At 68.8% G+C, this 57,671-nt stretch carries 50 protein-coding genes (1 of these 50 running past the window's edge); 28 read left to right on the top strand and 22 right to left on the bottom strand.

Translation table 11 applies throughout. The features are described 5' to 3' along the window. Positions 1-827: the 3' portion of a glycosyltransferase family 4 protein gene (locus tag NBRGI_RS32030; RefSeq protein WP_029900922.1), read on the top strand. The gene continues 346 nt to the left of window position 1, outside the view; the window shows 827 of its 1,173 coding nt (coding positions 347-1,173); the start codon falls outside the window, past its left edge; the stop codon is at positions 825-827. A gap of 66 nt (positions 828-893) precedes the next feature. On the opposite strand, the gene NBRGI_RS49345 is transcribed toward NBRGI_RS32030, so the two are convergent. Continuing rightward, positions 894-3,251, bottom strand: a complete 2,358-nt coding sequence (locus NBRGI_RS49345) for a hypothetical protein (protein ID WP_235211165.1) — start codon at positions 3,249-3,251, stop codon at positions 894-896. A 322-nt stretch (positions 3,252-3,573) separates the two neighbouring features. Here NBRGI_RS49345 and NBRGI_RS32020 point away from each other — a divergent pair, with 322 nt between their 5' ends. Both NBRGI_RS32020 and NBRGI_RS32015 read left to right on the top strand, forming a co-directional pair. Beyond that, complete coding sequence (locus NBRGI_RS32020) at positions 3,574-4,737, top strand: polysaccharide biosynthesis protein (RefSeq protein WP_235211164.1); 1,164 nt, start codon at positions 3,574-3,576, stop codon at positions 4,735-4,737. A 563-nt stretch (positions 4,738-5,300) separates the two neighbouring features. After that, positions 5,301-5,705, top strand: coding sequence for a hypothetical protein (locus tag NBRGI_RS32015; RefSeq protein ID WP_029900919.1), 405 nt, complete (start codon positions 5,301-5,303; stop codon positions 5,703-5,705). Between the two features lie 143 nt (positions 5,706-5,848). Here NBRGI_RS32015 and NBRGI_RS32010 read toward each other — a convergent pair whose 3' ends face one another. Next, the gene (locus NBRGI_RS32010) at positions 5,849-6,994 is read right to left on the bottom strand and encodes a DUF3068 domain-containing protein (RefSeq protein ID WP_029900918.1); all 1,146 of its coding nucleotides are present in this window, start codon (positions 6,992-6,994) and stop codon (positions 5,849-5,851) included. Positions 6,995-7,200: 206 nt separating this feature from the next. Here NBRGI_RS32010 and NBRGI_RS32005 point away from each other — a divergent pair, with 206 nt between their 5' ends. Beyond that, entirely contained in the window at positions 7,201-8,409 is a 1,209-nt protein-coding gene (locus tag NBRGI_RS32005) for an acyltransferase family protein (protein WP_029900917.1), read from the top strand. Between the two features lie 37 nt (positions 8,410-8,446). Here the strand turns inward: NBRGI_RS32005 and NBRGI_RS32000 are convergent, their stop codons facing one another. The 5 genes from NBRGI_RS32000 to NBRGI_RS31980 all read right to left on the bottom strand — a co-directional run bounded on the left by NBRGI_RS32000 (position 8,447) and on the right by NBRGI_RS31980 (position 15,393). Next, entirely contained in the window at positions 8,447-8,947 is a 501-nt protein-coding gene (locus NBRGI_RS32000; RefSeq protein WP_235211163.1) for a DinB family protein, read from the bottom strand. Between the two features lie 59 nt (positions 8,948-9,006). Continuing rightward, complete coding sequence (locus NBRGI_RS31995; protein WP_441921154.1) at positions 9,007-13,398, bottom strand: alpha-(1->3)-arabinofuranosyltransferase; 4,392 nt, start codon at positions 13,396-13,398, stop codon at positions 9,007-9,009. After that, positions 13,395-13,565 carry a DUF2613 domain-containing protein gene (locus tag NBRGI_RS46800; protein ID WP_014988932.1) on the bottom strand — a complete coding sequence of 57 codons (171 nt, stop codon included), beginning with the start codon at positions 13,563-13,565 and terminating at the stop codon, positions 13,395-13,397. Before NBRGI_RS46800 ends, NBRGI_RS31995 begins: the two co-directional genes overlap by 4 nt. A gap of 134 nt (positions 13,566-13,699) precedes the next feature. Then, positions 13,700-14,794 carry an isochorismate synthase gene (locus NBRGI_RS31985; protein ID WP_029900914.1) on the bottom strand — a complete coding sequence of 365 codons (1,095 nt, stop codon included), beginning with the start codon at positions 14,792-14,794 and terminating at the stop codon, positions 13,700-13,702. Positions 14,795-14,904: 110 nt separating this feature from the next. Next, positions 14,905-15,393, bottom strand: a complete 489-nt coding sequence (locus NBRGI_RS31980; RefSeq protein ID WP_148311024.1) for a universal stress protein — start codon at positions 15,391-15,393, stop codon at positions 14,905-14,907. A gap of 160 nt (positions 15,394-15,553) precedes the next feature. On the opposite strand from NBRGI_RS31980, the gene NBRGI_RS31975 reads away from it, so the two are divergent. The 3 genes from NBRGI_RS31975 (at position 15,554) to NBRGI_RS31965 (ending at position 18,720) form a co-directional block, all read left to right on the top strand. After that, entirely contained in the window at positions 15,554-16,705 is a 1,152-nt protein-coding gene (locus NBRGI_RS31975; protein ID WP_029900912.1) for a glycoside hydrolase family 3 N-terminal domain-containing protein, read from the top strand. 99 nt (positions 16,706-16,804) lie between these two features. Further along, positions 16,805-17,404, top strand: a complete 600-nt coding sequence (locus NBRGI_RS31970; protein WP_014988928.1) for a TetR/AcrR family transcriptional regulator — start codon at positions 16,805-16,807, stop codon at positions 17,402-17,404. Between the two features lie 143 nt (positions 17,405-17,547). Beyond that, on the top strand, positions 17,548-18,720 hold the full coding sequence (locus NBRGI_RS31965; protein ID WP_235211162.1) for a DUF5685 family protein: 1,173 nt from the start codon (positions 17,548-17,550) through the stop codon (positions 18,718-18,720). A 112-nt stretch (positions 18,721-18,832) separates the two neighbouring features. Here the strand turns inward: NBRGI_RS31965 and NBRGI_RS31960 are convergent, their stop codons facing one another. Both NBRGI_RS31960 and NBRGI_RS31955 read right to left on the bottom strand, forming a co-directional pair. After that, entirely contained in the window at positions 18,833-19,699 is an 867-nt protein-coding gene (locus tag NBRGI_RS31960) for a MaoC family dehydratase (protein WP_029900910.1), read from the bottom strand. Beyond that, a complete protein-coding gene (locus NBRGI_RS31955) occupies positions 19,699-21,057 on the bottom strand; it encodes a 3-oxoacyl-ACP reductase (protein ID WP_029900909.1) in 1,359 nt (452 codons plus the stop codon). The genes NBRGI_RS31960 and NBRGI_RS31955 overlap by 1 nt, the downstream gene beginning before the upstream one ends. 274 nt (positions 21,058-21,331) lie before the next feature. On the opposite strand from NBRGI_RS31955, the gene NBRGI_RS31950 reads away from it, so the two are divergent. After that, the gene (locus tag NBRGI_RS31950; RefSeq protein WP_014988924.1) at positions 21,332-22,654 is read left to right on the top strand and encodes an acetyl-CoA C-acetyltransferase; all 1,323 of its coding nucleotides are present in this window, start codon (positions 21,332-21,334) and stop codon (positions 22,652-22,654) included. 73 nt (positions 22,655-22,727) lie between these two features. On the opposite strand, the gene NBRGI_RS31945 is transcribed toward NBRGI_RS31950, so the two are convergent. Next, a complete protein-coding gene (locus tag NBRGI_RS31945) occupies positions 22,728-24,482 on the bottom strand; it encodes an SDR family oxidoreductase (protein WP_029900907.1) in 1,755 nt (584 codons plus the stop codon). Positions 24,483-24,916: 434 nt separating this feature from the next. Between NBRGI_RS31945 and NBRGI_RS31940 the strand changes: the two genes are divergently transcribed. Beyond that, positions 24,917-26,188: a hypothetical protein gene (locus tag NBRGI_RS31940; RefSeq protein ID WP_029900906.1), complete on the top strand. Its 1,272-nt coding sequence runs from the start codon at positions 24,917-24,919 to the stop codon at positions 26,186-26,188. A gap of 1 nt (position 26,189) precedes the next feature. Further along, a complete protein-coding gene (locus NBRGI_RS31935; protein WP_029900905.1) occupies positions 26,190-27,515 on the top strand; it encodes a lipase family protein in 1,326 nt (441 codons plus the stop codon). A gap of 153 nt (positions 27,516-27,668) precedes the next feature. Here the strand turns inward: NBRGI_RS31935 and gnd are convergent, their stop codons facing one another. After that, on the bottom strand, positions 27,669-28,697 hold the full coding sequence (gene gnd / locus NBRGI_RS31925) for a phosphogluconate dehydrogenase (NAD(+)-dependent, decarboxylating) (RefSeq protein WP_029900904.1): 1,029 nt from the start codon (positions 28,695-28,697) through the stop codon (positions 27,669-27,671). A gap of 338 nt (positions 28,698-29,035) precedes the next feature. On the opposite strand from gnd, the gene NBRGI_RS31920 reads away from it, so the two are divergent. From NBRGI_RS31920 to NBRGI_RS45585, 3 genes are all read left to right on the top strand, one after another. Next, positions 29,036-31,333, top strand: coding sequence for a VanW family protein (locus NBRGI_RS31920; RefSeq protein ID WP_029900903.1), 2,298 nt, complete (start codon positions 29,036-29,038; stop codon positions 31,331-31,333). A 591-nt stretch (positions 31,334-31,924) separates the two neighbouring features. Continuing rightward, positions 31,925-32,155, top strand: a complete 231-nt coding sequence (locus NBRGI_RS31915) for a hypothetical protein (protein ID WP_029900902.1) — start codon at positions 31,925-31,927, stop codon at positions 32,153-32,155. Positions 32,156-32,600: 445 nt separating this feature from the next. After that, positions 32,601-33,695, top strand: coding sequence for a GGDEF domain-containing protein (locus NBRGI_RS45585; protein WP_148311023.1), 1,095 nt, complete (start codon positions 32,601-32,603; stop codon positions 33,693-33,695). 59 nt (positions 33,696-33,754) lie between these two features. On the opposite strand, the gene NBRGI_RS31905 is transcribed toward NBRGI_RS45585, so the two are convergent. Next, entirely contained in the window at positions 33,755-35,590 is a 1,836-nt protein-coding gene (locus tag NBRGI_RS31905; protein ID WP_029900900.1) for an acyl-CoA dehydrogenase, read from the bottom strand. Between the two features lie 227 nt (positions 35,591-35,817). On the opposite strand from NBRGI_RS31905, the gene NBRGI_RS31900 reads away from it, so the two are divergent. Next, positions 35,818-36,414 (top strand): alpha/beta hydrolase family protein, encoded by a 597-nt coding sequence (locus NBRGI_RS31900; RefSeq protein ID WP_029900899.1) that lies wholly within the window; start codon positions 35,818-35,820, stop codon positions 36,412-36,414. A gap of 18 nt (positions 36,415-36,432) precedes the next feature. Here NBRGI_RS31900 and NBRGI_RS31895 read toward each other — a convergent pair whose 3' ends face one another. From NBRGI_RS31895 to NBRGI_RS31870, 5 genes are all read right to left on the bottom strand, one after another. Next, on the bottom strand, positions 36,433-36,657 hold the full coding sequence (locus tag NBRGI_RS31895) for a hypothetical protein (protein ID WP_148311022.1): 225 nt from the start codon (positions 36,655-36,657) through the stop codon (positions 36,433-36,435). A 266-nt stretch (positions 36,658-36,923) separates the two neighbouring features. After that, entirely contained in the window at positions 36,924-37,607 is a 684-nt protein-coding gene (locus tag NBRGI_RS31885) for a class I SAM-dependent methyltransferase (protein WP_029900897.1), read from the bottom strand. Between the two features lie 26 nt (positions 37,608-37,633). Next, positions 37,634-38,869 (bottom strand): erythromycin esterase family protein, encoded by a 1,236-nt coding sequence (locus NBRGI_RS31880; protein ID WP_029900896.1) that lies wholly within the window; start codon positions 38,867-38,869, stop codon positions 37,634-37,636. A 106-nt stretch (positions 38,870-38,975) separates the two neighbouring features. Continuing rightward, the gene (locus tag NBRGI_RS31875; RefSeq protein WP_029900895.1) at positions 38,976-40,082 is read right to left on the bottom strand and encodes a DUF4185 domain-containing protein; all 1,107 of its coding nucleotides are present in this window, start codon (positions 40,080-40,082) and stop codon (positions 38,976-38,978) included. A gap of 177 nt (positions 40,083-40,259) precedes the next feature. Next, positions 40,260-41,021 carry a crotonase/enoyl-CoA hydratase family protein gene (locus NBRGI_RS31870; RefSeq protein ID WP_029900894.1) on the bottom strand — a complete coding sequence of 254 codons (762 nt, stop codon included), beginning with the start codon at positions 41,019-41,021 and terminating at the stop codon, positions 40,260-40,262. A 160-nt stretch (positions 41,022-41,181) separates the two neighbouring features. Between NBRGI_RS31870 and NBRGI_RS31865 the strand changes: the two genes are divergently transcribed. Genes NBRGI_RS31865 through NBRGI_RS31855 form a run of 3 tightly spaced genes read left to right on the top strand, consistent with a single transcriptional unit; the run spans position 41,182 to position 44,125 of the window. Beyond that, positions 41,182-42,711, top strand: coding sequence for an acetyl-CoA acetyltransferase (locus tag NBRGI_RS31865; protein WP_029900893.1), 1,530 nt, complete (start codon positions 41,182-41,184; stop codon positions 42,709-42,711). After that, a complete protein-coding gene (locus tag NBRGI_RS31860; RefSeq protein WP_029900892.1) occupies positions 42,708-43,472 on the top strand; it encodes a crotonase/enoyl-CoA hydratase family protein in 765 nt (254 codons plus the stop codon). The genes NBRGI_RS31865 and NBRGI_RS31860 overlap by 4 nt, the downstream gene beginning before the upstream one ends. Beyond that, positions 43,457-44,125, top strand: a complete 669-nt coding sequence (locus tag NBRGI_RS31855; RefSeq protein WP_029900891.1) for a TetR/AcrR family transcriptional regulator — start codon at positions 43,457-43,459, stop codon at positions 44,123-44,125. Before NBRGI_RS31860 ends, NBRGI_RS31855 begins: the two co-directional genes overlap by 16 nt. Here the strand turns inward: NBRGI_RS31855 and NBRGI_RS31850 are convergent. Beyond that, positions 44,116-44,898 (bottom strand): alpha/beta fold hydrolase, encoded by a 783-nt coding sequence (locus NBRGI_RS31850; RefSeq protein WP_029900890.1) that lies wholly within the window; start codon positions 44,896-44,898, stop codon positions 44,116-44,118. The two genes, NBRGI_RS31855 and NBRGI_RS31850, sit on opposite strands and share 10 nt — an antisense overlap. 124 nt (positions 44,899-45,022) lie before the next feature. On the opposite strand from NBRGI_RS31850, the gene NBRGI_RS31845 reads away from it, so the two are divergent. The 3 genes from NBRGI_RS31845 (at position 45,023) to NBRGI_RS31835 (ending at position 45,987) form a co-directional block, all read left to right on the top strand. Further along, positions 45,023-45,247 carry a hypothetical protein gene (locus NBRGI_RS31845; protein ID WP_029900889.1) on the top strand — a complete coding sequence of 75 codons (225 nt, stop codon included), beginning with the start codon at positions 45,023-45,025 and terminating at the stop codon, positions 45,245-45,247. Further along, the gene (locus tag NBRGI_RS31840; RefSeq protein WP_029900888.1) at positions 45,234-45,530 is read left to right on the top strand and encodes a hypothetical protein; all 297 of its coding nucleotides are present in this window, start codon (positions 45,234-45,236) and stop codon (positions 45,528-45,530) included. Before NBRGI_RS31845 ends, NBRGI_RS31840 begins: the two co-directional genes overlap by 14 nt. Positions 45,531-45,651: 121 nt before the next feature. Next, complete coding sequence (locus tag NBRGI_RS31835) at positions 45,652-45,987, top strand: hypothetical protein (RefSeq protein ID WP_029900887.1); 336 nt, start codon at positions 45,652-45,654, stop codon at positions 45,985-45,987. Positions 45,988-46,013: 26 nt separating this feature from the next. On the opposite strand, the gene NBRGI_RS31830 is transcribed toward NBRGI_RS31835, so the two are convergent. Continuing rightward, positions 46,014-46,313, bottom strand: coding sequence for a DUF1905 domain-containing protein (locus NBRGI_RS31830; protein WP_029900886.1), 300 nt, complete (start codon positions 46,311-46,313; stop codon positions 46,014-46,016). 138 nt (positions 46,314-46,451) lie between these two features. On the opposite strand from NBRGI_RS31830, the gene NBRGI_RS31825 reads away from it, so the two are divergent. Continuing rightward, positions 46,452-47,675 carry an acyl-CoA dehydrogenase family protein gene (locus NBRGI_RS31825; RefSeq protein WP_029900885.1) on the top strand — a complete coding sequence of 408 codons (1,224 nt, stop codon included), beginning with the start codon at positions 46,452-46,454 and terminating at the stop codon, positions 47,673-47,675. Beyond that, entirely contained in the window at positions 47,672-49,108 is a 1,437-nt protein-coding gene (locus NBRGI_RS31820) for an LLM class flavin-dependent oxidoreductase (protein ID WP_029900884.1), read from the top strand. Before NBRGI_RS31825 ends, NBRGI_RS31820 begins: the two co-directional genes overlap by 4 nt. 7 nt (positions 49,109-49,115) lie before the next feature. Here NBRGI_RS31820 and NBRGI_RS31815 read toward each other — a convergent pair whose 3' ends face one another. Next, complete coding sequence (locus NBRGI_RS31815; RefSeq protein ID WP_029900883.1) at positions 49,116-49,604, bottom strand: GAF domain-containing protein; 489 nt, start codon at positions 49,602-49,604, stop codon at positions 49,116-49,118. Between the two features lie 97 nt (positions 49,605-49,701). Between NBRGI_RS31815 and NBRGI_RS31810 the strand changes: the two genes are divergently transcribed. The 5 genes from NBRGI_RS31810 to NBRGI_RS31790 all read left to right on the top strand — a co-directional run bounded on the left by NBRGI_RS31810 (position 49,702) and on the right by NBRGI_RS31790 (position 54,600). After that, complete coding sequence (locus tag NBRGI_RS31810) at positions 49,702-51,087, top strand: styrene monooxygenase/indole monooxygenase family protein (protein ID WP_029900882.1); 1,386 nt, start codon at positions 49,702-49,704, stop codon at positions 51,085-51,087. A gap of 116 nt (positions 51,088-51,203) precedes the next feature. After that, complete coding sequence (gene sfnG / locus NBRGI_RS31805) at positions 51,204-52,319, top strand: dimethylsulfone monooxygenase SfnG (protein ID WP_029900881.1); 1,116 nt, start codon at positions 51,204-51,206, stop codon at positions 52,317-52,319. Then, complete coding sequence (locus NBRGI_RS31800; RefSeq protein WP_029900880.1) at positions 52,319-53,536, top strand: SfnB family sulfur acquisition oxidoreductase; 1,218 nt, start codon at positions 52,319-52,321, stop codon at positions 53,534-53,536. Before sfnG ends, NBRGI_RS31800 begins: the two co-directional genes overlap by 1 nt. A 46-nt stretch (positions 53,537-53,582) precedes the next feature. Then, positions 53,583-54,095: an NADPH-dependent FMN reductase gene (locus NBRGI_RS31795; protein ID WP_029900879.1), complete on the top strand. Its 513-nt coding sequence runs from the start codon at positions 53,583-53,585 to the stop codon at positions 54,093-54,095. Next, complete coding sequence (locus NBRGI_RS31790; protein WP_051728184.1) at positions 54,088-54,600, top strand: flavin reductase family protein; 513 nt, start codon at positions 54,088-54,090, stop codon at positions 54,598-54,600. Before NBRGI_RS31795 ends, NBRGI_RS31790 begins: the two co-directional genes overlap by 8 nt. Positions 54,601-55,037: 437 nt before the next feature. Here the strand turns inward: NBRGI_RS31790 and NBRGI_RS31785 are convergent, their stop codons facing one another. Continuing rightward, positions 55,038-55,394, bottom strand: coding sequence for a hypothetical protein (locus NBRGI_RS31785; RefSeq protein WP_029900877.1), 357 nt, complete (start codon positions 55,392-55,394; stop codon positions 55,038-55,040). 928 nt (positions 55,395-56,322) lie between these two features. On the opposite strand from NBRGI_RS31785, the gene NBRGI_RS31780 reads away from it, so the two are divergent. Next, positions 56,323-57,438 (top strand): methyltransferase, encoded by a 1,116-nt coding sequence (locus NBRGI_RS31780; protein WP_370627875.1) that lies wholly within the window; start codon positions 56,323-56,325, stop codon positions 57,436-57,438. A 36-nt stretch (positions 57,439-57,474) separates the two neighbouring features. Here the strand turns inward: NBRGI_RS31780 and NBRGI_RS49340 are convergent. After that, positions 57,475-57,671, bottom strand: a 197-nt coding sequence (locus NBRGI_RS49340; RefSeq protein ID WP_235211161.1) for a hypothetical protein, incomplete at its 5' end; no start/stop codon positions are given.

Raw genomic sequence — 57,671 nt, 5'->3', positions numbered from 1 at the left:
TGGTGCATCACGGCCATCGGGAACAGTGGCCGGTCGCGGGGCGGCTGGTCGGCCGGATCGGCTGGTGGATCGAATCGCGACTCTCGCCGCGCGTACACCGGCGCAATCAATACCTGACCGTTTCGCTGCCCTCGGCCGAAGAACTCGCCACCCTCGGTGTCGAGCAGACCCGGATCGCGGTGGTGCGCAACGGCGCTGAACCCGTCCCAGCCGACGCGCCGACCGGCGCCGCCGAAACCCGCACGGACAACCCGCGCATCGTGGTGCTGTCCCGGCTGGTGCCGCACAAGCAGATCGAGGACGCGCTCGCGGTCGTCGCGCGACTACGCCCCGGCATCCCCGGCCTGCATCTCGATGTGATCGGCGACGGCTGGTGGGCCGACAACCTGAAAGCCGACGCCGCGCGACTCGGCATCGCCGACGCCCTCACCTTCCACGGGCACGTCGACGAACGCCGCAAACACGAATTGCTCTCCCGCGCCTGGGTGCACGTGCTGCCCTCACGCAAGGAAGGCTGGGGACTGGCCGTCATCGAAGCCGCCCAGCACGGCGTCCCCACCATCGGCTACCGCAGTTCCCGCGGACTCACCGACTCGATCATCGACGGCGTCACCGGACTGCTCGTAGACGACGTCCTGCAGTTGTCCGACGCGGTAGGCGAACTGCTCGGCGACCACGCCGCCCGCACCGTAATGGGCGAGAAGGCGCGAGCCCGCGCCCGGGAATTCTCCTGGGAGCAAACGGGAAACGGGGTATACGAGGTGCTGGCCGCAGTCGCACGCGGCCAGCACACGTCAGGGTTGATCGCCCCGCGCACTGTCGGTTGAGTTCGCTCGGGCGAATTTCGGGGGACCGAACCTGCTGGTGGTTCTGCGCGGGCTGGAATCGCCCGGCTAAGGACGTGATGCGCGTGTGCTGAGGTGTGCGGGTCTCGATGCGAGGGTGCGCGCCATGACCGCGAGGAACAGGCCGCCGAGAAGTAGTGCGGCCCACAGGACGTGGGCGGCGATGACCAGTACCCGATTCGTGGCCGAGCCCGTACGCTCATCGACCGGGCCGGGCACGCGGTACAGCGTGAGGTCGGCGTCGGTGTACACCTGATCCAGTTGCGCGAGTGTCGTTTTCGATTCGCCGAGCGGGCCGGGCGTACCGCGTTCCAGCAGCACCCAGCCGACGCCGTGCCCGGCCAACTCCGCGGCCGAACCGCCGTGCAGGAGCAGACTTTCCACCGTGCGAGCCCGCGTGCCCTCCCCGGCCACCGTGCGCCCGCGCACCGGCAGCTCGCCGGTCTGCAACACATCGCGGGGCAGCATCCGCGGTGCGGGGTCGAGCACCGGAACCGGCCCGCTGTACCGGAACTTCCGGAACATCCCCCCTGGCAACACCGCGACGTCCCCCGGCCCATCCACCCGGCCGGCCACCTCCCGCCACCCCGCGGGATAGTGCACCGGCCGCAACGCCCCACCCACGCCCCAGGCGAGATCCAGCAGCGGCAGCACCAGCAAAACGATGAAAACACTTGCGACCGTGCGGGTCAGCGCCCTGCTCGGAGCAGAGCGTGGCGGGGCGACGGGAGACGCCGCAGCGGACCCGGTGGGGGTTGACGGGCTGGCAGCGAATGGGATTCGTTGGGCCGCAGTCGTATCGGGCGTTTGCCCGTTCCGGGCGGAGCGGAAGCGTGCGGCGAGCAGCGTGCAGGCGGCGCACAGGGCGTAGGCGGGCATGGCGAGGGCGACGTATTTTTGTGTGTCGCGCAGTAGTCCGGTGCCGGGGACGTGGGCGACGAGCCATTCCAGCAGGTGCATGCCCCAAGGGGCGGCGCCCAGCGCGGGCAGCAGAATCGCAAGTGCCGCGAGGGCGAGGAGCGCACGCAGCACGTAGCGATTGCCCTGCGCGGTCCAGACCGATCGCAGGCCGGTGGCGACGATGGTGAGCAACAGGACGGTCCCGATCACCGCGAGCAACGTGGTCCGGGTAGCCGGTACCGCGTCCCCGTTCCAGATCCCGCCGAGTCCTGCCAGGCTTCCCAGCGTGCCGAGACCGGGTTCGGCTCGTGCGGCGAACGCGGCGATCCCCGCCGGATCCGATGGCTCGCTCCCGGACCCGGACACCGCGGTCGCCAGCAACCACGGCACGGATGCAAGGACAACCAGCCCCGCGACCCCGGCGATCCGCCGCCGCCCGACCACCACCAGCGCCGTAACCGCGCCGAGCACCGCACCGGTCGGCGTAAGCCCCGCCGCCGCGAGCGCCCCCGCCAACCCGCCCCAATCCCGCAGCGCGGCAAAACGATCCAGCGCTGGACTGCGTGGGGTGTTCGCCGGATCGTTATGTGCGTCCACCGGCTCGACCGCTGCGGGAGCACTTGCCGCCCCCGCCCCACTCCGCAGCGCAGCAGGCAGACCGTGCGCTGGACTGCGTGGGGTGTTCGCCGGATCGGTGTGCGCGTCCACTGGGTCGACCGCTGAGGGGGCACTCGCCGACCCGGCCCGATCCGGCGAGACAGTAGAACGATCCTGCGCTGGGCTGTCCAAGGTGCGTGCCGGGCTGGCGTCCGCGTCCACCAGTTCGATTCGATCTGCCGCAGCCGCGTTCTGTTCATCCGTGGCGTGGTGTGGTGCGTCTACCGAACTGTCCGCCGCGCTGATCGAGCCGGCGGGGGTACTGCCCGAACTGCTGGGTGCACGTGCCGACTCGGCTCGGCGGCCTGGGATGTCGTGTGCGCCTGCGGAATCGGCCGGCGTCCCGATGGCACGGCGCACTGGGCTCGTGGAACCACTCGGCGCACTGTCCGGCTTGCGCACCGGATCCGTCTGCGCGGAATCCGTGGGCGCCCCGGGCGCATGACCGCCACGTGCCGGAACTCGAATGCGGTTGGCGGTCAGGATGATCCAGGGGAGGGCGGCATAGCCGGTGAGCAGGCTCCAGTGTCCTTGGAGGAGTCGTTCGGCGAGATAGGGGTTCCAGAGCGCGACGGTGCTTGCGACTAGTTGGGCGGGCACGGGTGCGTGAAGGAGTTCACGCACCAGTACGGCGGCGCCGTAACCGGCCGCCCACAGAGCGAGGAACAGGATCGCTTTGACGATGATGCCGCCGTCGAGCAGTGGTGACAGCACCGCCAGCAGCGCGTCCTGGGGGACCGCGCGCGGGGCCGCGGCACCGAGTCCGAGGGCGGCATCGGTGAGATAGGAACGCGGGGTACTCACCGCGTCGCGCAGAAGCAGATATCCCGGACCCAGGAGCGGTCCCATGACGAGCAGCGTGAGCACCGCGCTGTAACCGGCGGGGACGAACCTCCCCCACCGCTCGCGCACCCTCGGCTCGCTCTCGTTCACGCTTGTGCACCCTACGTCGCGTCCGCCGAAGTGCCCTCGGCGGACGCGTTCGAGATCAGGGGGAACTGGTGGCGGCATCGTTCGAGTAGCCGCCGCCGTCAGTTCCCCCTGATCTCGAACGCGCGCGACCAGGGGGTGCGAAGCCGCCGACGTGGCACCGGGTGGGACGATGGCGAACGTGTCTGCGGTCCGTCGGTTTCCAGTGGTAGCGGATCTGACGTTGGTGACGGCGGGTGCGATGACCGCCAACGTGGCCGGCTATCTGTTGCAACTGCTGGCGGGGCGGTGGCTGGGCGTCGCCGGTTACAGCGAGTTCGCGAGCCTGCTCGCGGTGCAGCTGCTGTGTGCGGTACCCGCGCTGGCCTTGCAGAACGTGGTGGCGAGGGAACTGGTCCGGGGCGCGAGTGCTGCCGCGTTGCGCGGGTTGCAGTGGCGGTGCGCGGTGATCGTGGCGGTGGTCGTCGCGTTGTTGATTCCGGTGGTGACCACGGCGTTGAACGTCGGCGTCGCCGCCTGCGCCGCGGCGTTGTGCGCGGCCCCCGCCCTGGTGCTGCTGTCCGGTGAACAGGGCGTGTTGCAGGGCGGCAGGCGATTTCGGGCGTTGGGCGTCGTGCTCGGCGCGGCCGGGATCGCCAGGGTCGCGCCCGCGCTCGTTGTGCTCGCCGCGGGGGGTGGCGCGGCGGCGGCGTTGACCGCGGCGGCGGCGGGTATCGCGGTGGCGGCGGCGTTCGCCAGGTTCGTCGCGGGCTCGCCCGCGCCGCGTGACCGCACCGCCGATGTGGACGAAGACGAAGTAGTGCAGGCCATCGGGGTACTGCCGGTGCTGCGGGCCGCGCAGGTGCAGGCGGCGCTGATGGCCCTGTCCTCCGCCGATCTCATCGTCGTCCGCATGGTCCTGGACGACGCGGACGCCAGCCGTTACGCGCTGGGCACCATCGCGACGAAGATCGCGTTCTGGCTGCCGCAGGCGGTCGGCGTGGTGCTGTACCCGCGGATGGCACAGCCGACGCATTCGGCACGCGCGATCCGGTCGGCGCTGGCCGTGCTGTCCGGTATCGGTATCGCCGCCGTGCTGTGCGCCGCCCTGGCCGCACCGATCGCGCCGGTGCTGGCGGGCCAGGACTACGCCCCGATCCAGGGACTGCTGTGGCTGTTCGCCTTGCACGGTGCGATCCTCGCCGTACTCCAGGGCGCGATGCTGTCCGCCATCGCCGTCGACCGCACCGCCCTCGCCGCCTTGACCTGGCTGGGCCTGGCGATCGAGGTGACGCTGATGGTCGCGTTCGCCCGCTCGACACCCGCCCTGATCGCCACCGCCGCCGCATGCGCGGCCACCACGACCCTGGTGGTCGCGGCCATCGTCCTGCGCACCGCAGAGCGCGACCGTCACCAGACCCACTGACACATCCGAAATAGGCACCGCGCCAACGCCCCCCGTCCCGCGCACATGTCGTCGTCGCGTTCACGGGCCGGAGAAGACCCCGAGCGTGCTTCGCCACCCCCTCTATCGCCGCAAGTGCCTGCACTGTAGGTGCGCTTCGCGGTCCGCATGGTCGGGCCCCCGAAGCAGATCCGGGCCCACGGCAGGTCCGGCCCTACGGCATGGGCGGCCCTCACGGCAGGTCCGGCCCCCACAGGAGGTCCGGCCCCACGGCATGGGCGGCCCTCACGGCGGGTCCGGGCCCACGGCATGGGCGGCCCTCACTGCAGGTCCGGCCACCACAGCAGGATCGGCCCTACGGCAGGCCCGGCCCTACAGCAGGCCCGGTCCCACAGCAGGCCCGGTCCCCCACGGCAGGTCCGGCCTCGGAGCGGTCAGTCTCCGCCCACTCGGTGTCAGCGGCAGTGTCAGTTGGCTGTCAGGGCGGTGTCAGGCGATCCGGCGAAAGTACATCCATCGAACAAAGCGGCCGGTGCCAACGGGGTTCCGGCCACTGCCACAAACGATTTCGAGGAGTACACATCATGAGCATCATCACCAGCACCCTGACCGACCAGGACAAGGCCACCCTGCGCACCGCCGCTTACGGCGCGGTTTCGCTGATCGCGGCCGCCGGTGCGTCGCACAAGGGCATCGCGCAGGGCTCCACCGCGTTGACGTCCGCGACCGGCCTGGTCGGGCATGTGCTCGCGGCCAAGTCCCGCGACATCCACCTGCCCGGCAAGTCCGTCGCCGAACTCGCCGACCAGGTGCTGCCCGCCCTGACCGCGGCCATGCACCTGCTCGGTGCGCAGTACCCGGCCGAGGCGGGCAACTTCCGCGACACCGTCCTGGTCGCCGTCGACGCGGCCCAGTCCGGCAAGGGCACGCCTGCCCCGGCCGTCGCGGCGATGGTCCGCAAGATCGGCGCGGCCCTCGACGCCGCCTGACCGATGCACCGCACCGGCTGTGCCGCGGGCTCCATACCGGACCCGCGGCACACCGCATGCCGAGCCGTCCGCCGAATTCAGCTCGGCAGCGGACAAAGAAACGGCCCCCGGTCGAGGACCGGGGGCCGAATCACGGTGCTACATCACGGTTGTTTCGTGATCTTGATCTGTTCGGTCGGCGGATCGTTGTCCACGGGCCGCGTCCCACCGGCCGCGGCCGAACCACCGGAGCGCCGGTTCAACGGCCCGCCGCTACCCGCCGGGGCGGCTGCGGAGCCGCCGCGCACGCCGAGGATCACGCCCACGATCAGCGCGATCACGCCGAGCACCCCGAGGATGATCGGCATGATCCGGCCGTACAGCGACAGCTTGTCGATGTTCTCCTTGGCCACCGCGATCTGCGACTCGATGGTGTTCTCGTTGAAGACGATATGCGACTTCAGTGCGCTGACCTCGGGCTTGTCGCCGGAGCGGGCGTAGAACAGGTGCAGCTGCTCGCCGCCCTTGATCACGGTGCCGGTCTGCGGCTCGACCCACACGTCGCGGGTGTTGCTGTACCAGCGGGCCATGGTGACGTCACCCTCGCCCTCGACGCCCCACTTGGCGGCCGGGAAGGTCAGCTTGTTGGTCGGTGCGGGCACCACGTCGTAGAGGTTGGTCGCCGGGATGGTCTGCTGGAAGTGGTAGACCTTCAGGCTGTTGATCTCGGTTTCCTCGACGAAGTTGATGTCGTAGGTCTTGCGCACGTTGAGATCGAAGTACGGGTAGGTCTTCTTCTCGGTACCGATCGGGAAGCGGTACTGCAGGCCGGTGTGCTGCACCGGGTCGGCGACCGACTGCATCTCCTTGTTCACCGTGACCGCGATCGAGCCGTTCGGCTCCTTGTCGACCGGCTCGCCGGTCTTGCGGTCGATGGTGACGCGGTCGATGGTCGCGGTCAGCAGGCCGGTGTCGCCCTGCTTGTCGGTGCGCCGCAACGTCGAACCCGCCTGCACCGTCATCTCGGAGGCGTCGGAGGGCTCTTCGACGGTGAGGAAGCGCTGCGAGACCAGGTTGACGTCCTTGTCGATCTTCGCGACGCCGTCGCCGGTGAGCGACTTGGAGTCCAGCACGAGACTCTCTTCACCGGGTTGGTTGGTCGCGATCGTGGTGATCTCGAGATCGAGAGGAGTCTTCGCCAGTTTGCCGACGGTGTATGTCGGGATCATCAGCGCGGCGACGATCAGCAACGCGCCGAGACCCACGAGCAGGCAGGCCACCGTCCTTCTGGTTCCGGCACTCAGTGCCATGCAAACTCTCCTCGTCGTAGAACAGGGTCGTTCCGGCGAATGCCCCGGGTTCAACCCCCGTGGCACTCGTGAGCCCCGACACTAACAGTCCGATGTCGTACCATGCGGCGTCGAGGCCGGAAACGGCCGAGAAATCGCCCGAGTTTAGCGCGAAATGTGAAACGTCGAGTTATCACCTGAAAATCGGCAAGGCAGACTGGAGCCCGATGACCGCAACGCTGCCCACCGCCGACGCGACCGTTCCCGCGGCCGCCGAATCCGTCCCCGCGCGCGCGTTTCTGCCCGCACTGGAAGGCATGCGCGGACTGGCGGCGCTCGGAGTGTTGTTGACGCACGTGGCTTTTCAGACCGGTGCGGCCAATACCCCCGTGCTCGGACGGGTGTGGGGACGGTTCGACATGGCGGTCGCGGTGTTCTTCGCCCTCTCCGGTTTCCTGCTGTGGCGTCCGCACGCGACGGCGGCGCGCGGGCTGGGACCGGCCCCGTCGGTCGGCTACTACCTCCGGCATCGCGCCGCACGGATTCTGCCCGCGTACTGGGTGGTGGTGATCGCGGTGCTGGTGCTGCTGCCCGGTGCGGCCGGGACGGCGGGCCTGCGCGTGTGGGTGTCGAATGTGGCGCTGCTGCAAGTATTCGTGCCGTTGACGCTCACCGACGGGCTGACCCAGATGTGGAGCCTCTCGGTGGAGGTGGCCTTCTATCTGGTGCTGCCGTTGCTCGCGTTCGCCCTGGTGTGGTTGCGCGGGAACGCCGCTCGGTACCGGGTTCGGGTGCTGCTCGTATTCGCGGCGGTGTGCCTGGGCTGGAACTTCATTCCGGTGCCGACCCCCGACGCCATCCATTCCGATAATTGGCTGCCCGCATATCTACCGTGGTTCGCGATGGGAATGGTGCTGGCCGAACTGTCACTTCATAGCGAACGGCTATCCAAGGGTTGGCGTTTGGCAGGGAGCCAGCCGCTGATGTGGGTGGTCGCGGCGGTCGCATTCGGCGTCTCGGCGACCGATGTCGCGGGCCCCGCCGGACTGACGCACGCGCAGCCGTGGCAGTACGCGGCGAAGATGGGTCTCGGCGCGATCATCGGCTTCACCCTGCTCGCCCCGCTGGTCCTCGGTGCACCGGGCCGGTCGCACCGGTGGCTGGAGTCGCGGGTGGCCGCGACCGTCGGTCGCTGGTCCTATGGCATCTTCATCTGGCATCTCGCGGTGCTCTCGGTGGTCTTCCCGGTCTTCGGGATCCTGCCGTTCGCCGGCGATTTCGGCTACGTCCTCGTGCTCACCATCGCGCTGACCCTGCCCGTGGCCGCGGCCAGCTATGCGTTGATCGAGGAGCCGGTGCGGCAGTGGATGCGGCGCTGGGACCGGCCGAAGCCGCCGCGCGAACCCGAGGAAGCGGACCGCCTCGCCGCTCCGTGAGCCGGATTGCCTTGCGCGGCAGCTGTCCAGCAGCGCGTCAGCTGTCCAGCTGCAGGTGCATGTCGCGCAGGTGATGGCGCAATTCGTGCAGGGTGTGCAGCGCGAGCCAGCGCACCGACCGTTCTTGGCGCTCCGGGAAGCTGTAGATCAGGGTGCGCTCCCAGTCCTCGTCCTTCAATCGGTCCAGCACATTGGCGAACAGCTGCGCGGCATCGCGGAGCTGCCTGCCGACATCCGTCGGACGCTGATCCGCGTAGCCGTCGTGCTCGACGCGTTCGTCGCGGCCCATCGGCGTCGCCTCCGGGGTTTCCCAGCGGCGGGCGGCGAGCGCGCGTTCGCGTTGCACGAAGAGCACATCGCGCATGTGGCAGGCGTATTCGAGCGGTGACCAGACCTCGGGCGCTGGACGCTGCCGTAGTTTCGGCGAATCGGTGAGGAGCAGGTCGGCATATTCGACGGCGTGCTCGGTGGCCAGCGACGCCACGTCGGTCGCGCGGGTCAGGTCGTACTCGAAACCACATTCTGCACAGGTGTCCACGCCGGGCCACATTAGCAACGAGGTCCGTTGCGCCGCAGCCTGAATCGATACCCGGCCGGTCAGTTCTTCCGACGTGCGGGCGGCAGCGCCGCGACTCCGACGGCGACCACGGCGAGCAGCGCGGGCAACTGCGCCCAGAGCGAACCGCCGAGATAGCCGTCACCCGAGCGCCACGGCCCGGTGGACAGCACCGCCGCCGACAGCACGGTGCCGACGCCCGCGACGAGGACCAGGGCACGCCCCGCATACTGCGGACGGAAACGAACAGCCGCGAGTGTGCCTGCGGTGAGCAGGGTCGCGACCGGGCCCGCGATCACCGTCGCGGCCGCGGCGAGCCCGAGCGCCCCGAGCCAGCGGGTACCCCACGTGCGCGGCACGGTATCCGGTTCGCCGGCACCGGCTTTCGATGTCGAGGCGGCGTCGCGCGCGGTGGCCGACAGGTCGGCATCGGCATTCGGAGTGGCCGCTGTGTGGGTCGTGGAGTCCGGGACGTGGGCACCGGTATTCGGTGTCTCGGTGGCCGTGGTATCCCGCTTAGCGGCAGCGTTTTTCGCAGTCCGCACCCGCCACGGAATCGCGAGGAAGAACAGCGGGAGCAAGAGCAGGAGTCCGCCGAAGATTCCGAGGCGATACCAGCGGTCGATCGGGAACGACACTGTGACGGGTCCGCGCGCATCGGCCGGGAGCAGCCAGGCCTGCTGCCAGCCGTCGACGACCACGGGTTCCAGCGCACGCCCGTCGGCCGTTTCCGCCTGCCAGCCGATGTTCGTGCTCAACGGCAATACCAGCACGCGGGTGCCCTGGTCCGTCGGGGCCGGGGCCGTGAAATCGGTACGGTCCAGGCGAAGCCGGTCGACGAAGAACAGATCGGTCGGGCCGACGGTGACCTCTGCCCGGCCCGCCGCCAGCCCGAGTGCGTCGGAATCAGTCTGCGGCGCAGCGTCCTGCGCGCATACCCGCGCGGGAACCGGTGCGCCGGAGCGCAGCTCGTCGGCGGTGGCGGTGACCGAGGTGTGCCGGATCTGCCCGTCGACGGTGATCGTCGGTCCGAGCGCGCAGGGGACGGTGATCTCGCGGTCCAGCGGTGCGGGGGCGGGGTAGCCGGGGCCGAGCACCTCGACCTCGGCCAGCCCGGGCGGTTGCGAGAGCACGAAGCCGAGGGCGGTCTGGTCGAGCACCGGCCGCCAGGACTGCAGACTGAGTTCGATGCGATCGGTCACGGTGGGATGCAACGAGATCCGGCGCGGGGTGCCGGGGTCGCCCGCTTCCAGTTCCCGCACCTGCGGTCCGTCGCCCAGGTTCACCACCACGGCGGTGGGGGTGGCCGGGAGCCCGCCCAGCGGCGGCGTCAGGTCGAGGCCCGTCACCAGCGCGGGCTCGGGAAGTTCGAGTGTCAGTGTGGGTTTCGGGCCGGTCAGCGCGCGCACCGAGTCCTCCGGCGCGGTCCAGCTGGTCCGCGGATCGCCGTCCGTCGCCGCGAACGCGGCTCCGCGCAGGTCCCCCACGTCGGCCTGGCCGCGGGCGACCGGGCGGCCGGGGTCGGTGAGCAGCGCCTCCAGCGCCGGACCCTGCCGAGTGCGGACGGTCAGCTCGGGTGTCACCGACATCGGCTCCGGCACCGAGAGAAAGCGCTGGAACGTACCGGGTTCCTCCGGCGCCAAGGCCAGCCCCTTGCTGCAGCGCACCCGATTCGGCGAATCGAAACAGCCACTGCGACCGGGGAATTCCTGCCCGAGGTCCCAGCCGCGCACCTGAGCGCCGGGCTGCGTCGGCGGCAGCACTGTCCGGTGCCGGATATCGACGCGGACCGGCTGGTCGCGCACGGAGTAGTCGTCCAGCGTCAGCTCGCTGATGCCGAACTGCCCGCCGCGCTTGCCGGTTTCGGTGCGGACGGCGGTGATGGTGACCCAGGCGGTCTTGCCCGCGGGCAGCGAAACCGACACCGGCGTAGCGGGTTCGGGAATCCTGGTCGTCACGGTGCCGTTCGCCGTGCGTACCTCCACCCATTTCACCGGGTCGCCGATGGCGGCCGCGCTGGTGCTGAAGGTCAGCTGCCCGGCCTTGACCGGCTGGTCCAGCTCGAGCCGGAGCCATTGTCCCAGTGCGTGTTCGGTGCCGTTGCTGATCCAGGCGGTGGCCGGATCGCCGTCGACGGCGGCCGCGGTCGAGCTGCCGGGCGCGGCACCGCCGAGTTGGGTGGCGTCGGCGGCGGAGCTGGACGCCGTGACGGTCGCCCCCGACCATTCCCCGCGCACCGGTTCGGCACCGTCGACCGGGTAGTCGGGCACCAGGTTGTGCGTGCGGCGGGCGTCGCCGGGCGCGCGCAGCGCCGAATTGTGGTTGTCCACCCGGCCGAAGTCGGCCTCGCGATCCATCGGGGTGTCGGTGACGGTCAGCGGTCCGATCGGCAGCCCCGCCCGCACCGCATCGGCAGCGAGCAAGGCGGGGGCATTGGTCGTGTCGGGGTCGCGGCGCAGACGCTCGAGCACCTCGGGCCCGCCTTGCACGACGCGCATCGTGGCGAGCGGCACCGTGTACGCGCCCGGGAACGATTGCGGCGCACCGATTCCGCTGCGCACCTCGGCAGGCGCGCCCGGTGCCGGAGCACCCACGCGATAGATCTCGACAGCGGGGTAAGCGGGCCGCAGATCACCGTCGGCGACCAGATCTTCGGCGATGACCGCAGATTCGATCGGCGCGCCGAATTCGGCGACCTTGGTCAAACCCGGCGAACCCTCGATCGCCCGATGCGCCAGCATCGGCCGGGTGGAGCGCGCGGTCTCGGCGTCGAGGTCGTTGCGCAGCACCAGGATTCCGATGCCCTGCCCGGCCAGTGTGCGGGCCAGGCCGGTGGACGGCCTGCCGTCGGCGATCAGCCGCTGCACCGAATCCATCGCGCGGATCGTGCCCGGCGGGTTCAGTGGCACCGAGTCCCGGACCGCCCACGGCGTGCTCGCCAAGGCCTGCAACGGTTCGTCCCGGGTCAACCCCCAGACCTGGCTGCCGAACGGTGCGCCGGGCACCACCAGGGCGCGGGTGTCGGCGGCGTGGTCGTGCAACCACCGCGCGGTCTGTTCCCAGTACGCGGGCACCCGGTCGTAGGCGCCGCGCGGGGCCAGCCGGCCGGTCCAGGCCAGCGATGTGGCCAGGGTCAGCGCGGTCAGCACCAGGGCGGCGACGGCGACCACCCGGTCCCGCTCGGGATGGGCGAACGCGCTGCGCCACACCGGCATCGGCACCGAGGCAGGCAGCGGCACCCGGGCCAGCAGCTGGGCGAGGCCGAGTACCAAGGGAATTCGGATCAGCGGCTCGAGTTTGTGCACGTTGCGCAGCGGCGCGCCGCCGGAGTCCAGGAACAGCCGTACCGATTCGGCGAACGGTCCGCCCAGCTCGCCGACGTATCCCGCGCAGATACCGACCAGGCCGACGCAGAGGATGAGCGCGAGCCGTCCCCGGTACGGCATGGACCGCAGCGCCAGCCCGGCCATGCCCGCCGCGGCGAGCAGTCCGGTGGCCAGCACCGCGGCGGGCTGGGTCACCAGTACCGCGCCCGCGATGCGTTCCGGCGAGACGAACGGCGTCCAGCTGTCCGTGCCGCGCAATACCTCGGCGAGCGAGGCCCATTGCGTTGTCACGCCGGAGGATTCGATGTAGTCCAGGAACGGCGGGCTCACCTTGCCCAGCAGTAGCAACGGCACCGCCCACCAGAACGTGGCGAGCACCAGCAGCGGCACCCAGGCTCGGGTGAACCGCCACCATGCGCGATTCGGCCGGTAGGAACCCCACCAGAGCAGGGCGGGCAGGAACGCGGCGACCGTCGCGACCGCGTTGACCGACCCCATCAGGGCCAGCGCGAGCGCGCTGCCCGCGGGGGAGTCGGCCCCGCCGCGCCGCCGGGCGCGACCGCGGAGCCCGAGCGCGGCCGGCGCGAGCAGGACCCACGGGGCCAGCATCATCGGCAGAGTTTCGGACGAGATCGAGCCCAGCGTCGTGAGCACGCGCGGCGAGAGCGCGAAGGCGATCGCCGCGACGATCCGGGAGCCGCGGGTGCCGATGCCGAGGGTCTCGCACAGCCGGACGATGCCCCAGAATCCGGCGAGCAGCAGCAGCGCCCACCAGATCCGCTGGGTCACCCAGGCGGGCACGCCGAGCACATGCCCGGCCGAGAAGAAGGCGCCGTGCGGGAAGAAATACCCGTAGGCCTGGTTCTGCACCTGGCCCATCGGAGCCTGGCTGCTCCACAGATGGCCGGCGCGTTCGAGGAAACCCAGCGGGTTCTGCGCCAGGTCGTATTTGGTGTCCGCGACCGTGCGCCCGGGAGCCTGCAGAAAGGTCAGCAGAAACGCGGCGAGAACGGTTCCGGCGAACCAGAGTCTACCCAGCGGCGCAGTGCTGTGCCGCCGCGACGCCGCGGCCGGTGCGAGCGAGTCGGCGGTTAGGGCCGAGGTCAGCGACTGCCGTACTCGACGTTGTTCAGCAGCGACGAATCCTTGTCGCCACTGCGGTCGATGTCCGGACGCGTGTTCTGCTGCACCGCAACGGTCACGAGGAGCACCGCGATCACACCGAGCACGGCGCCGCCGACAGCACTCGCAACACCAGGAACAGCAAACTTCATTGCGGCACTCCAATACATCGATGCAGGCACATTCCCGGTCAACCTAGCAGCCCGCTCGCCGATTCGGTGCGTTCAGCCCGCCGATTCCTCGGTGATAGTCGATGGGCATCGCCGTGTGCGGCCCCGGTCGGTGGTCAGTGGGCGGGGATCGCGCAGTGCAGGCTGCCGAGCAGAGTGCGGAGTTTGGCGGTGGTCTCGTCTAGTTCGGCCTTGGGGTCCGAGGCGGCGACGATGCCGCCGCCCGCGTAGGCGTGCACGGTGCGGCCGTCCGCGGACAGCTCCGCGCAGCGGATCGCCACCACCCAGGAGCCGTCGCCGTGCGCGTCGCACCAGCCGACCGCGCCGCCGTAGAAACCACGGTCCTCTTCGAGGTCGGCGATGGTCGCCAGCGCCAGGTCGGTCGGGGTGCCGCAGAGGGCCGGCGTCGGATGCAGCAGCAGGGCCAGCTCGAGCGCGGTGGTCGCGGGATCGCGCAGCGTGCCGGTGATCGGCGTGGCGAGGTGCCAGACCTCGTGGGTGCTGACCAGTTCCGGGCCGTCGGGAATGGCCAACTCCGCGCAGACCGGGCCCAGCCGGTCCCGGATCCAGTCGATGACGAACGCGTGCTCGTCCCGGTTCTTGCCGCTGGCCAGCAGATCGCGCGCCTGGGCGGCGTCGGCGTCCGGATCGGCCAGGCGAGGCACGGTGCCCGCCAGCGGATGCAGGGTGACGGTCGGGCCGCGGCGCTCGATCAGCACTTCGGGGGTCGCGCCGACCAGCGTCGCGCCCGTTCGCCCGGCCGCGCTCAGATCCACCGCGAACACGTTCGCGTGCGGATGGCGCGCGAGCAGATGCGCGGCGACCACTTCGGGGTCCAGCGCCGATGCCGCCTCGGCGAGGACAGAGCGGGCCGCGACCACCTTGCGCAACGGCTGCGCGGGATCGCCGAGCTGCTCGACCAACTTCGTCACTCGCGCGATATGTTCAGCGGCACTGGGGATTTCGGTGAGGAACTGCACCGTGGGCAGCTCCGGTAACGCCGCGGGCCGCCACGGTCCCGCCGTGTGCTCGGCCTGTTCCGGCACGGTCAGCGCGGCCGGTTCGCGCGGATCGAACGGCAACGCACCGACGATCAGATCGGCGCTGCCCGCACGCAACGCGGCGACCGCGCGTTCGGGTTCGCGGAAAGCGATCCGGCTACCGGTAGCCCGGACCACCCCGCCGGGCTGAGCAAGCAGGAATCCGTCCATAGTCTTTCGACCCTAACCCCGCTCCGGCCGACGCAACGGCTCGCGTGACGGCATTCACGGCCGTAGCCCAGACCCGCATGCGCGCAGCGACTTCCGCGCACGTGGGCAGGTCAGCGGGATTTGGCCGCAGGCTCCTTGCCGGGCGGAACCATGAGGACCGGCCGGTGACAATGCTTGAGCACCGCGTCGGCCACGCTGCTGTGCATCAGCGCGCGGATGCCGGTGGCGCCCCTGGTGCCCGCGACGATGATGTCCACATCGAGGTCGTCGGCGCATTCGACGATGGCGTTCCAGATGGTCGTCGTACATTCGGCGGTGCGTGCCTCGGCATTGAGTCCGGCGAGCTTGGCCAGGCGCACGCCTTCGGTATTGATGGTGCGCGCGTCGACGTAGGCGACGTCCTCGACCTCCTCGTCGGGTACCCATTCGGGCTGCATCACCCCCGACAGACCGGAGAGGCGGGCGGCTTGGCGCACCATCGGCTCCCACGCGGTCAGCACGATGGCTTTGTCCGCGCTGAGGAATCGCCCCGCGTATTCGATGGCGCGCTTGGCGTTTTCGGAACCGTCGTAGGCAATGAGCATCAGATCGCACGGCACGATGGACCTCCTGGTGGGAGTCTCCCGGCTACAGGTCAAGGTTACCGTGGGAAACGCCTGTTCACCTGCTGGCGCGCGGGATCGGACCTGCCACTCGGAAAGGGTCCGGCGGCCCACCCCACCGTGGCGCAACGGCGCTCGAACAGTACCGTTGACCGTCATGCGGAAGACGCCCCTGCTCGTGTTCGTCGTGCTGGCCGCCGTCGCGACGGCCTGCTCGAGCGGCGGCGACGGCAGTCCCACGCCGTCGCGCGCGGTCATCCCTGAGACGGCGACGCAGCCGAGTGCGACCCCGAAGCCGGATTGCACGGCGGGCTACCTCGCGCAGTTCACGCCGCGGCAGAAGCTGGCGCAGCTGTTGACGGTCGGTGTCGCCGACCGCGCCGACGCCGCGAACGTGGTGCAGACCGAGCAGGTCGGCGGCATCTTCATCGGCGGCTGGACCGATCCGTCGCTGCTCGGTGCGGGGCAGATCGAGCAGGTCAAACAGGCGGCGAAGGTGCCGCTGATGGTCACCATCGACGAAGAGGGCGGGCGGGTCTCCCGCGTCCGGTATCTGATCGGCCCCGCGCCCTCGGCCAGGACGACGGCGCAGAGCATCACACCCGAGCAGTTCTACGAAGCGACGCTGACCCGGGGCCGTGCGCTGAAGGACATCGGCATCACGGTGAATTTCGCACCGGATGTGGATGTGAGCGCACAGCCCGACGATTCCGTCATCGGTGACCGCTCCTTCTCCGACGACCCCGCTGTGGTCACCCGCTACGCCGAGGCCTATATCCGCGCCATGCGCGAGGTCGGGGTCGGCACGGTCATGAAGCACTTCCCCGGACACGGCTCCGGTTCGGGCGATTCGCATCGCGGCGCGGTCCGCACCCCGCCGCTGGACAGCCTGCGCACCGTCGATCTCGTCCCGTACCGGGACCTCATCGGTTCCGGTGCCGGGGTGATGGTCGGCCACCTGGACGTGCCGGGCCTCACCACACCGGACGTGCCCGCCAGCATCAGCCCGGAGGCGATGGCGCTGCTGCGGGAGGGGACGGGCTACGGCGCCGCGCCGTTCCAGGGCCCGATCTTCACCGACGATCTCAGCGGCATGGCCGCGATCACCGACCGACTGTCCATCGAGGACGCGGTGGAGGCCGCACTGGTCGCCGGGGCCGACAACGCCCTGTGGATCAGTACGAGCGCGGTCTCGACGGTGCTCGACCACCTCGAGGAAGCCGTGACGGCGGGGCGGCTGCCCGCGGCACAGGTGAACGCTTCGGTGTTACGGATGGCGGCGTTCAAAGGGGTGCTGCCGCGCTGCTGAGCGCGCGCGGCGGCATTGGTTCCGCGACTGGGGAGCAAATCCGACCCGCGGAACTTACCTTGGAGTAATATATGAGATTCACCATTGGTAGGAGAGCGGATGGCGGGCGGAACGAAGCGACTTCCTCGGGCGGTTCGTGAGCAGCAGATGCTCGACGCCGCCGTCGAGGTGTTCTCGCGGAAAGGCTTCCACGATACGTCGATGGACGCCATTGCCGCCGAGGCGAAGATATCGAAACCGATGCTGTATCTCTACTACGGCTCCAAGGATGAACTCTTCCGCGCCTGCATCCAGCGCGAGGGCCTGCGCTTCATCGAATCGGTGGTGCCGGCGGGTAACCCGCAGCTGTCCCCGCACGAACAGGTGCGGGTCGCGCTGGAGGGCTTCCTCGGCTACGTCGACCGCAACCGTCGCTCCTGGCAGGTGCTCTATCGGCAGGCCATCGGCCAGCAGGCGTTCGCCTCGGAGATCGAGAACGCCCGCGAGCGGTTCATCGAGCTGACCGCCAAACTGCTCGAATCCAGCGCCAAGCATCCGGAGCCGGGCACCAACTTCGACGTCGTCGCGGTCGCGGTGATCGGCGCGGGCGAGGCCATCGCCGACCGGGTGGCCAGCGGCCGGATCGAGGTCAGCGAGGCGGTCGACCTACTCGACGATCTCGCCTGGCGTGGTCTGGCCGGGCGCAAGAAGACGGAATAGCGGCACCGCGGCGGGGTGCGCGGGCGGTAACCGGCGTGTAGCGGTTGCCGCGTCGCGGGCGGCCTGCCAGAGTGCGGGGGTTCAACAAGCACAGACCGGCTCCGACGAACGAGCCGGGGAGAAACGGGGCGGATTTGTTCGGGTTGCTCAGGCCGTGTGCGCACGGGGCGGCGAAGTACGGCATCGATGCGGCGCAGTGGCGCAGTCATCTATGTGGACTGTGTCTGGGACTACGGGACGAGCACGGCCAATTAGCCCGTGCCACAACCAATGTCGATGCCATCGTGCTCTCCGTGCTCACCGAGGCGCAGGCCGGTGGTGCGGTGCAGCGCACCGAGGCCGGGCGGTGTGCGCTGCGCGGTATGCAGCGGGCGTCGGTCGCATCGGCGAGTTCACCGGGGGTGCGACTGGCCGCCACCGCGTCACTCTTGCTGGCCTCGGCCAAGATTCACGATCATGTGGCCGACGGCGACGCCGGTGTGCTGGCCCGCGCGCCACTCGCACAGGCCGCGACCCGCTGGGCCGGGCAGGCGCGGGTGAGCGCGCAGCAGATCGGCTTGGATGTGGCACCGCTCGTCGCCGCGCTCGGCGCGCAGTCCCGGCTGGAGCGAGCGGCCCAGGAGCTCGCGGTGGTCGATCGCGCCGACGCGCTCACCTCGCTGACCATCCCCACTCAGCTGTGTGCGTCCGAATTCTTCGCCCATACAGCGGTTTTGGCCGAGCGGCCGGAGAATGTCGACGCACTGCGCGCGGCAGGCTGGCAGTTCGGCCGGATCGCACACCTGGCCGACGCGGTCCAGGACTACGAGCAGGACCTGGGGCGCGGGCGATTCAATCCGCTCGCGGCGACCGGCACCACCATGCCGCAGGCCTACGACCTGCTGCGGGAATCGGATGCGCGACTGCGGGAATCGGTCGCCGACGCCGAACTCGACCAGGTGCCCACCGTGCGCTGGATGCTGCTCGATCCGCTGACCTCGGTGCTGCGCAAGCTCACTCGCGGTATCGGCGCGGCGGTCGCGCACAGCTGCGCCGTCACGTCCGAGGACGCGGCGGCCGGGCCGCGGGCGCAGCGCACCGGTCATCGTCCGCCGACCCGGCGCCCAGGCCTCGGCGAATCGCTCACGCTGATCCTCGGGGCCTACTGCACCGGTTACGCCTGCTGCGCCGATCACACCCAGCCGTGCACCGGCGAGCGCAAGGACGCCTGGATCAAGAACTGCGACTGCAGCGGCTGCAGCGACTGTGGTTGCGGTGGCTGCTGCGAATCCGACTGTTGCGGTTGCGACTGTTGCGGTTGCGATTGCAGCTGCTGAACAGTTCTGCGGTGCAACGCTTTACGTGGTGTGTGCGCCGCCTGACCGGCACCTCCGGAAACGAACTGCGCCGCACCTCTCGAAAGAGGTGCGGCGCAGGGGTTTACCTACGTCAGCGCAGCGTCGCGGTGAGGTGCGGGTAGCCCTTCTTCGGGTTGCGCAGCGCCAGATCCCAGCCGCCTTCGACCTGGTCGGTGTACACGTTGACCTTGGCGGGCAACAGGATCGGCTTGCCGAACTTCACCGTGTAGGTGGCCTTCGCGGGCACCCGGCCCTCGATCTCGCCGAGGATGTGCGCGGCCGACCACATGCCGTGCGCGATCGGCCGCGCGAAGCCGAGCGCCTTGGCGCCGAGCTTCGACACGTGGATCGGGTTGTGGTCGCCCGACGCGGCGGCGTACTGGGTGATCGTCTTCTGATCGATCTTCCACACCCGTGGCGTCGGCGGGGCCGCCTCCTCCGGCTTGGGTTCGGGCTTCGGCCCACCCGAGAGCGAGGTGCGCTGCTGATGCAGGAACGTGGTGACCTGACGCCACACCAGTTCCCGGCCGACGCTGATCTCGCTGATCGCGTCCACCAGCAGGCCCTTCGGGTGCTCGCGCAGATTCTCGATGTGCGACCGGATGTCCAGCGGCTCGCTCACCGAGATGTCGCGCGTCCGCTCGATCACGTTCTCCGCGTGCACCGCGCCCACCGCGACGAACGGGAAGTCGCGCTGCACCACCAGCTGCATCACGATCGGGAAGGTGAGGATGAAGGGGTAGGTCAGCGGCAGCGCGTCGCCGAACCGCAGTCCGGTTGCCCGGCAATAGGCGGCCAGGTGCTCCGGGTCCACCTTCAGTCCGTCCAGCTGGATCGCCCGATCCGGCAGCGCCGACTTGCGCGCCGAGACCAGCGGCAGCGGCACCGCGCCCAGCGCGGCCTTGAGGTAGAGCGGGCCGTTCTTGGGCGGTTCCGTCAGCGTGATCATCTGGGTCATCATGCTCCGATCAGGCTCTGCCCGCAGACCCGAACGATGTTGCCGGTCACCGCGTTCGACGCCGGGCTGGCGAAGTAGGCGATGGTCTCGGCGACGTCGACCGTCTGGCCGCCCTGCAGCAGCGAGCTCATCAGACGCCCCGCCTCGCGGGTGGTCAGCGGGATGGCGGCGGTCATCGCGGTCTCGATGAAGCCGGGCGCCACCGCGTTGATGGTGATGCCCTTCTCGGCCAGCTTCGGGGCCTCGGCGTTGACCATGCCGATGACACCGGCCTTGGACGCACCGTAGTTGGTCTGGCCGCGGTTGCCCGCGATGCCCGCGATGGAGGACACGTCGATCACGCGGCCGCCGTCCTTGAGCGCGCCGCGCGCCACCAGGCCCTCGGTGATCCGATGCGGCGCAGCCAGATTCACGTTGAGCACGGAGTTCCAGCGGCCCTCGTCCATGTTGGCGAGCAGCTTGTCCCGGGTGATGCCGGCGTTGTGCACCACGATGTCGATACCGCCGAAGCGCTCGGTGGCGAACTCGGCCAGCTTCTCCGCGGCGTCGGGCGAGGTGACGTCGAGCGCGAGCGCGGTGCCGCCGACCTTGTTCGCGGTCTGCGAGAGCGCCTCACCGGCGGCCGGGATATCGGCGACGATCACGGTGGCGCCGTCGCGGGCGAACACCTCGGCGATGGTCGCGCCGATGCCGCGCGCGGCACCGGTGACCACGGCGACCTTGCCGTCGAGCGGGCGGTCCCAGCTGGCGGGCGCGGTGGCGTCGTCTTTACCGACCCGGATCACCTGGCCGTCGACGAAGGCCGACTTGGCCGAGAGCAGGAAACGCAGGGTCGACTCCAGGCCGGTCGCGCCGGTCGACGCCTCGGGGTGCAGGTAGACCAGCTGTGCGGTGGCGCCGCGCAGCAGTTCCTTGGCCACCGAGCGGGTGAAGCCCTCGAGCGCGCGCTGGGCGATCTGCTCGTCCACCGACGCGGCCAGCTCCGGAGTGGTGCCGATGACCACGATGCGACCGGAGGCGGCGATGCTGCGCATGGCGGGCTGGAAGAACTCGAACAGCTGCGAGAGGTCCTCGATCGAGCCGATGCCGGTCGCGTCGAACACCAGCGCGCCGTACTTGGTGCCCGCGCTCGCCGCGTCGGCGAAGGTGTAGTCCGGCAACAGGGTGCGCAGCGGTTCGGCGACCCGGCCCTTGCCGCCGAGCAGCACCGGGCCCGGAAGCGCGGGCTCGCCCTGCTTGTAGCGACGCAGATTCTCCGGCTGCGGCAGCCCGAGCTTGCTCGCCAGGAACTGACCCGGGGAGGAATGTACGAACGATCCGTAGAGGTTGGGCGCACCCTTGCTCTTACTGGCTGCCACGGTCCCTGCCTTTTCTGTGTGGTCGGCGGCGTGCACGGTCCCTGCCAAGCTACCGCCGCCGGGGACTGTCGCTCACGCCGCGATTCTGTTCTCGGGTCTGCCGTTTCCCCGGCATTCGGTCTGCTCACGCACATTTGCGGGGGTACGGTGTCGACAACAAACTTACTCCAGAGTAAGTTTAATGTAAACCAATCGCGACGGGGCGCCGATCTGTGGAGAACCTCCACGCGGACTCCGGAGCGCCGGACATCCCCAACGAGACCTGGAGACTCGAGTGACAACCAAATCCCGTTCGGCGAAGAGCACCGCCAAGACCGGTAAGACCGCCCGCCCGGTCGCGATCGTGGGCGGCAACCGGATTCCGTTCGCTCGCTCCGACAAGGCCTACGCGCACGCGTCCAACCAGGACATGTTCACCGCCGCGCTGGACGGCCTGGTCAGCCGCTTCGGCCTGCAGGGCGAGCGGCTCGGCATGGTCGCCGGCGGCGCCGTGCTCAAGCGGGTCGGCGAGCACGGCATGATCCGCGAGAGCGTGCTCGGCAGCACGCTCAGCCCGTACACCCCCGCGCACGACCTGCAGCTCGCCTGCGGCACCGGCCTGCAGGCCGTGGTCACCGTCGGCGACGCGATCGCCGCGGGCCGGATCGAGGCGGGCGTCGGCGGCGGCACCGACACCACCTCGGACGCGCCGATCGGGGTCAGCGAGGGCATGCGCGAGTGGATGCTCGACGCCAACCGCGCCAAATCCAACAAGGACCGGCTCAAGCTGGTCGGCCAGCTGCGTCCGAGCATGCTCGGCATCGAGATCCCGCGCAACGCCGAGCCGCGCACCGGGCTGTCCATGGGCGAGCACGCCGCCATCACCGCCAAGGAATTCGGCATCGCGCGCGAGGCGCAGGACGAACTGGCCTACCTCTCGCACAAGAACATGGCGGCCGCCTACGACCGCGGTTTCTTCGACGACCTGGTCACCCCGTTCCTGGGCCTGACCCGCGACGACAACCTGCGTCCCGGCTCGACCATCGAAAAGCTCGCCACCCTCAAGCCGGTCTTCGGCGTGAAGGCGGGCGACGCCACCATGACCGCGGGCAACTCCACCCCGCTCACCGACGGCGCCTCCGCCGTGCTGCTCTCCAGCGAGGAGTGGGCCGCGGAGCGCAAGCTGCCGGTGCTCGCGCATCTGGTGGACAGCGAGGTCGCGGCCGTCGACTACATCCACGGCCCCGACGGCCTGCTGATGGCGCCCACCTACGCGGTGCCGCGCCTGCTCGCCCGCAACGGCCTTACCCTGCAGGACTTCGACTACTACGAGATCCACGAGGCGTTCGCCTCCGTGGTGCTGGCGACGCTGGCGGCGTGGGAGTCCGACGCCTACTGCAAGGAGCGGCTCGGCCTCGACGGCGCGCTCGGCTCGATCGACCGCAGCAAGCTCAACGTCAACGGTTCGTCGCTGGCGGCCGGTCATCCGTTCGCCGCGACCGGCGGCCGCATCGTGGCCTCGACCGCGAAGATGCTGGCGGAGAAGGGCTCCGGCCGCGCGCTGATCTCCATCTGCGCCGCGGGCGGCCAGGGCGTGGTCGCCATCGTCGAGCGCTAAGGCTCACGAAACACCGAAGTGCCAGATGGTGTCCGGCCGCGCGGCCGGACACCATCTGTGTGTTCGCGGGGGTTCAGCGCACCAAACTCGTTCGGGCGGCGGCGAATCGGACCAGCGCGGGCGCGATGCGGCCGAAGACGTACTGCAGGCGGGCTTCCGGGGTCACCGGGACCACGTCGCGCTGCTGTCGCACCGCCCGCACGATCTGATCGGCCACCTTGGCGGGCTTGTATCCGCGCAACCGGTACAGCCGGTCGTAGCGCTGCTGCCTGCGCTGCTCTTCCGCGGCCGAGACGCCGGACATCTTGGTATTGCGGACGATATCGGTGTGCACGATGCCGGGACAGATGGTGCTGACACCGATTCCGCTGCCCGCCAATTCGGCACGCAGACAGTCGGAAAACATGAAAACCGCTGCCTTGCTGGTGGAATAGGCGCTGAAGGCCTGCTGCGGAGTGTAGGCCGCCATGCTGGACAGATTGACGATGTGCCCGCCGGCCCCGCGCTCGGCCATCGCGCCGGCGAAAGCCCGGCAGCCGTTGACGACGCCGTGCAGATTCACCGCGAGCACGCGGTCGAAATCGGCCGCGGGGGTGTCCAGGAAGCGCCCGGCCTGCCCGATGCCCGCGTTGTTGATCAGGATGTCGGGCACCCCGTGTTCGCGCAGCACCGTGTCGGCATGCTTGCGCACCGCCGATTCGTCGGAGACATCCAGCTCGTAGGCGTGCCCCTGCCCGCCCGCCTGCGCGATCAGCGCTACGGTCGCCTCCGCCGCGATGTCGTTGACGTCGGAGACCACGATTTCCGCGCCCGCTCGGGCGAACGCCAGCGCGCTCGCCCGCCCGATACCGCTGCCGCCGCCGGTGATCACCACGAGCTGATCTTCGAAAAGCTTGCGCGGCACTCCGATTCGGGACCGGCGCAGGGTGCGCGCCGGTGGCGCACCGGTGACCGTGTCGATCAACTCGACGGTGGCCGCCGCGAGCAGCCGCGGATGCGAGAACGGCAGCCAGTGCCCGCCTTTCACCACGCGCAGCCAGACCTGCTCGGCCCAGCGGTCCTCGTCGGCGTAACTCGATTGCCGCACCGCGGGGTCGCGGGTGCCGACGATGATCTGGGTGGGCACCGAAGTGTACTGCTCGCGCGTCCGGAACGGGTTCTCGGCCCAGGTGCAGCGGTAGATGCGCAATCCGTTCGCCATGTCCGAGGTGAACGTCGGCGCCAGATGGATCTGCTCCGGCGCGGCGCCTTCGGCGGCGGAAAGCGCGGCACGCCAGCGATCTTCGCTCATCCCGAGCTTGATCGCGACCTGCGGGAGCACCGGCAGCGCAAGGAAGGTCGAATAGGCGAAGGAGCCGAGTTGCGCCAGCGGCAGCGCGATATTGCGTGGTGTCGGCCGGGCGAGGCGCCGCCGGGCCCACTGGGCGACGTGCGCGATATGCGGTCCCGAGACCGAGGTGAACGAGGCGATCAACCGCTGGGCATCCGGGCCGCAGACGATTTCCCAGGTCGCGACGCTGCCCCAGTCGTGGGCGAGCACGTGCACGGGTGCGCCGTTGCCGAGGGCCTCGATCACCGCGACGTAGTCCGCCGCCAGGGTCGTCGTCGAGATGGCTTTACTACCCGGCGGGTTGGTCGACGCGCCGTGGCCACGGTTGTCCACACACAGCACGCGGAACCGTTCGGTCAGTTCCGGCACCACGCTGTCCCACAGCCGATGCGAGTCCGGCCAGCCGTGCAACAGCAGCACCGTCGGGCCGTCCGGATTGCCCTGCTCGTAGACGGCGATGTCGACCTCGCCGTTGCGCACCACATGCTTCTCGGCCATGGATTCACCCCACTATCCGGGCCGCGAGCAGCGCGGTCCGTGGACTCGGTTGTCCGCCTCATTCTGTCTGAGACGGTGCGATTCGGGTAGTCCTAGGTTGTCGCGATGTCGGGGCGTGTGCTGCTGTGAGGTTTGTCATGAATGTCTGTCGCGATTCGAGTCGAATTTCTCTGTATTGATTCAAAGATTTAGCAGCTACTAGCAGGCAACTTTCGTGTTACAGCTTTAATTCGGTTGCTGGTTATCGGTCACATCGATTCTTGCGGCGGGGCTGATCTGTGTGTTTACCTGCACGTCACCTACTGTGCTAGCGGTATCCGGTGGTGAAACGTGCGTTTTGTCACCGCGCAACGAACACGCAGCTACTGAAAAGACATCTCTTCGCTCAACGAATTGTTCGACTCGAACAAGCAGAGAGGAAGGCTGAACAGCTGATGCGAATCGGTATGGCGCTTCGCGCCACCGCACTGGCCCTGACGGCCGCGGTGGGTTTCGGACTCGCCGCCGCGGCCCCGGCGGGGGCGGCTGGTGAGCTGGCCCGCTACCTGGATCTACCGCTGGTGAATCGGGACGCGGCGAGCGGCCCCGGCGGAGTCAACCCGGAACTGCCCTACGACGCGGCCGAATTGCGCGGCCTGCTCGACGAGGCGCGGGCCCAGGGTGTGGCGCCGACTCGGTACGCCGCGCTGCTCTATCAATATTGGCTCGTCGACGCGACCGGCAAGGCGGGCATCGACCTGCGGTCCTGGGATCCGCGCGCGGGCGTGGAAGCCAACCGCGCCAACCTGATCAAGTCCTACCGCTATTACGAAGACCTGCAGCTGAACCATCGCGAACTGCAATGGGCGGGCATGGGCGGCCAGGTCGGCGCCGACTTCGGCGGCGGGCTGGTCGATTTCGAGCTGATGGGCAACGTCTACAGCCTGCCCGGCCTGTCCGAATCCGCGCGCGGCATCCTGGCCGCGGTCGAGCAGACCGCGGGACCGCAAGCGGTGGCGCAACTTCCGAGCGGCCTGCGCGCACTCGCCGCGGCGGGCCCGCAGATCACACCGGCGGACCTGCACCACCTCATCGGGATGATCCTGGTGATGCAGAAGAACATATTCTCGGATCTGATGCCGATGCACGACGCGTACGTCACCGAGGGTCTACCGGCGCTGGAGGAGTTCCGAGCCGCCGGGCTGTTCGACGGCGACGTGCTGGCCGCCTGGCGCGACGTGGCCTCCGGCGACCAGGACCGGATCGCGGCGGGCAACGCGACACTGTTGCGCCGCGAACAGTATTGGGCCATCCGGGATCAGTGGGACGAGACGCGCAACTACAAGGGCGTGGTCGGCGAAGCGATCACCTACGTCAGCGGCGCGGCGGGCTCGCCGTCGGTCGCGGGCGTCGCGCCGCCGCGGGAATTCCACCCTGTGCGCATCCCGGTCACTATGGCCGACGGACGTCCAGGGCTGTTGACTCTGCCGCTGCCGGACTGGAATTGGTCGGAGTTCGAGTCGCGGTGGGATTACATCACCTCCGAGCTGCTGCCGAAGTACAAGTTCCAGGTCGAGAACAACTGGCCCGCACTGGAAGCCGTGATGCGTACCCCCTACGAGGTGCAGCTGGAATCGCATCGTCCGCTGTTCAACATCCCGCAGCTGCTGGACTCGGCGGCGCGACAGCTTCAGGTGACCCCGACCGAGACGATGGCGGTGCGCTGAGATGAAACGATTGACCGTGGCCGTCGCGACGGCCGCCGCCCTGCTGTTGTCCGCGGGCACCGCGGCGGCGGAGCCGGGTCCGCAGGGCACGCCCGGGCTGGACAAGGTCTTCAACGGCTTCGTCGTCGGGCAGATCCAAGGCGCGCAGCCGGTTCCGCCGGACCAGGCGTTCCAGGCGCTGCTCGCCAACGACCCGTTCTACGAGGAACCGCCGCTGACCGGCGCGGAGCAGCCGGGCACGTTGCTCAAGGCCAAGAAGGTCGACGTGATGTTCCTCGGCATCACCCCGCCCGATATCGAGGCGTACAAGCTGATGTACGTGACCACCGGCATCGACGGCGTCACCCCGATGATCAGTACCGGCATCCTGATGATCCCGAATCACGGTGTGCCGGTGGGGGAGAAGAAGGTCGTCTCCTACCAGGAGGCCAACGACAGCGTCGGCTGGTCCTGCCACCCGAGCACGCAGTGGACCGGCGGTGATCCGCTGGACGGCTCGTCGTGGTCGGCGCTCGGTCCGCTGGCGCTGATGTTCGACAAGGGTTACGCGGTGATGATCTCCGACGTGGGCAACGACGGAGATCGCAAGCCGCACGGCGTGTTCGCGGGCAAGTTCGCCGCGCACGCCCAACTCGACGGCGTCCGTGCGGCTTTGGGCTATCAGGAGGCCGGACTGAATCCGAAGGCGCCGATTTCGCTGTTCGGCATCGCGGGCGGCGGGGTGGGTGCGGCGTTCTCCGCCGAACTGCAGCCGACCTACGCGCCCGAGCTCGACGTGAAAACCGCAGTGCTGGAAGGCATGGTCGTGAACCCGCGCAACTTCATGCGGGTCGCCGACGGTTCGGTGGGCTCGGGCTTCGCGCTGGCGACCCTGCTGGGACTGGAGCCCGCGTACCCGCAGATGCGGGTGAACGAGAAGCTGAACCCGGCGGGTGTCGCGCTGGCCAACGCGTTCCGCACGCAGTGCCAGACGCCCGCGTACTTCGGGCTGCCCTTCCTGCCGCTCAACACGCTGTTCAACTCGGGGCTCAGCCCCGCCGACGAGCCCGCGTTCCAGCACGCGTTCGAGGAGAACATCCTCGGCCGTTCCGGGACGCCGAAGGCCAAGGTGGCCATCACCTCCTGCGCCGCCGACGACTCACCCATGTCGCTGGTGCCCGCCAAGGACTCGCGGGAACTGGCCGACATCTATCGGGCGGGTGGTGCCGACGTCACCTACCAGCCGACCGATTGCAGCATGGTCCGGATGCTCACCGACATCTACGGCTGGGGCACCGACCTGTTCGGTATGCAGACGATCGACTGGATCGACCGTAACTTCGACTGAAAAGGATTGACCGCCATGGCATTTCTCTACGGACTCAATTATCTGTTCTGGTACGGCCCGCTGGCGGTCGCCAAGCTGATGGCCCAGGCCGCCGGCTTCTGATCCCCGTGCCGACGGCCGCGGCGCCCGCACCCGCGGGGCCGCGGCCGTCGGTCACTTTCCGGGCAGCTCGTTGTGCCCGCCGAAGGCTTTGCGCATGGCCGAGAGCATCTTGTCCGCGTACAGCGATTCCCCGCGCGAGGAGAACCGCTGGAACACCGCGGCGGCGAGCACCGGTGCGGGCACCCCGGTGTCGATCGCGGCGTCCAGGGTCCACCGGCCCTCGCCGGAATCCGAGACCCGACCGCTGTAGGAATCCAGGTTCGGATCGGCGTACAGCGCGCTCGCGGTGAGGTCCAGCAACCACGAGGCGACCACCGAACCGCGCCGCCACACCTCGGTGACCTCGGGGATGTCGAGGTCGTACCGGTAGTGCTCGGGGTGCTCGAGCGGGGTCTCCTCGGCCGAGAACTCGCCGGCGTGCTCCGCGCCGAAGTTGGCCTTGTGCAAGATGTTCAGACCCTCGGCGTAGGCCGCCATCGCGCCGTACTCGATACCGTTGTGCACCATCTTCACGAAGTGACCCGCGCCCGCCGGACCGCAGTGCAGGTAGCCCTGCTCGGCCGGGGACGGCTCGCCCGTCCGTCCCGGCGTCCGCTCGGCCGCCTCGACGCCCGGCGCGATGGAGCGCAACAGCGGATCCAGATACTGCACCGGCTCCGGCTCACCGCCGATCATCAGGCAGAAGCCGCGGGTCAGGCCGAAGACACCGCCCGAGGTGCCGATGTCGACGTAGTGGATGCCCTTCGGGGTCAGCTGCTCGGCCCTGGCGATGTCCTCGTGATAGCGGCTGTTACCACCGTCGATGATGATGTCGCCGGGCTCGAGCAGGTCGGCGACCTGCTCGATGACCGCGCCCGTGGCGCCCGCCGGGATCATCACCCACACCACCCGCGGTGTCTGCAGGGCCTGCACGAATTCCGTGAGGTCGGTGCTGCCCCGGAAATTGTCGCCGAGTTCTTGCCGCAGTTCGTCTATGGCTTTGGGGCGACGTTCGTAGCCGACCGCGGTGTGCCCGTCCTTGACGATGCGGCGCACGATGTTGGCGCCCATCCGACCGAGGCCGATCATTCCCAGCTGCATTCCATCTCCCTCGTGTATGCGACGCCGGACGTCCGTCCGGACGCTCTGCGAGCCCTGGTGGCGAGAGGTCGTCCTCGATTGTCTCGCGCCGGTGCGAATCGAATTTGTCCGGCTGTGTAACGCGTGGTGCGCCGTACCGATAATCAGATCGGCTCCGCGTAGTTGCCAGACCCCCGACCCGGCAACTGCGCGGGGCCCTTTGCGTGTGTCACCCGGCGCTTTGCGGGCGGTTAGCTGCACTTCGGTGCTCGCCTGACGTCGTCGGGACGGCGCACTATCGTTGGCGGGTGACTCGCACCGGGCGGGTCCCGAAGACACCCGAACGGGGAGGACGGTTCGTGACGAGCCAGCCGAGCACCGGACGCCGCGGCCGACAAGCAGGCGGCGAGGTCGGCCTACGCCAGCTGCTCGAGTCGGCCCAGGCGAACGGCGCGAACAGGGCTCCGGGGGAAGCGCCGGGCGGGTCGACCCCGGCCCCCGGCCCGTCGAACCCCGCACCTGACCGGCCGAACCCGGCCGCTTACGGGTCGAACCCCGCGCCGTACGGGTCGAACCCGGCCGCGTACGAGTCGGACCCGGTTCGGTACGGATCGAATCCGGCCCGGCACGCGTCGAACTCGGCTCAGTACGAGGCGGATTCGACTCCGTATGAATCGAATCCGGCCCAGTACGAGACGAAACCGGTCCAGTACGAACCGAATCGGCTCCAGTACGAGTCGAACCCGGCTCAGTACGGATCGAATCCGGCTCCGCGCGAATCGAATCCGGCTCATGCCTCGAACTCGGCTCCGGGAAGGCCGAATCCGGCCGCATACGAGCCGAATCCGGCCCCGGAGTGGGTCAGCGACTCGGCCCCCACCGAACCACTGCGAGTCACCACCGCAGCATCGAGCACGCACCGCGCCAGGCCTGCCGAGCCGCGGCCGCCGGGGCGACGCCCGATCTCCGGACCGCCGCCGAAGCGATTCGACCGCACCACGATCCGGCGCGCCGGCATCGCGGTCGGCGCCGTGTTCGCCGTGGTCGGCATCGCCTATGGGATCGACCTGGCGCTGTCCTCCGGGGAGGTGCCGCGCGGCACGGTCGTCGCGGGCATCGATGTCGGCGGCATGGCCACCGCCGCGGCAGACGAGCGCCTGCGCGCCGAACTCGGCCCGCGCACCGAGCGTGAACTGCCGTTGCGCATCGGCGACGTGCAGACCCGGATGATTCCGAGCGCCGCGGGCCTGTCGGTCGACTGGGACCGCACCTGGGCACGGGTCGGTGGTCAGCCGCTCAATCCGGTCACCCGGTTCACCTCGCTGTTCAGCGCTCGTGATGTCGCGGTCGTGAGCGTGGTCGACGACGCGGCACTGGATCGTCAGCTGGCAGCGTTACGCGTGCACGACCGCCCGTCGGTCGAGGGCACCATCGCCTTCGACAAGGCCAGACCCGTCGCTGTCGCCCCGGTGCCGGGGCGCGTGCTCGATATCGCCGCCGCGCGCCGAGATCTCATCGACGAGTGGATCAGCGGTCTCACGGTGGATCTGCCGGTGCACCCAGCGCCGTTGAACGTGCGACCGGAAGCCGTCGACATCGCCCTGCGTACCGTCGCCGAGCCCGCGGTGCGCGCGCCGATCAGCTTCGCGGGCAAGGGGGCGGCCGCCAAGCTCGACCCGGAGCAGATCGCGACGACGCTGTCGTTCGCACCCGACGGCAACGGCGGGTTGGCCCTCGCCGTGGATCAAAACATCGCGGTCGGTTTGCTGGCGCCGCAGCTGGCGGCCACCGAGGTGGAGGCGAAAGACGCCACCTTCGCGCTGACCGGCGGCAAGCCCACCGTGGTGCCCGCCGTGGTCGGTGACAAGATCAACTGGCCGAAGACGCTGGAGCAGTACACGGCGCTGCTCACCGCGCCTGGCGAGCGCGCCGCGCAAGCCGTCTACGAGAAGGTGGAGCCGAAGCTGACCACCGAGGCGGCGCAGGGCCTCGGCGTCGTCGAGACCATGGGTTCGTTCACCACCAACGGCTTCAGCGGCCCCTCCGGCGTGAACATCCGGGTGGTCGCCAAGAAGGTCAACGGCGCCGTCGTGAAGCCGGGAGACACCTTCTCGCTCAACGATTTCACCGGCCCGCGCGGTGCCGCGGAAGGCTATGTGGAGTCCGGCATCATCGACCACGGCAGGCCCGCCACCGCCGTCGGCGGCGGCATCAGCCAGTTCGCCACCACCCTCTACAACGCCGCGTACTTCGCGGGCATGGAGGACGCGGGCCACACCGAGCACAGCTACTACATCTCCCGGTATCCGGCGGCGCGGGAGGCGACCGTGTTCGACGGCGCGATCGATCTGCGCTTCCGCAACAACACCCCGACCGGCGTCTTCATCGAGGCGCTCGCCACGGATTCCGAAGTGACGGTTCGGCTTTGGGGCACCAAGACGCTGAACGTCGAGTCGGTCACCGGCGAGAAGAGCAAGCCGACCGAGCCGTCCACCATCAAACTCCCGAAGGGCAAAGACTGCATCGCCTCCGAGGGCGCCCCGGGCTTCACCATTTCCGACACCCGGATCATCACCGACCGCCGCACCGGCAAAGAGGTCTCCCGCGCGACCCGCACTGTCAAATACGACCCCATTCCCGTGGTGAAGTGCGAGTGATGCCGACTCGGTCATTGTCCGCCTAAACGTTTTGTGAGACGAATCACAAGATAACTCTTCAATTGCGGTTCGACGCTGTCGCGGAACGGTCGGGGCGATTCTCGTTCCCGACTCAGCATGCCTCGGGCTGTTGTCGTACGCGCTGCATTCGGACTGATGGCTGATGATGTTACGAAAGTTGGATATGCAATGAATCACAGCATTGCCGTTGGATTGCTGTGGGCCGGGATATTGCTGGAGTGATTGAGCGCTCGATGACTCGGTATCGTGCCGAGGGTTAGCTGGTTTTCCGAATTCAGGCCCTGATGTGGTCATGTGGACCCGCTATCGCATTGTTTGTACTGCGGTTTCTGGCGTGAAAAACTGGTGCCCCCCGCTTCTGTGCCGGTGAAAATGGGGTCGTACCAGGCGAATTGGTGGCGCGGCGCAGTTACGTCGTGATGTTTGCGCAGTGCAATCAAAGGGCTAATCGTGACCGAATTTCGCGATGGCTGAATGATCGCCGGGCGAGTTTATGCGTGATAGAACTGCTTCGGCCGAAACCGTTCGGATTATCGGTCGAAAAAGAAATCAGTTAAAGGAAGAAGTTACATGAGCAAAACACGAGTGTTCGGTGTCGTCCTGGCTGCGGCGGCCGGTCTCATCATCGCCGGGTCGGGTGTGGCCGGTGCGGTACCGGGTCTCCCGTTGGAGACCGGCGCGGCGCAGCCGGTGGTCGCCCCGGGCGAGCCCGATCCGACCGGTACCGGCTCGAGCAAGGCCATCGCCGACATCGTCAAGCAGCTGTCGAGCGGCTCGGGCAAGGGCACGCCGACCACGTAGGTCACGATCGGCCCGCCTGTGGGTGGGGATGGGCGGCGGGGCGTCCTGAATTCTGCGCAGCGGTCCGGAGCGATCCGGGCCGCTGCGGCTGTTTGCGCGGATCGACCACGAACTGCTCACATCGGTCGTCGGGTGGATCTCACGCACCGTTTGCTGGTGATTCACGATGCGGCCCGGCATACCGGACAAACAGGTCTCCCGTGCCCGATTCCGCGTCACCGGTCGTGTCCGCGATCTTGGCTGAGGTAACAGATAATCCGTTGACCAGCAATGATGTTTGACAAATGGGCAATTCGCCGAGGTGCCGGCCGTATGCGCGGCCGCGCCCGGCGCAATACACTTGCTTGGTAGCTGGTGGGATTTCTCGACCCGATCCCGCGCTCGTCGCAAGCACACGGTACGGATCCCTCTGCATTAGGCGGTGACGGTGGCCCACAGCGGCGCGATGTTCAGAGCTTGGTGGCGGGATCCGGCCGACTATGCCTGGCTCGCGCGGGCGCTGGACTCCTATACGGCGGTGGCCTGGCTGAAGGTGGTCGTCGGCACGGGCGGTGTTTTCCTGGCGGGCATCGCGCTGCTGGCGATGTCTTCCGACGGTGGCCCGCCGAACGACTTCGGTCTCGCGATCGACTGGACCATCGCCGGGTTCGCGGTGTTCTGGGCGCTGCGCTGGTGGCTGCTACCGTGGCCGTCCCGGGTCGAGTCGCTGGCGCTGTTCGGGGCGGCGGACGTCGCGATCACCGTCGCCAACCTGCAGGAATCCAACCGGCTCTACGGCGCGCTCGGCCTGACCCTGCTGGTGATCACCGGCGGCTATCTGGCGGTGATGCACAACGCGAAAGTGCTTGCGCTGCATGCGGCCTGGACGGTGTGCTCGGTGGTCCTGCTGACCGGCCGGATGGTGGCGGGCGGCGGCGATCCGATGATCGCCGCGGCGATCGTGCTGATGACCGTGGCCTGCGGCGTCGTCCTGATGCCCGCGATGCAGTTCTGCTTCTGGGTGTTGCGCCAGGATGCGGTGCGCGACCCCTTGACCACCCTGTTGAATCGGCGCGGATTGGAGTTGTACCTGGCGGCGCTGGCGGGCTCGGGGTGTCGCGGGCCGGTCTACGCGATCGCACTCGACCTCGACCGGTTCAAGGACGTCAACGATCGCTTCGGTCACGCGGTGGGCGACGAGGTGCTGGTCCGCACGGCGCAGCGCCTGCGGGCCGCGCTGCGCGCACCGTTCGTGGTGGCGCGCACCGGCGGGGAAGAGTTCGTGATCTTCGGCCAGACTGCGGAGCGGACCGCGCAGGCCGAGGCCGAACGGGTGCGACTGGCCGTTTCCGAACCGCAGCGGGTAGGTACGGATGCGGGGGAGCCGCCGGAAACGATCGCGGTGACCGCGAGTCTCGGGGTCGTGGTCTACGCGGGCACGTGCGATCCCGCGCTGCCCTATTCGATGCTGCGGCGCGCCGATGACCTGATGTACCGCGCGAAACAGCTCGGCGGGAACCTGGTCGTCACCGACGAACTCGTCGCGTCCGCCGCCACCTGAGACCCGACGACGAAAAGCGGCCCGGATCGCTCCGGGCCGCTTTTTGTTGTTCGGTGGAATCAGAACGCCGCTTCGTCCAGCTCCATGATGTCGTTGTCCAGGTTGGCCAGCACGGCGCGGGTGGCCGTCAGCTCCGGCAGCATGTTGCGGGCGAAGAACTGCGCGACGCCCACCTTGCCCTGGTAGAACGACTCGTCGGCACCGGTGGCGCCGTTGTCGAGCGCCTTGATGGCGATCTCGGCCTGACGCAGCAGCTGCCAGCCGATCAGCAGGTCACCGACGGCGAGCAGGAAGCGCACCGAACCGAGACCGACCTTGTACAGCTCGGACGGGTTCTCCTGGGCGCCCATCAGGTGGCCGGTGAGCGTGGCGGCCATGGCCTGCACGTCCTCCAGCGCGGTGGCGAGCAGCTTGCGCTCGCCCTTGAGCCGGCCGTTGCCCGCCTCCGAGTCGATGAACTTCTGCACCTGGCCGGCCACGTGCGCCAGTGCGACGCCGCGGTCCCGGGCGATCTTGCGGAAGAAGAAGTCCTGCGCCTGGATGGCGGTGGTGCCCTCGTACAGCGAGTCGATCTTCGCGTCCCGGATGTACTGCTCGATCGGGTAGTCCTGCAGGAAGCCGGAGCCGCCGAAGGTCTGCAGCGATTCGGTCAAGTACTGGTAGGCGCGTTCGGAACCGACACCCTTGACGATCGGCAGCAGCAGATCGTTGACGCGGAACGCGACATCGGCGTCCGCACCCGAAACCTGCTGGGCGATATCGGCATCCTGGTGCGCGGCGGTGTAGAGGTAGATCGCGCGCAGGCCCTCGGCGTAGGCCTTCTGGCTGGCCAGCGAGCGGCGCACGTCGGGGTGGTGGGTGATGGTCACGCGGGGCGCGGCCTTGTCGGTCATCTGGGTGAGGTCGGCACCCTGGACGCGCTCCTTGGCGTAGTCGCGAGCGTTCAGGTAGCCGGTCGACAGGGTCGCGATGGCCTTGGTGCCCACCATCATGCGCGCGTTCTCGATCACGTCGAACATCTGCGCGATGCCGTTGTGCACCTCGCCGACGAGCCAGCCCTTGGCCGGAATGCCGTGGCCGCCGAAGGTCAGCTCACAGGTGGCCGAGACCTTCAGGCCCATCTTGTGCTCGACACCGGTGACGAAAGCGCCGTTGCGGTCGCCGAGTTCACCGGTCTCGTGGTCGAAGTGGAACTTCGGTACGAAAAACAGCGACAGACCCTTGGTGCCCGGACCCGCGCCCTCGGGACGGGCCAGCACCAGGTGGATGGTGTTCTCGAACATGTCGTCGGCGTCGGCCGAGGTGATGAAGCGCTTCACGCCCTCGATGTGCCAGCTGCCGTCTTCCTGCTTGATCGCCTTGGTGCGACCCGCGCCGACATCGGAGCCCGCGTCGGGCTCGGTGAGCACCATGGTGGCGCCCCAGTCGCGATCGATCGCGATCTTGGCCCACTTCTTCTGCTCATCGGTGCCGTTGTTGTGGAAGATGGTGGCGAAGCCGGGGCCCGCGGCGTACATGTACACGGCGGGGTTCGCGCCGAGGATCAGCTCGCTGATCGCCCAGTGCACGGTGCGGGGGACGCCGAGACCGCCGAGGGCTTCGGGCAGGCCGAGCTTCTCCCAGCCGCCTTCCTGCAGGGCACGGAAGGACTTCTTGAACGACTCCGGGATCGCGACGGTGTGCGTTTCCGGATCGAACACCGGCGGGTTGCGGTCGGCGTCGGCGAACGAGTCCGCGAGCGGGCCTTCGGCCAGGCGGCGGACCTCGTTCAGCATCTCCTTGACCGTGTCGGCGTCCAGGTCGCCGTAGGCGCCGCTGTCGAGGATGGAGACGAGACCGAGGACCTCGAAGAGGTTGAACTCCAGGTCGCGGACGTTGCTCTTGTAGTGACCCATGTCGGTTACTCACTCTCCGTTGAGTTGGTGCGGTCGGTTGGTTAGCCGTTCCCGCCCGTTTGTCGCTCTACCGGTAGCCGGTTTTCCGCATGCTACTCGCGGGTAACTTACGTTCCATATTACCGACCAGTAATGGGCAGGCAAAGGCTCTAGCGGGCAATGTGACGCGGAAAACAGCGACGCGCGCGGCGGCGGCGATCGGACCGGTGCTCCGGTTACGGTGAGACGTGCGCATCGAGACGAGTGCCGGACCGGCCGAGATCGAGCTCGACCGTCCCCGCGGACCGAGCTTCTTGCTGCTGCTCACGCACGGTTCCGGCGGCGGCGTCGACGCGAAGGATCTGCTGGCCGTGCGGGACCGCGCGGTGGAACTCGGCGGTGCCGTCGCCAGGGTGGTACAGCCCTATCGAGTCGCCGGGCGCAGGGCGCCGGGGTCGGCCGAGAAGCAGGACGAGGCGTGGCTCGAGATCGTCGCGGCGTTGCGCCGCAAGGTCAAGGGGGTACCGCTCATCCAAGGTGGGCGCAGCAATGGTGCGCGGGTGGCCTGCCGGACGGCGGTCGCGGTCTCGGCGCGCGGTGTGCTCGCGCTGTCGTTTCCACTGCATCCGCCGGGCAAGCCGGAGAAGACCCGGCGCGCGGAGCTCTTGGCTGCCGCTCCCGTCGAGGTGGTGGTCATCAACGGGAGCAGCGATCCGTTCGGCATCCCGGACCCGGCCGATGCCGCGGAGGTCCGGGTGATCGCGGGTCAACCGCATTCGTTCCGCACCGGGTTCGATGTCATCGCCGACACGGTTACGCCGTGGCTGCGGCGGTGGAGCGAGTAGTCCGGTGCGGCTGCGAGATCAGAGGCAGTATTTGGCGCCGGAGGACAGCGCCTGCACCAGGCAGGCCAGCGACGCGGCGTCGCTGGAACCGGGCGAGACCCCGATCTCCTCGTTGCCGACCGGCGTCACCTGGCTGTGCTGTGCCGGTTCCAGCGGCAGCCCGGGCGCCGCATTTGCCACGCCGGCCCCCGCACCCAGCGTGAGCACAACGGCGGCAATGATTTTCAGTGGAACACGGCGCATCGAACAACTCCTGTGAGACGGATCGGATCTGCGCCACGCTAGCCAGCTCCTCACGCCCTGGCACGCCCCCGATTCCGGTGGCCGCGATATCGACGGCACAACCGCACGGGGCAGCGCTATCCCGCCGGGGTGCCCGCGCGAAAGTGCTCGGCGGACGCGCCGGCAGGTGGCCGGCGTCGATCGGGTCCGGCTCGCGCTGCTGGTGCTCGGCGGAAGCGTGTTCCTCCCCTGGGCGCTGAGCTGGGGCCTGTACTCGCTGTGACGGGTCAGTCGGTGGGTTCGAGTGCGGACTCGGCGGGCCGGGTCGCGATGACGAGCGCGTCGATGGCGTCGCGTCCCTCGGTCGGGCGTAAGACACGGTCGGCCAAGCGGATTCGGATGCGGTGGTCGTCGATGGCGGGTGCGAGGTCGGCGATCACATCGTCCGGCGTGAACAGGACGTCCGGGTCTTTCGGTCCGCCGTACCCGTCGGTGAGGTTGGTGCTGTCGTGGCCGAGGACCAGCAGCGTGCCCTCGGGCGCGAGCAGGTCGGCCGCGCGCCGCAGCACGATTCGCCGCTGGTCGGCGGGCAGGTGCAAGAAGACCATCAGGACGAGTTCGAACGGGCCCGGGACCTCTAGTTCGGTCACATCGGCGCATTCCCAGGTGATCCGGCTGCGCACCGAGCGGGACAACCGGGTCGCGATGGTGCGGCCTTTGTCCACCCCGACCTGGGAATAGTCTACAGCGTAGACCTGCCAGCCGTGCGTGGCGAGCCAGAGCGAATTACGCCCCTCCCCGCAGGCCAGGTCCAGGGCGCGGGGCAACTCCGGGACCTGGCCGTCGCTGTCGGGCGCGAGCGGGGTGCGCCGCTCGAGCCCGAAGACGTGTTCCACCACGGTGCTGTTCGGTGGCGCGCCCCAGACCAAATCGGATTGGGCATAACGCTCGTCCCACTCGGTCGCATCCATGATCGCGAGTCTATTGACGAGCGCGGCTACCCCGCGATCTCGGTCTCCGGCAACCAGCGCACCGGCGTGGTCTCGCGCACGTGCACCAGCACGTCGAAGGCCCCGGCGAGCGAAGGCACGGTGATGTTCGCCGTGCCGTCTTCGGCCGGGTCGTAGACGCCGCTGATCACGCGCAGCTTCGCCGGGGCCGCGCGCCACGCGTCGACCGCGCCCGGCGCCTCCGCGCGCAGGTCGAGGTAGTAGCTGGGCAACTCGACCGTGCCGAGTGCCGCGTCCACCAGATCGGGCAGCGGCTCGGGCGCGTGGTGTGCGCCGAGGTCACCGTGCCCGAAACCGAGGGCGACCGAGGCATAACCGTCGCCGAACTCCGCGCGCAGATAGCTGCCGACGCTACGGAATTCGGCGCTGCCGAGGCCGAGCGGGCGCGCCGCGGTGTGTGCGATGCCGTCCCAGTAGACGATCTTGGCGCCGGTGGTGCGCTGCTGTTCGATCACCCGCATACCCGCGCGGCGTTCGTCGCGCGCGAAACCGCCCTGCCCGGCGACGCTCTGCTCGTGGAACTCGACGATCAACCGGGCACGCCGCCGGGCTTCGACGTATTCCGCTGCGACGGGCAAGGTTTCGAACAATTCGAAGGCGGCGCGTGCGTGCTCGGCGAACGGGCGGCCCGGGTGGGTGCCGAGATGGCGCTGGACGTGCTCATCCACCTGATGCGCGGTGCGAATCGGGGCCAGCTGTGCCTCGACGGCGGCCACCTGATCAGGGGCCACGCGGCGCACGTAATCCAGGACGACGTCGTAGTCCGCCGGCTCGGCCCGCGGCGGTTCGATGCCGAAGATCCGCACCTGGTCGTCGGGGTTCGCCTTGTTGTACGCGCGGATCCATTCCAGTGCCGCAACGGTTTCCGCGGTGCGCCACGGCCGCCACGACTCGGCGAGCACCGTCTCGGGCTCGCCGGCGCCCGCCCGCACGTACGCGTCCCACCGCTCGCCCGAGCGGGCGCTGTCCTGAATCGCCAAGGCGCGGAACCCATGTCGCTGCACCAGCGCACGGAAAATCCGTTCCTGGAGCCCGTAGATCTGCCGGGAGAATCGGGTCGATTCACCGAGCCCGACCACCGTGGCAGCGCCGAGTCGGTCGAGCAGCGCGGCGAGATCTGGACCGGTGTAGCCCGACGCGGTGTCGCTGATCGGACGGGCGTGGGCGGTGAGCCAGTCCCGCACGATCGGCCACTCGGGCACGGCAGGTGTGCTGGTTCCCATGGTTCCTCCTGGACAGACGACGATCCGACGCGGTCCAGCCTCATAGGTGAAGTGAGGTCGAGGTCAAGGACCGCGCCGGATCGTGGGTGTCCGGGGGCGCGAACCGCTACAGCTGCGTACGCATGAGCAGCACGTTGTACTGGCTGTGCACGGTCGTGAGGTAGTACAGATCACGGCCGGTCTGATACGGGAAGATCGACGGCGCGTACGCGCTCGGCAGTTCCCGGGTGTCGATCAGCACCTCGGGCTCGCTCCACGGCCCGGTCGGCGCATCCGCCCGGCGCAGCACCACCGAGTTGAACGGGTCGGTGGTGAGCGAGATGTACTGGCCGAGGTACGCGTTGTACATCACCGACAGCTCGCCGACGCCCCACATGATCGGCGCGGCAGCGTTCACGTCGTCGCGCCGCCACTCGTTGCCGTCCCAGTATTCGTACGCGCTGAGATCGGTGATCTGGGCTTCCGGGACGCGCGCGACGAACGCCGCCTGGTTGCGGCCGGACGGGGTGCCGTACTCGTAGACGAACCCGCCGTCCTTCAGGAAGGCGTTCATCTGGAAGTTGCCGTTGCCGCCCTCGTCCGGCCGTCGGGTGGCGGGCAGTTCTCCCCACGTTTCCCCGTTGTCGCCGGAGGCGGCGAGGCTGGAGAAGTTGGTGCTCCACTGTCCGACCTCGTCCCAACTACGTACCGACATCAGGCTCATGAATTGGACATCGCCCACCGAAATGCCCGCAGTAGGAATACGGCTAATCTCCAGAAACGGAATTTTCGGGCTGGGGATCAGATCGCGTGCCTGACCGAAAACATCGCGCACGACGCTGTCGAAATATATGCCGTTGACCGGGTTGGTCGTGTGGCTGCGCATCAGGATGTTGGAGCGCCACGACCACATGCTGCCGGCCAGCAGGTTGGGGAAGCCGAGGCCCGCGGTGTCGCCGAACGCGGTGAGCAGCTCGCCCTTGCCGTTGTCCCACATGATGCCGAGGTCGGTGCCGAGGACGTTGTAGGTCTGAGTGTTGTTCGGGCTGGCCATGCCGGTCATCTGGAACACCGCCCGGGACCGGCCGGCGAGGTTGGGCAGACCGTTGCTGCCGTTGAGTACCGGAATCGGATTGATGGTGTTTGGATTGGCGGTGGCCGGGGTAATCGCTGTAGTCAGTAAGGTTGAAACACCCGCCAACGCGGTAAGCACAATGGCTACGGTTCTGTTCAAGTCTGTGCGCCCTCCGGAATCACGCCGAAAGCAATGCGAAACACAGACTTCCGCGATACACAGACCCCTCGCGGTGTGTAGCGCACCACAATTCGACTGGCTGGCAAATCTGCGGAAAATGCTAGCAGTGATTTCGTCGAAAAGGGCTGCCTCGGTCCCGGAACTGCCGGGCCGGATTCAGTCGGTGCCGGATTTCCCCCGGTTGACGGCCAATCGGATGACCAGCGGCAGCTGCGTCGCCCGCTCGATGGCGAAGGTGCGGCGGGTCGAGGCATGCCAGGCCTTGTCGAAGAGTCGCTTGGCCCCGGCGACGGCGTGCGGCGAGCGCGTCGCGATCCGGTCGGCCAGCTTCTCCGCGGCGGCGACCGGGTCCGCGGTGACCTCGGTGACCAGGCCGATCCGTTCGGCGTAGGCAGCGTCAACGGTGTCCGCGGTCATCGTCAGCAGCAGTGCCTTGTCGACACCGATCAGCCGGGAGAGGGTGGCCGCGCCGGTCATGTCGGGCACCAGGCCGTGTTTGCCCTCCATTACCGAGAACTCCGAATCCGGGGTGGCGAAACGGAAGTCGGCGGCCAGCGCGAGTTGCAGTCCGCCGCCGTAGCAGCGGCCGTGCACGGCGGCGATCACCGGCACCCGCAGCCTGCGCCAGGCCCAGCAGGCTTCCTGGAAGACGTTGGTGCCGCGCCAGGGCAGTGGCACGAAGGCCCGCACGATGGACAGCGGATCGCCGGCCGCTTTCGCGATGTCCAGGCCGCTGCTGAAGCTGGGTCCGTTGCCCGACAGGATCACCGCGCGCACGTCGCCGCGGCCCGCGATGGTGTGCGCGGTGTCGATCAGTTCGCGCAGCATGTCGATGGTCAGGCCGTTGTGCTTGTCCGGCCGGTCGAGGGATACGTAGGCGCGATCGCCGTCGAAGCGCAGCGCGATGTGGGTGCCCATGCTCGGATCTTACCCGTGAGTCAGTTCGATGCCAGTGGGCATTGCCCGGCCACAGGGACTCTGCTCTAATCGAACCCAGGTTACCGTCAATGTTGACGGTAATTGCGTCGCCCGCCGCTCTGCCGCGCGGGCGACGGCACGCCTGATCTGCGGAGGAACCATGCTGCCAGCGGGAATTGATCCCCGAACGCCGGTGCTCGTCGGCGCCGGGCAGGTCGTACACCGGAACGGTGAACCCGGCCTGCCGGGCCCGGTCGAACTCGCGGCCGAGTCGCTGCGCCGCGCGGGCGCCGACAGCGGCGCCGGCGATCGGCTCCTGCGCGGCGCGGACCTCATCGCGGCCGCGGCCCCGGTCAGCAGGCCGTACCCGGATCTCGGCGCGCTGGTCGCCGCCGAGCTCGGTGCCGACCCGAAGCGGACGATGCAGTCCGTGCGCTTCGGCGGCGATGCGCCGCAGCGCCTGCTCAACACCGTCGCCCAGGCCATCGCGGCCGGACAGTCCGAGATCGCGCTGCTCACCGGCGCCGAGGCGGTGGCGGCATGGAACAGCGCGACCCGCGCGGGCGCCACCCTGGCGTGGCCGGAGCAGCCGGACGACGTGCAGCCGACCGACCTCGTCGGTTCCGACCGGGCCCCCAATTCCGAGATGGAAACCGCCGCCGGGATGTGGGGACCGGTGTACTTCTACGCCCTGATGGAGACCGCGCTGCGCCATCGGCTCGGGCTCAGCGTGGACGCGCACCGGGCCCGGATCGGCGGCCTGTGGTCGCGGCTGTCCGCCATCGCGGCGCGCAATCCTTATGCGTGGCAACCGGAATCGCACGACGCGATCGATCTGGTGACGCCGGGCGCGGCCAACCGGCTGGTCTCGACGCCGTATCCGAAGCTGCTGGTCGCGAACCTGTCGGTGAATCTCGGCGCGGGCTTGATCGTGTGCAGCGCGGCCGCCGCCGACGCGGCCGGGGTGCCGCGGGAGCGCTGGGTGTTCCCGCACGCCGGGGCCACCGCCACCGACGAATGGTTCGTCACCGAACGCGCGGACATGTCGGTGTCGCCCGCCATCGCCGCGGCAGGCCGGGCGGCGCTCGGCGCGGCCGGTATCGGAATAGACGACGTCGCGCACATCGATCTCTACTCCTGCTTCCCGGTCGCGGTGCAGGTCTCGGCCGAGGCGCTCGGCCTGCCGATCGACGATCCGGCGCGGCCGCTCTCGGTCACCGGCGGGCTCACCTTCGCGGGCGGGCCGGGCAACAATTACAGCACGCATTCGATCGCGACCATGGTCGGTCTGCTGCGCGAGGACCCGCAGGCCTACGGGCTGGCGACCGCGCTCGGCTGGTATATCACCAAACACGGCGTCGGCGTGTACTCGGCGAAACCGCCTGCGGGACTGTTCCGTTCGCTGGAAGCCGAGGTGCCCGCCGCCCGGCGCGCCGCGGCTGCGGGCTATACCGGTCCGGCGACCGTCGAGGCCTACACCGTGGCCTACCGCAAGGGGCCCGCCCCCGCCCATCTCGACGAACCCGAGGCCGTCGTGGTCAGCGCCCTGAACCCGGACGGTGCCCGCATACTGGTCCGGACTTCCGCCGCCGATACTGTCGCAGCGTTCACCGAGGGCGACCCACTGGGCGCCGCAGTGAATATCACTGCCGCCGATGCGCTCACGCTCACCGAAGGGACTGCCCGATGACCGAAAAGATCTTGGTGGAGCGACGCGACGCCGTCACCGTGCTCACCGTCAACCGCCCCGAGGCCCGCAACGCCATCGATCTCGCGACCGCGCTGGCGATCGAATCCGCCGTCGACGCGTTCGAGGACGACGCGACGGCGCGCGTGCTCGTGCTCACCGGCGCGGGCGCAACCTTCAGCGCCGGAATGGATCTCGTCGCCGCCTCGAAGGGTGAGATGCCGATGACGCAGCGGCGCGGTCCGCTCGGCATCGCCGCGAAACCGCCTGCCAAGCCGATGATTTCGGCGGTCGAGGGGTTCGCGCTGGCCGGTGGCTTCGAACTCGCCCTCTCCGGCGACCTGATCGTCGCCGCCAGCGACGCGCAGTTCGGCATCCCGGAGGTCAAGCGCGGGCTGGTCGCCGCGGGCGGCGGTGTGCTGCGGCTGACCCAGCGGCTGCCGCGCAGCATGGCCGCCGAACTCGCGTTGACCGGTGGCCGGGTCGGTGCCGAGCGGCTGTACCAGCTCGGTCTGGTCAACCGGATCACCGAGCCCGGCGGCGCATTGGCGGTGGCGCTGGAGCTGGCGGCCGAAATCGCCGCCGCGGCACCGCTGGCCGTCGCCGCGAGCAAGCGCATCATCGACGAGTCGCCCGATTGGGCGGTCGGCGAGGCCTTCGCCAAGCAGGGCGAGATCGCTTTGCCCGCACTGTTTTCCAAGGACGCCGCCGAAGGTGCGCTCGCCTTCGCGCAGAAGCGTGAACCGCAGTGGCAGGGCCGCTGACCGGCGCCGGGGAACGCGTCCGGGAGACGCAGGCGCAGCGCAGGGTGCGCATGCGCACGCGACTGCTGGACGCGGCGGTCGAGAGCCTGGTGGAGGTCGGCTACGCCGGCACCACCACGCTCGAGGTGCAGAAGCGGGCAGGCGTGCCGCGCGGCACCCTGCAACACCATTTCCCGACCAAGGCCGACCTGCTGGCCGGGGCGGTCGAGCATCTGGCCACCCGCCGATTCGACCAGCTGACAAGCGAATTCGCCGATATCCCGCCCGCGGTGGATCGGCTGGAGACCGCGGTCGAATTGACCATGCGCATGTTGAGCGGCCCGTCGTTCTGGGCCGCGCTGGAGATGTGGGTCGGCGCACGCACCGATCCGGAGCTGCTCGCCGCGTTCCTGCCGCTGGAGCATCGGCTGTTCGAGTTGATGCACACCAGCATTCGGGACGTCTTCCGCGCGGAATTCCCCGACGACCCACGGGTGCCGACGATCACCGAGTTCACCATCGAGATCATGACCGGCCTGGCCATGCGCGTGCTGCTCACCGGCGATCTGGACGGGAACCGAATCATCCAGCACCGCTGGCGAAACGCCGTCCGCATCCTGCTCGGCGCGGCCCCGGCGGACACCCTGCTGGCGCGTCCCGATCGTCAGGCGTAGGCGGTGCTGCGGATCACCGCGGCGCAGGCGGCGGGGTCGTCGTAGTACGGGGTGTGCCCGCTGCCGGGCAGCGTGACGTGCCGGGCGTCCGGCAGGGTCGCGCGGGCCCGGCGGCTCTGCGTGGCGTAGGTGAGCAGGATGTCGCGGTTGCCCCAGGCGATGGTGACCGGAATGTCTGCCAGCGCGCCGATCTCGTGCAGTCGCGCCCGGTCGAACGAGGCGAGCGCCGCGGTGAAACCCGGTGCGTCGGCCGCGCCCGTCGCGGTGTCCAGCCCCACCTGCTTGCCGACCGCCCACGGCTTGCCGAAGACCAGTTGCAGGAACAGGGTGCGGCCCAGGGCCGTGCCCAGCACCGCGGGCAGCGCGGGCCGCAACAGTCCTGCGAGTTGCTGTGATCGGCCGAGGGACTGCTGGCACCAGATCCGACCGGCCTTGTCCCAGAACGCGATCGGGGAGAACGCGGTCACCGAGCGGGCCAGCCCGCGAGCGCCGAGGTTCAGCGTGATCAGCCCGCCCATCGAGTTCCCGGCCAGGTGTGGCCGCTCGATCCCTTGCGCGACAAGGAATTCGGCGAGTGCGTCGGTGAGCGTGTCGACCGTGGTGGTGGCCAGCGGGGCCGAGTCGCCGAACCCCGGCAGATCCACCGCGATCACGTCATGGGACTCGGCGAGGGTGTCGATGACCGGTTCCCACACCTGCCACCGGCTGCCGACGCCGTGCACCAGTACCAGCGGCTCGCCCGCACCCGCCCGGTGGTAATTCAACGTCGTCATCGCAATCCGCCTCTCCGCTGCGTCAACACTAACAGCAGGCACCAGCCCTCAGTTGCCCTGGCTGCACCGCTCGACACCCGATCGCCGCTGGCAGTGCCGGGAATATCGCGGTACGGTAATTGGTATGGCAACGCGTAAGGTCACCCTTTCGCTGGACGAGGCCGCTTGGTCCTATGCCGAGCAGGCCGCGGCCCGCGCGGGTATGTCGCCGTCGGCGTGGATATCGAAGGCCGCGCGTCGCGAGGCCGTGCGCACCGGCTGCGGCCCGGCGCCCGATGCGACGGCCGAGGCGGCCGCGGACGCGGCCGAGCTGGCCGCCGCCGAGGAGGCGATGCGTGCGGCGGGGTGAACTGTGGATCTACAACCCGCATGGTTCGCCCCGACGGCGCACGGTCGTGCTCATCAGCAGTGACGGCATCAACGAGTCGCCGCGCCCGTGGCTGATCGCCGCCGAGGTGGTGGCCGACGACCCGCAGGACATCCTCGCGGTGCCGGTGCAGCGGTACGGCTGGGTGCACGCCGGCAACATCGGCCGCATCTTCCGCGGCTGGCTCGCCGAGCGGGTGGACGAGATGGAGTCCGAGGCGCTGGAACGCCTGGACACCGCGCTGCGCGCCGCGATGGATTTGTGAAAACGGCATCGGCACGACGGTTTCCGGCTCGATCGGTACCATCGGGGCCGACGTCGGCGCTGTCGTGCCGTCCGTTCGGTCCAGGCAATGGCTAGTGTCCATTCGAAAGAAGAGGATTCAGGTGCGGATCTCCCTGATCGCCGCGGCGCTCATCGCGCTGCCGGTGCTCGCGGCATGCGGAAACGACACAGCGGCGGCGGCGCCGGCGGTGACCCAGGCCGACCTGGCCAAGTCACTCCAGGACAAGGGGCTCAAAAACAAGGAACTCGCCGAGTGTGCGGCGAAACTCTTTGTCGAGCAGGGCATCTCCCAGGACGGCCTGCGGGTCATGGTGAGCGACGAGTACGACACCAAGGCCGCCGACCAGCAGACCCTGGGCATGAGCAAGGAAGACGCGGAGAAGGCCCGCACCGCGAGTACCCGCATCGCCACGGAATGCATGGCCACCCCGCGCTGAAACCTTCCCAGCCGGTACCGAGGGCCTCAGAGCGCGACGACGAGTTCGACGCGGGTGCGTGAGCCCGCGTCGAGTTCTTCGGCGGTGCGGATCGCCTTCTTCACCGGTAGCACGTAGGTGGCGCGGGATTTGTCCGGGAAAAGGGATGTGGACCAGCGGCTCGCGCCGATGGTGACGTGCACCCGGACCGAGCCGAACCCACCGGCCCGGTGCGCATAGCGGTCCTCGATCTCGTCGGCGACGTCCTCGGGCAGTGAGACGAAATACCAGGAGCCCGCGTGGTGCTCCCACACTTGCGCGTCGAACGAGTACTGCGATCCAGCCACGGCGCGACTGTAACGCCACCCTCTGACAATCGGTCGGGACCAGTACTTTCGCCGTGAGCGCCGACCGCAGCGCGGCGGATTCGGATCGCGCTGCGCGCAACCCGTGAGCTCCCCCGCGGCGTGCGCGATCGTGGGGTGATGACATCCATCGAAGCCAGATCCGCCACCGACGCCGAACTGGATGCGGTCTTCGGGCCGATCTTCGACCGGATCGCGCAGGGCGCGGTGGAGCGGGAGATCGATCGCCGGCTGCCGTTCGACGAGGTCGGGTGGTTGCGCGAGGCGAAGTTCGGCGCGTTGCGGGTGCCGGTCGAGTTCGGCGGCTACGGCGTCACGGTGCGTCAGCTGTTCCGGCTGCTCATCGAGCTGGCCGCGGCCGAGTCGAATCTGCCGCAGGCGCTGCGCGTGCACTTCTCGTTCGTGGAAGACCAGCTGCTCGCCGAGTCCGGTCCGGCCCGCGAGCAGTGGCTGCGGGCCGTGGCCGCCGGCACGCTGGTCGGCAACGCGATCACCGAGCCGGGCGTCGGCGCGGTCGACCGCTACCGGACCCGGCTGACCAGGGACGGCGATCGCTGGCTGCTGAACGGTGTGAAGTATTACAGCACCGGTTCGCTCTACGCGGACCACATCCTGGCCGCGGCCGACCGCGACGGCGAGCGGGTCGGCGTGCTGGTCGACGCGAGCGCCGACGGCGTCCGGCAGCACGACGATTGGGATGGTTTCGGCCAGCGGTTGACCGCCAGTGGCACAACGGAATTCACCGATGTGGTGGTATCCGAGGAGCGTATCCTCGGGCCCGGCTACGGTGCGCCCGGCCCCACCTACGCGACGTCGTACCTGCAACTGGTGCAGCTAGCGGTGCTCGCGGGCATCGCGCAGCGCGCCGAGTCCGACGCCCGTGCCTGGGTGGCGGGCCGAACCCGCAGCTACACGCATTCCGCGGCCGGGCTGCCGCGCCAGGATCCGTTGGTACAGCAGGTGATCGGCAAGTTGTCGGCGGCGGCCTTCGCGGCACGGTCGAGTGTGCTCGCCGTCGCGGACGTACTGGACGACGTGCTCGCCGCCGGCGCGACCGACGAAAATTCCCTGGTCGCCGCCGAACTCGCGGCGGCGCAGGCCCAGCTCGCGGTGATCGACCTGGTACTGCCCGCCACCTCGCTGCTGTTCGAAGTCGGTGGTGCGTCGGTGGTTTCGGAGCGCCAGCGGCTGGATCGGCACTGGCGCAACGCCCGCACCATCTCGGTGCACAATCCGGCGATCCAGAAGGCGCGCGCGATCGGCGATCACCTGCTGAACGGCACGGACCTGCCCTTCGCCTGGAGTGCGGGGGAACGCAAAGCCACCGAAGGAGCGGCCGAATGACCCGTCGAATTCGCTTCAACGCCTTCGACATGAACTGCGTCGCCCACCAATCACCAGGCCTGTGGCGGCATCCGGACGACCAGTCGCATCGCTACAAGGAACTGAGCTACTGGACCGATCTGGCGCGATTGCTGGAGCAGGGCCGGTTCGACGGCATCTTCATCGCCGACGTGCTCGGCACCTATGACGTCTACGGCGGCACCGATATCGCCGCCCTGCGCCAGGGCGCGCAGATTCCGGTGGCCGATCCGCTGCTGCTGGTCTCGGCGATGGCCGCGGTCACCGAGCATCTCGGGTTCGGCATCACCACCGGCACCGGTTTCGAGCATCCGTTCCCGTTCGCGCGCCGGCTCTCCACCCTCGACCACCTGACCAACGGCCGGATCGGCTGGAACGTCGTGACCGGCTACCTACCCTCGGCGGCACGGAACTTCGGCGCCGCAGATCAGCTCGACCACGACGAGCGCTACAACCAAGCCGACGAGTACCTGGAGGTGCTGTACAAGCTGTGGGAAGGCTCGTGGGAGGACGACGCCGTGGTGCGCGACGCCGCCCAGGGCATTTACGTCGACCCGGCCAAGGTGCATCACATCGGCCATCAGGGCAAGCACTTCACGGTCCCGGGGATTCATCTCGCCGAGCCGTCGCCACAGCGCACACCGGTCATCTACCAGGCGGGCGCCTCCACCCGGGGCGTGCGCTTCGCCGCCGAGAACGCCGAAGCCATCTTCATCGCCGCGCCCTCGAAACGGCTACTGGCGCAGACGGTTTCCCGTATCCGGTCCGAGCTGGAGCGAGCCGGGCGTGACCCGTACGCGGCGCGGATCTACGCACTGGCCACCATCATCACCGACGCGACCGACGAGGCGGCCCAGCGCAAGCACGAGCAGTACCTGTCCTACGCCAGCGTCGAGGGCGGCCTCGTGTTCATGTCCGGCTGGATGGGCATCGATCTGTCGAGTTACGACCTGGACGACCCGATCGGGCAGGTGCAGAGCAACGCCATCCAGTCCGCGGTGGCCGCCTTCCAGGAGTTCGACGACGACGGGCGTGAATGGACCGTGCGCGATATCGGGCGCTGGGCGGGCATCGGTGGCATGGGACCGGTCTTCGTGGGCTCCGGTGCGACCGTCGCCGACCGACTCCAGCAGTGGGTCGCCGACACCGATCTCGACGGTTTCAACCTGGCCTATGCGATCACCCCGGGATCGTTCGAAGACGTTGTCCGCCATGTGGTTCCCGTGCTGACCGAGCGCGGCGCGTACGCCGCCGACTATGTGCCGGGCACATTGCGCAACGCGCTGTTCGGGGCGGGAGATCGGCTGCCGGACGAGCATCGTGGCGCCCGCTACCGCGTCGGCGCGGCCGGGTCGACGGTGCTGCCCGACGAGGTCGCGCGGCCCGGCGCCGCGGTCGTCACGCCGAATCTCTAGCGGTCGATCACGACGGGAGTGCGGCGAGCAACGCCTGCGCGACGGATTCGAGGCCCTGCCGGTCGATCTCGTCGAACCGGCCCGGTTTCGGGCTGTCCAGATCGAAGACACCGATCAGCGCGCCGTTGTGCACAAGGGGGACAACCACTTCCGAGCGGGTGTCGGCGTCGCAGGCGATATGGCCGGGGAAAGCGTGCACGTCCGGCACCAATTGCGTTTCCCTGGTCTGGGCCGCCGTGCCGCATACCCCTTTTCCGAGGGGGATGCGCACACAGGCCGGTTTGCCCTGAAAGGGCCCGACCACGAGTTCGTGCCCGTCGTGAAAATAGAATCCGACCCAATTGACGTCGGGCAGTGCGTGAAATACCAGCGCCGCGATATTCGCGGCGTTGGCGGTCCGGTCCGGCTCGCCCGCGACCAGCGCGCTCGCCTGCTCGGTGAGCTGGCGGTACTGCTCGGTGCGGTCTCCGGTCAGCTCGGCAACGGTAAACGACATGGGCCGAATGGTACGCCTGCGCAAAGGCCGGTTCGCTCATTGATTCTCGGTGATCGCAACACTCACGAGGGCCGCGTCACACCCTGATGATCCCTACATGACAACGCAGAATTCCGTTTCCCGTTCCCCCCGTTCGGCCGCGGTGATCGGTGCGGGCCAAACCGGCGCCACTGCGGCACTGGGTTTGCTCGACGCCGGATTCGACGTGACCCTCTACAGCGACCGTGATCAGCGCAGTCTGCGCGACGACGTACCCGCCACCGGCACCGCGCTCGAATTCGGTGTGACCCAGCAGGCCGAGTCGGCGCTCGGCCTGGACACCTACACCGGCCGCGCGCCTCGGCACACCGGTCTCAGCGTCCGGATCGCCGGACCGGAAGGCGCCGAATTGATCCAGTTCGACGGCACTTTCGACGGCTATGTCGGCGTCGCCGTCGACACCCGGCTGAAGGCCGACGAGCGTTTGACCGCGTTCCTGGAGCGCGGCGGTCGCTTCGTCGTCGAGTCGGTGACCCCCGAGACCCTCGACTCGATCGCCGCGGCGAACGATCTCACCCTGGTTGCCACCGGCCGTGGCGGGTTGTCCGACCTGTTCCCGATCGACGAGACGCGTACCCCGTACGACGCGCCGCAGCGATCACTGCTCACCGTCACCGTGACCGGAATCGGCCACGACAAGGATGTTTTCGCGCACCGCAGCCCCGCCGGCGGTGCGCACAGCGGGTTCTCCATCCTGGCCGAGCAGGGCGAGGCGTGGTGGGGCCCGTACCTGCACAAGGACGCCGGGCCGAGCTGGGCGTTCCTCGGGTGGGCGCGCCCCGGCAGCGACTGGGAAACCCGTTTCGCCACAGCGGATTCCGCGGAATCCGCGTTGCGTGTCGTGCAGGATCTGTACCGGGACTTCATCGATTGGGATCTGCCGGAGGTGCTGGCCACCCAGGTGCTCGCCGACGACCCGCACTCCTGGCTCAAAGGCGCGGTGCGGCCGGTGGTCCGGGCGGCCGTCGGGCACACCGCGGGCGGCCACGTGGTGGCCTCGCTGGGCGACACCTCCGCGGCTTACGACCCGATCGCGGGGCAGGGCGCGCAGAGCGGGCTCATCCAGGCCCAGCGGCTGGTGGCCGCCGCGGCGGTGCACGACGGCCCGTTCGACGAGGCCTGGTTCACCGAGCAGTACGCGCAGTTCCTCGCGGTGCGCGGCGACGCCGCCAACAAGGTCACCCGGCTGTTCCTCGGCGATCCCGAGCTGGCCGAGATCGGCAACCAGCTGTTCGCCGCGGCGAGCGTCGCGCCGAAGTTCGCCGCCGCGCTGGTCGGCCTGCTGCACCACCCGCAGCCTTTCCTCGAAGTCGACTCGCTCGACGCCGCCAACGCCTTCATCACCCGGGTCACCGGCGAGGACGCCCAGGCCGTGCTCGGCCGGTTCACGCCCGCGGGCACGTTCGCCCGGTCCACCTTCTCGCAAGCCCTCGCCAGCGCCTGATATCGGCACGCTTCGGCACAGCGATCCGATCGCACAGATTCAAACCCTCGTGCCGATCGGGTCGCGGTGCTGGAGTGGTGTAGATCGACGGCTACCCCCGAAAACATGGAGCAGCTATGACCACGGAGCAGATCGCCGACCAGATCAAATTCGCCTACTGGGTGCCCAATGTCAGCGGGGGACTGGTCACCAGCGATATCGAGCAGCGCACCAGCTGGGACTTCGACTACAACAAGAAGCTGGCGCAGACCGCTGAGAACAACGGTTTCGAATACGCGCTGTCCCAGGTGCGCTACACCGCGTCCTACGGCGCCGAATTCCAGCACGAGTCCACCTCGTTCAGCCTCGCGCTGCTCGGGGCGACCGAGCGGCTGAAGGTGATCGCGGCGATCCACCCCGGCCTCTGGCATCCCGCGGTGCTCGCGAAGTTCGGCGCCACCGCCGACCACCTCTCCAACGGCCGCTTCGCCATCAACGTCGTCTCCGGTTGGTTCGCGGGCGAATTCACCGCGCTGGGCGAGCCGTGGCTCGAGCACGACGAAAGGTACCGGCGCAGCGCCGAATTCCTCGAGGTGATCCGCAAGATCTGGACCGAGGACAATGTGAACTACGGCGGCGACTTCTACCGGATCCGGGATTTCACGCTGAAGCCGAAACCGCTCAACACCGCGCAACGGCCGAATCCCGAACTGTTCCAGGGCGGCAACTCGACCGCCGCCCGCCGCAACGGCGGCCGCTACGCCGACTGGTACTTCTCCAACGGCAAGGACTTCGACGGCGTCACCGAACAACTCGACGATCTGCGTGCGGTCGCCCGAGAGCACAATCGCGAGGTGAAGTTCGGCCTGAACGGCTTCATCATCGCCCGCGACACCGAAAAGGAAGCGCGGGACACGCTGCGTGAGATCATCGAGAAGGCGAACAAGCCTGCTGTGGAAGGTTTCCGAGACGCGGTACAGCAGGCGGGTGCGTCCACCAAGGACCACAGGGGCATGTGGGCCGACTCGACCTTCGAGGATCTCGTGCAGTACAACGACGGCTTCCGCACAAAACTGATCGGCACGCCCGAGCAGATCGCCGAGCGCATCGTCGCCTACCGCGAGCTCGGTGTCGACCTGATCCTCGGTGGCTTCCTGCACTTCCAGGAGGAGATCGAGTACTTCGGGGCGAAGGTGCTGCCGCTGGTCCGGGAACTGGAGGCCGCACGGCGGCCGGTCGCGGTGGTCGGCTGATGACCGCGGTCGCGGCCGATCGCATCACCTCGGCGGCACAGGCGTTTTCGGTCGCGCAGGCACTCGCGGCGCAGTTCGCCGCCGGTGCCGCCGTGCGCGACCGCGACCGCGTCCTGCCGCACGACGAGGTGGATCGGCTCGCGGCCGCAGGCCTGCTCGCGGTGACCGTGCCCGCCGAATACGGCGGCGCGGAACTGCCGCCGAGCGCGGTCGCCGAGGTGGTGCGGATTCTCGCGGCCGCCGACCCGAATATCGCGCAGATCCCGCACAGCCACTTCGTCTATCTGAACCTGGTGCGGCTGGCCGGTTCCCACGCGCAGCGGCGCAGGTATTTCGGGCAGGTGCTCGACGGTGCGCGCATCGCCAACGCGCAGTCCGAACGCGGCGGCGCGACCATCGCCGATATCAGCACCACCTTGCGCCCGCAGGGCAAGCGGTTTCGCGTCGACGGACGCAAGTTCTATTGCACCGGTTCGTTGTTCGCGAATCTGCTGGCGGTGCTGACCAAGCTGGACGATCCGGATCGACGCAGCGGGCTGGAGCCGGGGGAGTACATCGTGTACCTGCCCGCCGACACTCCCGGCGTGCAGATCGTCGACGACTGGAACGGTTTCGGCCAGCGCACCACCGGCAGCGGCACCGTGCGTTTCGACGAGGTACTCGTGGATCCCGACCAGGTGATCGCCCGTTCGGCGGCGGTACGGGCCCCGCACGCGTACGGCGCTTTCGCGCAGCTGCTGCACGCCGCCATCGATACCGGTATCGCCCGCGGCGCACTCACGGCGGCAACGGAATTCGTGCAGACCGCCAGCAGGCCCTGGTTCGAAGCCGACGTCGCCCGTGCGGTCGACGATCCCTTGCTGATCCAGCGCTTCGGCGAGTTGTCCGTGACGGTCACCGCCGCCGAAGCCACGCTCACCGCGGCAGGCCTCGCCGTCGACGCGGCAACCGGTGCCGCGGCGGACGCGAAGTCGGCCGCGCGTGCCTCGCTCGCGGTGGCGGCCGCGAAGGTGCTCGCCGATCGGGCCGCGACCGAGGTGTCGAGCGCCCTGTTCGAAGTGGGTGGAACACGCAGTGCCGCAGCCGATCTGAACCTGCATCACTTCTGGCGCAACGCGCGCACGCACACCTTGCACGACCCGGTCAGATGGAAGTACCAGCACCTCGGCCGTGCCCTGTTGCACGGCACGGCGCCGCCGTTGCACGGGGTGCTCTAGACCGCTCGCGCGGTCGAACAGTTAGTCAGCGAGAGGGATACGAACAGTGACAGTGACGGTCGTAGTCGGCAACCCGAAGCCCGCTTCCCGCACCCTGACCGCGGCCACACTGGTCGCGCGGGGCCTGCGCCCCGAGGCGGAGCCCACCGTGCTCGATCTGGTCGAGTTCGGTCCCGCACTGCTCGGCTGGGGTGATCCCGCGGTGGGCGCGGCGGTGCGCACCGTATCGGATTCGGAGCTGGTCGTTTTCGCCAGTCCGACGTTCAAAGCCACCTATACCGGGCTACTGAAGCTGTTCCTCGAACAGTTCGACGGCGGCACCGGATTGGCCGGTGTGCTCGGCGTCCCCGTGATGCTCGGCGCCGGGCCCGGGCACGCGCTCGCACCCGACCTGTTGCTCAAACCGGTCCTCGTCGAACTGGGCGCCACCGCCGCGCTGCCCGGCCTCTACCTCTCCGATCGCACCTTCCAGGAGGACGGCGCGATCGACCGCTACAGCGACCGATGGCGGCCCGTCGCCCAGGCGCTGGCCACCGCGAAGGCGACCGATCATGCATGAGCTCTTCGAATCTCCCGCCGATGGCGGCGGCCTGCGTCGCGCCTTCGCCAACTTCCCGAGCGGCGTGGTCGCCGTCTGCGCCGATATCGACGGCACCCCACACGGTCTCGCGGTGAGCACCTTCGTGCCGGTCTCCCTCGATCCGCCGCTGGTGTCGTTCTGCGTGCAGAACTCGTCCTCGACCTGGCCGAAACTCGCCGCCGCGGGCCATCTCGGCCTCAGCCTGCTCGGCACCGATCAGCAGGACGCCGCCCGCTCGCTCGGCGCCCGCAACGGCGACCGCTTCCGTGGCACCGCATTACATCGGGGCACCGGCGAGGCGGTGTTCATCGACGGGGCGTCGGCGTGGATCGAAGGGGTGCCCGAGGCGCAGGTGCCCGCGGGCGATCACGCGGTCGTCATCCTGCGCATCCACCGCATCGCCACCCGCACCGACGTCGACCCGCTCGTCTTCCACGGCAGCAGGTTCCGTCGATTGCACGCCGAAGTCGACATCGCGTCGTGAGGTAGCCGGCCGGATGTGCGAGACTGGTCGCACATCCCGCGTCGATTGGATTTGCCGAAAACGATATCCCCATATTCTCGGCGTATTTTCGTTCCGGACGAGATCAAATTTCTTTGACATCGATCTTCACCGGTCAGAGAGACCGGTGAAGATCGATGTTGATGCTACGGACCCTAGTGTCTATTACGTTCTCCGCGATGCGTCGAGTTCGTGTTCATCTTGCGTATTTTGCGAGCAAGATCCACGCCAACCGCTATCACGGCGGCAGAAACAAGCACCAGCACGAATGGAGTCTTTGTGCTCCGCGCTATCTCGGCACCTGCGACCAGCAACGCTACGAGAGTAATTGCACTGAGAAAGATCGATATTCGCTCCAACGCGCTTACTCCAGTGTGGACTCGGTCTCGTTTAGATTGCTAAGGTTCCGTCAGTGTAGCTCAAGCCATCTCGCCCTTGTATACCCTCGCCTGTGACGGGCAGGCGACCCGCTTGCTGCGATCGTGGATGGAATAGCAGGTGGCTCCAGCTGGGATATCGATAACCTGACCGTCCTTCATCATCTCGCACTGGTCGAATATCACTGCGGTGGCCGAACTCGCGCCGAGCACTACCGCTGCGGCGCCGACCCCGGTGGTGGCGGCGGGCGCGCTGGCAGCGGCGGCCCCAAGCGCCAGATACCCGGCCGCGCAGCCCAGCGGGGTTGCTTGGGCGGATACGGCGGTCGAAGTCGAGATGACCGTCGCCCCTGCGAGTACGATCATGCTGGTAGTGACGGCTTTGCGGATGCGGTTCATTGCGTGTTCCTCTATCTGGTGGTTGTTACTGCGGGTAGCTGCGTTTGGGCAGCACTAGGTGTTGGGGAGTTGCAGCTCCCCAACACCGGCCCTAAGGGGGTACGGGCTGATCCTCGCCCAGTTCCGTGTGATGCTTACTTCCGAGATCTGTTGTGGACTACAGGTTTTGACGCCTCAAATGCGGTTTCGGTTCCGTCAGTCGCGAGATCCTTTGCGGATTCTCGCGAATCGGCTGGCCCTCCGCTACCGTCATTCCCATGCGGCTGGGTCACGACGGGTACAGGACGCGTCGATCGCGCTGCTCGGACTGGCGCCGTGTTCGCCGCGCTCGACCCTGCCGCGCGGCGAGGGGCCGAGTCTGGCAGCCGGTTTCATCGCTTGGCTGTTGATACCGACGTATCCAGTGACGGCGGGTGTGCGAACGCGACGGTCATACATTGGTCTCCAGAGTCTGAGAGCTGTTGTGTCACATGGTTTGACGTCGCCGGCTCCGGATCGGTTCCATCGAACTCGGGAAACCACAACAAATGCCGTCCCGTTCGCATCGTTCGGCTCGGTCATCGTTTCGGCGTCGGAGGTCATCGTGAGTCCACTGCGTCTGCGGCCGCATGGCAATGGCTACCGCTGGCTGCGGCAAACCGCCGTGCTCAGCGGTTCCCTTTCCCTGCACCACGCTGGGGCCCGGCCCGGTCTTCCACGGCAGCAGGTTCCGTCGATTGCACGCCGAAGTCGACATCGCGTCGTGAGGTAGCCGGCCGGATGTGCGAGACTGGTGGCACATTCGTTCGGAAGGGTCTGTCATGACCATGGGCATGGTTTTAGGAGACGGCTCCGCGCGCACGTCGACGCGGGAGCTCTAGCCACACCCACTCGCAGTAACTCCTCGTCGAGGTGCACTCCGTGCCCCTGACTGCCCGACCACGAGGAGTTGTCCGTGTCCACCGTGACCTGGACCGAAGCCGACACCGTCCGATCCGCCCGCTGGCATTCCGAAAGCGCGACACCGGCACCGAGCCGTGTCCTGATCGCCGACGACCGGCTGCCCGCCGCCACCGCGTACCGGCTGGCCTGCGAAGGCACCGCGCTGCTGTGGCGCGGCGACTATCACAATGCCCGCCAGCTGCTGCGGGCGATGGCGCGTCGTATCGATCGGAAAGCGCTTGCACGCCAAGATGATCCGGCGGAGATGTTTCGCGCGCAGCGCCGGGCCCGCAACCAGCGCGCCCGGGTACTCGGCAAGTTGCTCGTGCACCTCGAGCACGACCACGCGCTCGCGTTGCGCCGCGCCCCCGATGTCCGTGCGGCCTGTGCTCAGGCGTACGGACCGGGTCGCGGACCCGTGCTCGTCGCACTCACCGAGCTTCTCGGTGTGCTCAGTGCTGCGCAATGGCGCGAAAAGGGTGTTCCCATACCGGCTCTCGGCGCCGCCATCCATCCGCACTACGGGGTTTTCGCGCCGGTTCGCGGTGAATATGTCGACCTCGTCGCGGGTGCGCCGCTACCGGCCGGTGCGGCGACGGCCTTCGATCTCGGCACAGGCACCGGCGTGCTGGCCGCGGTGCTCGCCCGACGCGGCATCCGGCGGGTCGTCGCCACCGACGACAACCCGCGCGCCCTGATCTGTGCCCGGGAGAACACCGCCCGGCTGCGGCTCGCCGACACCGTCCACGTCACCGGCCCCACCCTCTATCCCGAAGGCCGCGCCGACCTGATCGTCTGCAATCCGCCCTGGTTGCCCGCCCGGCCCACCTCCGCTCTCGAGCGCGGCGTCTACGACGCGGACAGCGCGATGCTGCGCCAGTTCCTCGCGGGCCTGCCGACCCATCTCACCCTCGGCGGGGAGGCCTGGCTCGTCCTCTCCGACCTCGCCGAACGGCTCGGCCTACGCACCCGGTCCGAACTCCACGCCCGCGTCACCGCCGCCGGTCTCCGCGTCCTCGACCGCCTCGACACCGCCCCCCACCACCCCCGCACCCGCGACACCACCGACCCACTGCACGCCGCCCGCGCCGCCGAGATCACCTCCCTCTGGCGCCTGGGCTGAGCCCCGCCGCGCACCTCTCGTCACCCCGCGCACGTGTCAGTCGACCGACACGCGCGCGGGATGCCGGGACGTGCGCGGGATGCTGAGATGTGCGCGGGGTGCTGGAACGTGCGCGGGGTGCTGGAACGTGCGCGGGATGCTGGAACGTGCGCGGGATGCTGGAACGTGCGCGGGATGCCGAGACGTGCGGGCGGGGGTGCTGAAACACGGTGCGGGACGCCGGACGTGCGCGC

Origin of the sequence: Nocardia brasiliensis IFM 10847 (assembly GCF_000710915.1) — a bacterium.
Classification (GTDB): Bacteria; Actinomycetota; Actinomycetes; order Mycobacteriales; family Mycobacteriaceae; genus Nocardia; species Nocardia brasiliensis_A.
The sequence above is the reverse complement of the archived record's forward strand: the minus strand, read 5'-3'. Positions and strand labels throughout refer to the sequence as shown.

Coding starts and splice junctions, on each gene's coding strand:
- NBRGI_RS31970 (WP_014988928.1), top strand. CDS start 16,805: ATGGCGGGCGGAACGAAGCGACTTCCTCGGGCGGTTCGTGAGCAGCAG.
- NBRGI_RS31885 (WP_029900897.1), bottom strand. CDS start 37,607: ATGGATGCGACCGAGTGGGACGAGCGTTATGCCCAATCCGATTTGGTC.
- NBRGI_RS31865 (WP_029900893.1), top strand. CDS start 41,182: ATGCTGCCAGCGGGAATTGATCCCCGAACGCCGGTGCTCGTCGGCGCC.
- NBRGI_RS32020 (WP_235211164.1), top strand. CDS start 3,574: ATGACCGCCAACGTGGCCGGCTATCTGTTGCAACTGCTGGCGGGGCGG.
- NBRGI_RS45585 (WP_148311023.1), top strand. CDS start 32,601: ATGTTCAGAGCTTGGTGGCGGGATCCGGCCGACTATGCCTGGCTCGCG.
- NBRGI_RS31870 (WP_029900894.1), bottom strand. CDS start 41,021: ATGGGCACCCACATCGCGCTGCGCTTCGACGGCGATCGCGCCTACGTA.
- NBRGI_RS32010 (WP_029900918.1), bottom strand. CDS start 6,994: ATGGCACTGAGTGCCGGAACCAGAAGGACGGTGGCCTGCCTGCTCGTG.
- NBRGI_RS31810 (WP_029900882.1), top strand. CDS start 49,702: ATGACAACGCAGAATTCCGTTTCCCGTTCCCCCCGTTCGGCCGCGGTG.
- NBRGI_RS31975 (WP_029900912.1), top strand. CDS start 15,554: ATGCGGAAGACGCCCCTGCTCGTGTTCGTCGTGCTGGCCGCCGTCGCG.
- NBRGI_RS31915 (WP_029900902.1), top strand. CDS start 31,925: ATGAGCAAAACACGAGTGTTCGGTGTCGTCCTGGCTGCGGCGGCCGGT.
- NBRGI_RS31940 (WP_029900906.1), top strand. CDS start 24,917: ATGCGAATCGGTATGGCGCTTCGCGCCACCGCACTGGCCCTGACGGCC.
- NBRGI_RS46800 (WP_014988932.1), bottom strand. CDS start 13,565: ATGAAGTTTGCTGTTCCTGGTGTTGCGAGTGCTGTCGGCGGCGCCGTG.
- NBRGI_RS31790 (WP_051728184.1), top strand. CDS start 54,088: ATGCATGAGCTCTTCGAATCTCCCGCCGATGGCGGCGGCCTGCGTCGC.
- NBRGI_RS31935 (WP_029900905.1), top strand. CDS start 26,190: ATGAAACGATTGACCGTGGCCGTCGCGACGGCCGCCGCCCTGCTGTTG.
- NBRGI_RS31985 (WP_029900914.1), bottom strand. CDS start 14,794: ATGGACGGATTCCTGCTTGCTCAGCCCGGCGGGGTGGTCCGGGCTACC.
- sfnG (WP_029900881.1), top strand. CDS start 51,204: ATGACCACGGAGCAGATCGCCGACCAGATCAAATTCGCCTACTGGGTG.
- NBRGI_RS31820 (WP_029900884.1), top strand. CDS start 47,672: ATGACCCGTCGAATTCGCTTCAACGCCTTCGACATGAACTGCGTCGCC.
- NBRGI_RS32005 (WP_029900917.1), top strand. CDS start 7,201: ATGACCGCAACGCTGCCCACCGCCGACGCGACCGTTCCCGCGGCCGCC.
- NBRGI_RS31905 (WP_029900900.1), bottom strand. CDS start 35,590: ATGGGTCACTACAAGAGCAACGTCCGCGACCTGGAGTTCAACCTCTTC.
- NBRGI_RS31895 (WP_148311022.1), bottom strand. CDS start 36,657: ATGCGCCGTGTTCCACTGAAAATCATTGCCGCCGTTGTGCTCACGCTG.
- gnd (WP_029900904.1), bottom strand. CDS start 28,697: ATGCAGCTGGGAATGATCGGCCTCGGTCGGATGGGCGCCAACATCGTG.
- NBRGI_RS31860 (WP_029900892.1), top strand. CDS start 42,708: ATGACCGAAAAGATCTTGGTGGAGCGACGCGACGCCGTCACCGTGCTC.
- NBRGI_RS32015 (WP_029900919.1), top strand. CDS start 5,301: ATGAGCATCATCACCAGCACCCTGACCGACCAGGACAAGGCCACCCTG.
- NBRGI_RS31825 (WP_029900885.1), top strand. CDS start 46,452: ATGACATCCATCGAAGCCAGATCCGCCACCGACGCCGAACTGGATGCG.
- NBRGI_RS31945 (WP_029900907.1), bottom strand. CDS start 24,482: ATGGCCGAGAAGCATGTGGTGCGCAACGGCGAGGTCGACATCGCCGTC.
- NBRGI_RS49345 (WP_235211165.1), bottom strand. CDS start 3,251: ATGGGACCGCTCCTGGGTCCGGGATATCTGCTTCTGCGCGACGCGGTG.
- NBRGI_RS31960 (WP_029900910.1), bottom strand. CDS start 19,699: ATGACCCAGATGATCACGCTGACGGAACCGCCCAAGAACGGCCCGCTC.
- NBRGI_RS31815 (WP_029900883.1), bottom strand. CDS start 49,604: ATGTCGTTTACCGTTGCCGAGCTGACCGGAGACCGCACCGAGCAGTAC.
- NBRGI_RS31800 (WP_029900880.1), top strand. CDS start 52,319: ATGACCGCGGTCGCGGCCGATCGCATCACCTCGGCGGCACAGGCGTTT.
- NBRGI_RS31785 (WP_029900877.1), bottom strand. CDS start 55,394: ATGAACCGCATCCGCAAAGCCGTCACTACCAGCATGATCGTACTCGCA.
- NBRGI_RS31880 (WP_029900896.1), bottom strand. CDS start 38,869: ATGGGAACCAGCACACCTGCCGTGCCCGAGTGGCCGATCGTGCGGGAC.
- NBRGI_RS31845 (WP_029900889.1), top strand. CDS start 45,023: ATGGCAACGCGTAAGGTCACCCTTTCGCTGGACGAGGCCGCTTGGTCC.
- NBRGI_RS31850 (WP_029900890.1), bottom strand. CDS start 44,898: ATGACGACGTTGAATTACCACCGGGCGGGTGCGGGCGAGCCGCTGGTA.